The sequence below is a fragment of the Streptosporangium vulgare genome (genome assembly GCF_042428775.1).
Classification (GTDB): Bacteria; Actinomycetota; Actinomycetes; order Streptosporangiales; family Streptosporangiaceae; genus Streptosporangium; species Streptosporangium vulgare.
In genome coordinates, this window is the sequence record NZ_JBHMBS010000011.1 from 224,482 (window position 1) to 282,152 (window position 57,671).

The following is a 57,671-nucleotide window of genomic DNA, read 5'->3' on the forward strand; positions in this document are numbered from 1 at the left end:
TGCGGGAACCGGACTCGTGGGTGAACCCGGCGGGGAGCGGGTCACGCATGCCGTTCCACCAGCGCCCGCCCTCCCGCAGGAACGCCCCGTAGGCGAAGCCGACCAGCAGCCCGTCCTGCCGGGCGACCGCGAGCCGGAACCCCCGCCGTTTGAGAAGGTCGGCGTAGGAGGCACGCTGGTGCTCGAACTCGGCGGGCCCCTCGCTGTTGGGCGGGGCACCGAACGAGTCCCGGTACGCCGTGCCGACCTCCTCGGTGATCGCCCCGGCCTCCTCGGGGCCCAGGACCTTCACGATCACCCGACCGCTCGCCGTCTCGCCCACGGCACCCGCCTTCCTCACCGGCTCCCGCTCCGAAAATATCCACGCGGCTCCGACCGAAACGGCCGGGAAGCCCGAAGTCGCCTGCCGTTGGCGTGATCGCGTCGTCGTGGTCGACCGAAACGGGCGAGAAGCCCGGAAAACCCGGAACCGACGGCCGCCGCCGTGATGGCCGCGATCGGGTCGCCGCGGTCATCCGGGCCGGCGTGAGCGCTCCAGGTCGCGGTCAACCGGCCTGGCGGCAGCGCTCCAGATAGAGGACCAGGTCGCGCATGTGGCCGGCGGGCCAGGGGAGGCTCCGGCCGATCTCCTCGCTGTTCTCCCGCCACATCCGCCGCGCGGCGGCCTTGGTCCCCTCCCCGTCGTCGCCGTCGTCGTGGAAGCGGTTCGCCAGCGCGTCCCAGCGGTGGACCAGGGCCCGCACGCGCGGGTCGTCCACGGGGGTGTGGTCCCGCACGTGCCGCAGGAGCTCCTCGACGAGCCCCGCCCATTCGGTCCTGGCCGTCTCGACGGCCTCCGGGCCGAGGTCGGCCCTGCGCCGGGCCAGTTGCTCCCGCTGCTCCGTCGTGAACGAGCTCTCGAACATAGAGATCATCTCCAGGGTCGTCATGAACTGGTCCGGATCGGGCATCGACGCGCTGTCGATCTGTCCCAGCAGGCCGTGCAGCCGGTGGGTGAGCCGCTGGATCCGCGCGCCGTGCGCCTCCAGCTCGTGGAGCTGGGCTTTCAGCAGGGCGCGCATCGCCGCCAGGTCGTCGGTGGAGTTCGCGAGGACGTCCGCGATCTCCTCCAGGGACAGCCCGAGCGTTCGCAGGGCCCGCACCCGGTACAGCCGCCGCACGTCGTCCCCGGTGTAGCGGCGGTGCCCCGACGCGGTGCGTTCGCTCGCGCTCAGCAGGCCGATCGCGTCGTAGTGGCGCAGCGCGCGTACGGTCATCCCGCTCGTCCGCGCCACCTCGCCGATGCTCCACCGACGCCCGGCGTCGTCTCTCCCGATCACGTCCGCAACGTTAGGACCTGCCGTCGCGGCGGGTTCAAGTCCCTCGCGGGTCCGGCGACACGCGGAACGCGGGACCCCACGGGACGCGGTGCGGAGCGCCGAGAGGGTCAGATTCGGCGGAGGCGGACGCGCTGGATGGAGTGGTTGGCGCCCTTGTGGAGGACCAGGTCGGCCCGTCCCCTGGTGGGGGCGATGTTCTCGACGAGGTTGCGCTCGTTGATGTCGCGCCAGACGTTCTTGGCGAAGTCGGTCGCCTCCTCCTCCGACAGGTCGGCGAGATACCTGAAGTAGGACTTCGGGTCCTCGAAGGCCGTGCGCCGGAGCTTGTGGAAGCGGTCCACGTACCAGTCGCGGATGTGCTCGACCTTGGCGTCCACGTAGATGGAGAAGTCGAAGTAGTCGTTGATCGCGAGAGCGGTGGGCGGGGCGGGCTGGAGGACGTTGAGGCCCTCGACGATGAGGATGTCGGGGCGGCGTACGGTCTGGGTCGCGCCGGGCACGATGTCGTACTCCAGGTGGCTGTAGACCGGGGCCGTCACCTCCGGCAGGCCCGCCTTGACGTCGGCGACGAACCTGACCAGGGCCCGCCGGTCGTAGCTCTCGGGGAAGCCCTTCCTGTGCATGATGTCCCTGGCCGTGAGGGTCTCGTTCGGGAACAGGAAGCTGTCGGTGGTGATCAGGTCCACCCGGGGGTGCTCGGGCCAGCGGGCCAGCAGGGTGTGCAGCAGCCTGGCCGTGGTCGACTTGCCGACCGCGACGCTCCCGGCGATGCCCAGGACGTACGGGGCCTCCCTCCGGCCGCCGCCGAGGAAGGTGTTGAGCGCCGCGCTGCGCTGCCTGGCCCCGGTGAAGTGGAGGTTGAGCAGCCGGGTGAGCGGCAGGTAGATGTCGGTGACCTCGGCCAGGTCGATCGGGTCGTCGACGCCGCGCAGCTCCTCCAGCTCGTCCGCGGTGAGCGTGAGGGGGGTGTTCTTGCGCAGGTCGCTCCACTGAGCCCGGCTCAGCTGCACGTACGGTGTCGCGGTGTCCAAACCGTTGGCCATGCTCAGAGAGCCTACTGATCCGCCGGGGGCGGGCTCCTGCCGGGTGCTGGTCCGCCCGGAACGGGCTCCCCGCCCGATGTCGATCCGCCCGGATCGGGTTCCCGCCGTGTGCCGATCCGTCCGGAGTGGGTTCCCGCCGGGGACCGGTCCGCCGGGAGCGGGTCCCCGGCTCCCTCCACGTACCGGGCGGGATTCTTGGGCTGTCCGGGGGGTTCGCCATAGACGCGGTGGACGATCCCTCAGGGAGGGGGTATGACAATGTGCGGAATAGTGGGATATACGGGACAGCGCCCGGCGGTCGAGGTCGTGGTCGAGGGGCTGGGCCGGCTGGAGTACCGGGGGTACGACTCGGCGGGGATCGCCCTGGTCGGGGCGGACGGCCTCGCCGTGGAGAAGCGGGCGGGGAAGCTGGCCAACCTCCGCTCGGCGCTGGTCTCGCGGCCCGTGCCGCCGGTCGGCGCGACGACGGGGATCGGGCACACCCGGTGGGCCACCCACGGAGCCCCGACCGACCGCAACGCCCACCCGCACACCGACTGCGACGGGCGGATCGCGGTCATCCACAACGGGATCATCGAGAACTTCGCCGCGCTCAGGACCGAGCTGGAGGGCGCGGGGCACCGGATCGTCTCCGAGACCGACACGGAGGTGGTGGCGCACCTGCTGGAGGAGTTCGCCGCCGGAGGTCTCATGGAGGCGATGCGCCGGGTCTGCCTGCGGCTGGAGGGGGCGTTCACCCTGCTCGCGGTCTCGGCCGACGAGCCCGACGTGGTGGTGGGCGCGCGGCGCAACTCGCCGCTGGTGGTCGGCAGGGGGGACGGGGAGAACTTCCTCGGCTCGGACGTGGCGGCCTTCATCGCGTACACGCGCGAGGCGGTGGAGCTGGGCCAGGACCAGGTGGTCGAGCTGCGTCCCTCGAAGATCACGGTCGTCGACTTCCAGGGACTCCCGGCCGTGACACGTGACTACCACGTCGGCTGGGACGCCTCCGCCGCCGAGAAGGACGGCTACGACCACTTCATGCTCAAGGAGATCGCCGAGCAGCCCCGGGCCGTCGCCGACACGCTGCTCGGCAGGATCGGCCAGGACGGGCGGCTGGCGCTGGACGAGATGAGGCTGTCCGACCAGGAGCTGCGCGACATCAACAAGATCATTCTGGTCGCCTGCGGGACCTCGTACCACGCCGGGCTCATCGCGAAGTACGCCATCGAGCACTGGGCCCAGCTGCCCTGCGAGGTCGAGGTGGCGAGCGAGTTCCGCTACCGCGACCCGATCCTCACCCGCGACACACTGGTGATCGTGATCAGCCAGTCGGGCGAGACCATGGACACCCTCATGGCGGTACGGCACGCGCGCGGGCAGCGGTCCCGGGTGCTGGCGGTCTGCAACGTGAACGGTTCCACGATCTCCCGCGAGTCCGACGCCGTCCTCTACACGCACGCGGGCCCCGAGGTCGCGGTGGCCTCCACCAAGGCGTTCCTCACCCAGTTGGTGGCGTGCTACCTGGTGGCGCTCTATCTCGCCCAGGTCAGGGGGGTGAAGTTCGGCGACGAGATCACCCAGATCGTCGAGCGGCTCGCGCAGACGCCGTCCAAGGTGAGCGAGGTCCTCTCGACCGTCGAACCGGTCCGCGCGCTGGCCAGGTCGCTGGCCGACGAGCGGTGCGTGCTCTTCCTGGGGCGGCACGTGGGCTTTCCCGTCGCGCTCGAAGGGGCGCTGAAACTCAAGGAGCTGGCGTACATGCACGCCGAGGGCTTCGCGGCGGGGGAGCTGAAGCACGGCCCGATCGCGCTGATCGACAGGGGGCTCCCGGTGGTCGTCGTCGTCCCCTCGCCGTCCGGCCAGCGGGTGATCCATGACAAGATCGTGTCCAACATCCAGGAGATCCGGGCCAGGGGCGCGCGGACCCTCGTCATCGCCGAGGAGGGGGACGACGCGGTCGGGCGGTACGCCGACACGCTGATCCACATCCCGGCCGTGCCGACCCTGCTCCAGCCGCTGGTCGCCACCGTGCCGCTCCAGGTCTTCGCCTGCGAGCTGGCCACGGCCAAGGGGCACGACGTCGACCAGCCCCGCAACCTCGCCAAATCGGTCACGGTGGAGTAAGCCCCGCCCGGAGGTTCTCCACAGCCTGTGGATAAAGCCTATGGATTACTCATGGCCGGAAGTGGGTATGGGGGCGGCCCGCCTTTTTGTCAGATTAATTGTCGATATATGCCATATAGCGGTTTACTGAGGCAGATTAACGTGGCGTGAATCCACCGGACCCAAGGGAGCCGCAAGATGGATCGTCGTCGTTTCCTCGCCCGAGGTGGTGCGCTGGCCGCCCTGGGGGTGGCCGGGCCGTTCGCCGGCGTCGCACAGGCGGGACTGAACGGGGAGATCCTCCCGGGCGCCGGATACGGGCCGCTGAAGCCGATCAAGGACGAGCGGGACGGCGTGGTGCGCCTCCATCTGCCCGGCGGCTTCCACTACAGGTCCTTCAACGCCGCCGGTGACAAGTACAGCGACGGATCCACCGTCCCCTCCCGGCACGACGGCATGGCCGCGTTCCGCGGGCCCGCGGGCAGCGCGATCCTCGTCCGCAACCACGAGGTGAACGGCCCGGTCGGCGCGTTCGGCGACCCGGCCGAGGCCTACGACCCGGCGGCGGGCGGCGGCACCTCGACCCTGCGGGTCACCCGCTACGGCAAGGTGCTCAAGTCCGCCCCCAGCCTGACCGGCACCCAGATGAACTGCTCCGGCGGCCCGATGCCCTGGGGCGCCTGGGTGACCTGCGAGGAGACCGTCAACGGGCCGGACGTGGGCAACGACTTCACCGGCCAGGACAACGGCAAGCTCACGCAGAAGCACGGCTACATCTTCGAGGTCCCGCTCGACGGCAAGGCCGGGGGGCCGATCAGGAGCGCCGGGCGGTTCGCCCACGAGTCGGCCGCGTTCGACGGGTTCACCGGCGCGGTCTACCTCACCGAGGACAACTTCGGTTTCGCCTCCGGCTTCTACCGCTACCTGCCCCCGAAGAACCCGCTGGCGGCCCGCCGCATCCTCGACGGCGGCAGGCTCCAGATGCTGGCCGTGCGGGGCGCCCCGGGCAAGGACCTCTCGCTCGGCCAGCCCAAGGGGGCCTCGTACGAGACCACCTGGGTGGACATCGACGACCCCGATCCCGCGTTCATCGGCACCCCCGCCAACGACGTCGCCATCCAGGCCGTCGGCAACCAGGGCAGGGCCAAGGGGGCGGCGCTCTTCTCCCGGCTGGAGGGGGCGATCAACCACCACGGCACGATCTACTTCGTCTCCACCCAGGGCGGCGCGACCGCGGACGGCGACACCCCGCCCAGCGGCTTCGGCAAGGGACGCGGCCAGGTGTGGGCGTACGAGACGTGGAGCGGGCGGCTCAGGCTCGTCTACGAGTCGCCGGGCGCGGTCACCCTCGACCTGCCCGACAACGTCACCGCCAGCCCCCGGGGGACCCTGGTCCTCTGCGAGGACGGCTCGGGCGACAACTACCTGCGCGGCCTCACCCGCCGGGGCGAGATCTTCGACTTCTCCCGGCTCGTCCCCGTCGAGGGCGACTCCGGCGCCGAGTTCGCCGGATCGACGTTCGGCCCCGGCGGCCACACCCTCTACGTCAACGTCCAGTCGTCCAAGGGGATGAGCTTCGCCATCTGGGGCCCCTGGCAGCGCGGCGGCTTCTGACCTCCGGGCCCCGGAAGGCCCGGCCGAGCGAGGAGCCCGGCCGGCCAGGTAACCGGGCCACCAGGGGAAGGGGCGGTCACCAGGGAAGAGGGCCGTCCTCCGAGCTGAACGTGCCGGTCGGGCCGTCGCCGCCGAGGGTCGCCATCCGCACGGCCACCGCCGCGCCCTGGGCCGCGGTGCGGGTCCCGGTGTGGCCGGTCAGGTCGGTGGCGCAGTGCCCGGGATCGACGCCGTTGACCAGGATGCCTGACCCCTCCAGCTCGTTGGCGTAGAGCACCGTGATCGCGTTGAGCGCGCTCTTGGCGGAGTTGTAGGCCAGCATCGCCCAGTCGGGGTTGATGCCGTCCCTGGCCGAGGTGAGGGCGAGCGAGCCCAGCCGGGTCGTCATGTTGACGATCCTGGCCTCGCCGGAGGCCCGCAGCAGCGGGATCATCGCGTGGGTGACCGTGACGACCCCGAACACGCCGACCTCGTAGGTGGTCCGCATGTGCGCGGCCGTCACGTCCGCCGGGGCCACGCCGTAGTCGCCGCAGAGCGCGGCGTTGTTGACCAGCACGTCGAGCTTGCCGAACTCCTCGCCGACGGTCTTGGCGGCGTTCAGCGCCGCCGCCTCGTCGGTGACGTCGAGCCGCAGCGGACGGGTGCCCTCGGGAGCGTGGCTCTCGTCGCGAACCCCGGCGAACACCGTCATCCCGCGCCCGGCGAGCTGCCGGGCGATCTCCCGGCCGATGCCCCGCCCGGCTCCGGTGACCAGTGCGATCCTCATGGGCTGTCTCCTGTCTGTCGATTTCTCAGGTGAATCAGGTGAATCAGGTGAATCAGGTGAATCTGATGGATCAGGTGGAGTCGCACAGTCTGGGCAGGGCGTCTTGGAAGTGACCTGCGGGTCAGTTGTGAAACCGGGGACCGGCGGCCGGGATCGGGGGCGTCACGGCACCGGCCACCCTCCTCCGGCCCGGGAGCCCTAGCCTGGGAGGGTGATCGTTGGTATCGGCGTCGACGTCGTGGACACGGCCAGGTTCGAGGCGACGCTGGCGCGGACGCCCGCGCTGCGGGGGCGCCTGTTCACCGAGGGGGAGAGCACGCTGGGCACGGCCTCCCTGGCCGCCAGGTTCGCGGCGAAGGAGGCCGTCGCCAAGGCCCTGGGAGCGCCTCCCGGGCTGCGGCACCTGGACGCCGAGGTGGTCAGCGGGGAGCACGGGCGGCCCGAGCTGCGGGTGACCGGGCGGGCGGCGGAGGTCGCCGGGGCGCTGGGCGTGGCCCGGTGGCACGTCTCCCTGACCCATGACGGGGGCGTCGCCATCGCCTATGTGATCGCCGAGGGATAGATTCGGTGGAATGCTGACCGCGTACACATCCGACCAGATCAGGGCGGCCGAGGCGGCGCTGATGGCGACGCTGCCCGAGGGCGCCCTGATGGAGCGGGCGGCCACCGGGCTCGCGGTGGTCTGCGCCAGGATGCTCGGCGGGGTGTACGGCTCCCGCGTCGTGCTGCTCGTCGGCGGCGGCGACAACGGCGGCGACGCCCTGTACGCCGGGGCCCGCCTGGCGGCGAGGGGGGCGAGGGTCGAGGCGCTCCTCGCCGGGACACGCGTCCACGCGGCGGGCCTGGCGGCCCTGCGCCGCGCGGGCGGCCGGGTGACCGGCCTGCGCTCCGATCACGGCCCCGCCAAGAACCCGGCTCACGGCCCCACCGAGGATCCGGCTCACGGCCCCGCGGAGGACCCGGCGGGAGCGCGCGTCCGCGCCCTGCTCGACGCGGCGGACCTGATCGTGGACGGGATGCTCGGGATCGGCGGGGCCGGGGCGCTCAGGGAGCCGTACGCGACCCTCGCCGGGCTCGCGAACGACGCGCCGGCCGAGGTCCTCGCGGTGGACGTGCCGAGCGGGGTGGACGCGAGCAGCGGCCGGGTGGAGGGTCCGGCGGTCCACGCGGACGCCACCGTCACGTTCGGGGCGTGGAAGGTCGGGCTGCTCGTCGATCCCGGCTCCGGGCACGCGGGCCGGAGAGAGCTCGTCGACATCGGACTCGGCCCCCACCTGCCCGACCCCGACGCGGCCGTGCTCACCGGCCCCGACGTGGCCGGGCTGCTGCCCAGGCCCGGCGCGTCGTCCGACAAGTACCGCAGGGGTGTCATCGGGATCGCGGCCGGGAGCGAGCGCTACACCGGAGCCGCGGTGCTCGCCGTGGGCGGGGCGCTGCGGGCCGGGGTGGGCATGGTCCGCTACGCGGGGGTCGCGGAGCCGGTGGCCCAGGTACGGGCCCGCTGGCCCGAGGCCGTGATCACCACGCTCGCGCCGGGCGAGGGGGTCGAGGAGGTGGGCCGCGTGCAGGCGTGGGTGCTCGGCCCCGGCCTCGGCACCGGCGACGAGGCGCACGCCATCGCCCGCTCGGTGCTGTCGAGCGAGGTCCCCGTGCTCGTCGACGCCGACGCGCTGACCCTGGCGGCCCAGGACAGGTCCCTGCTCCGCCGGGGCGCGCCGGTGCTGATCACCCCGCACGCGGGCGAGCTCTCCCGCCTGATCGGCGTGCCGAGGGAGCGGATCGAGGCGCGGCGCCTGGAGAACGTGCGGCGGGCGGCGGACGAGCTGGGCGTGACGGTGCTGCTCAAGGGCTCGACCACGCTGGTCGCCGAGGACGGGCGGCCGGTCAGGATCAACCCCACCGGCAGCCCCTGGCTCGCGACCGGCGGCACCGGCGACGTGCTGGCCGGCCTGGCGGGCGCGCTGCTGGCCGCCGGGCTGAGCGGGTACGACGCGGCCTCCTGCGCCGCCTACCTGCACGGGATCGCCGGGCGGGAGGGCCCTCTCACCGCCTGGGACGTCGCCGAGGCCCTGCCGGAGGCGGTGCGCTCCCTGCTCGACGGACCGGCCGACGGCACCAGGCACCACAGCTCACCTGCCAAACTGGGGTCATGAGTTTCCCGATGACTCCCGCCGAGGCACGGGTGGATCTCTCGGCGATCCGCGAGAACCTGGCGCTGCTCGCGAGCCACGCCCCGGGCGCCGGGATGATGGTCGCGGTCAAGGCCGACGCCTACGGGCACGGGCTGGTCCCCGTCGCCCGCGCCTGCCTGGAGGCCGGGGCGGGGCGGCTGGGCACCGCCTACGTCCGCGAGGCCCTGGAGCTGCGCGCCGCCGGGATCACCGCGCCGATCCTGGCGTGGATCATCCCCCCGGGCGAGCCGCTGGACCAGGCCGTCGGGCACGACATCGAGCTGTCGGCGGGTTCCGTCACGACGGTCGACGCGATCGCCGACGCCGCCGCCGACGCCGGCGAGACGGCCAGGGTGCACCTGAAGGCCGACACCGGCATGTCGCGCGGCGGCGCGGCGGCGGCCGACTGGTCCGCCCTGGTCGAGCGGGCGCTGCGGCACCGGGCCGAGGGCACGATCGAGATCGTCGGGCTCTGGTCCCACCTCGCCTGCGCCGACATCCCGGGAGACCCGTCCGTCGCGGCCCAGCTGGCCGCCTTCGACGAGGCGCTGCTCGTCGCGGAGAAGGCCGGCGCGGGGGGCTCCCACGTCGTCAGGCACATCGCCAACTCGGCGGCCATCCTGACGCTGCCGCAGGCACGCTACGACCTGGTCCGCCCGGGCATCGCGGCCTTCGGGCTGAGCCCGGTTCCCCAGCTCGGGGACTTCGGGCTGCGCCCGGCGATGACGCTCGCCGCGCGGATCGCGCTGGCCAAGCGGGTGCCCGCCGGATCGGGCGTGTCCTACGGGCATCTGTACATCACGGATCGGGAAACGACGCTTGGCCTCGTCCCGCTCGGGTATGCGGACGGGGTCCTACGGCACGCCACCAACCTGGCGGAGGTGCTGGCCGGTGGCCGCAGGAGGCGGATCGCGGGCAGGGTCTGCATGGACCAGTTCATGATCGACGTAGGGGACGACCCGCTGGCGGAGGGTGACGAGGTGATCCTGTTCGGCGACGGCTCGCGAGGTGAGCCCACCGCTCAGGAGTGGGCGGATTCCCTTGGCACGATCACGCATGAGATCGTGACCAGGATCGGTTCGCGGGTCCCGCGCGTTTACCGATGAAAGGCAGCTCAGGGGGTCGCATGAGTAGTACCAGACGGCGCAGGGTCGGTATCGCGGGCGCGGTCGTCGGTGTCGCGTCGGCGGGATTGGCCGCCGGGGCCCTCGCCAAGCGGTACGCCATCGGGCGCATCAGGCTCCGCCCCGACCTGGAGGCGAGCGAGCCGCTCGGAGAGCTGCGCGGCAGCCCCACCACGGTCACCACCTCCGACGGCGTTCCCCTGTACGCCGAGGTCGACGGGGAGGAGGACGCCCCGCTGACCGTGGTGTTCTGCCACGGCTACACCCTCAACCTCGACTCCTGGCACTACCAGCGGCGCGACCTGGGCGGCACGCACCGCCTGGTCCTGTGGGACCAGCGCTCCCACGGCCGCTCGCCGCGCATCCCGATGAAGGACTGCTCGATCGACCGGCTCGGCGACGACCTGGCCGAGGTCATCGAGGCGCTGGTGCCCGGCCCGTGCGTGCTCGTCGGCCACTCCATGGGCGGCATGACGATCATGGCGCTGGCCGACCGGCATCCCGGGCTGTTCGGCGACAGGATCAAGGGCGTCGCGCTGATCTCCACCTCCACCGGCAAGCTCGGCGAGATCTCCCTGGGCCTGCCCGCGCTGCTGTCGAAGGCGGTGCACAAGGTCACGCCGGGCACGGTGTCGCTCCTGAGCCGTGGCGGTTCGCTGGTCGACAAGAGCCGCCAGGTCGGCAACGACGTGGCCTTCCTCGCCCTGCGCCACCTGGGTTTCGGCGACTCCAAGAACGTCAGCCCCACGGTCGTCGACTTCGCCGAGTCGATGATCCGCTCCACCCCTTTCGAGGTGATCGCCGAGTTCTACCCGGCGCTGATGTCGCACGACAAGCTGAGCGCGCTGCGTGTGCTGGACGGGGTGCCGACCTCCATCATGGTCGGCGACAAGGACTGGCTCACGCCCGTCGAGCACAGCAGGGCGATGGCGGCGGCGCTGCCGAGCGCCAGGTTCACCGAGGTTCCGGAAAGTTCGCACCTGGTCCAGCTGGAGCGGCCTACCGTGGTCAACGACGCCCTGCGCGACCTCCTCAAGCGGGTGGACGCCGGTGAGATCGACGCCGCCGACGCCGATGACGCCGACCGGTGAGCCGGGGGCACGCGCACGGCGTACGGTGAGCCCGAGATCCGACGGGACCGGGATCGAGGGGGCGCCGGGCGGCGTCACGGGCGCGCACGGCGTACGGTGAGCCCCGGGGTCCGACGGGACCCGGACCGGGGTTCGAGAGGGTGCCGGGCGGCGTCACGGGGTGGTCAGCGGACCCCGGGAGGCGCCGTGAGGCACCGAGAGGCATCGACAGGAGTGACGAAGCGGTGAGAATCGTGGCGACCGCCGAGGAGATGCGGGAGCTGGGCGAGGAGCTGGCGGCGCTGTTGCGCCCGGGAGACCTGGCGGTGCTGTCGGGCCCGCTCGGCGCGGGCAAGACGACCCTGGTGCAGGGGATCGCCGAGGGGCTCAAGGTGCGCGGCCCGATCACCTCGCCGACCTTCGTCATCGCCCGGGTGCATCCCTCGCTCTCGGGAGGCCCGCCGCTGGTCCACGTCGACGCCTACCGCCTCGGGGGCGACCTGGAGGTCGACGACCTGGACCTGGACGCCTCGCTGGAGGAGTCGGTGACGGTCGTGGAGTGGGGCGAGGGCCTGGTGGAGGGGCTCGCCGACGACCGGCTGGAGATCCTCATCGGCAGGGGCGCGTCCGGCGAGCCGGGCGAGGAGCGGACCGTGACCCTCCGGGGCGTCGGGCCGCGCTGGCACGGTGTCGTCTAGCGGTCTCGTCCGGCGGTGTCATCCGGCGGTGTCACCTGGGCGTTGGCGCGGCGTCATCGGAGTTGGTACGGCGTCATCCAAACGGTGTCGTCTGTTGTGCCTACGAAGAAGGAGAAATCCTGGCACGCTGGCACTACGCCCCATTGGTCTAGATCGTCAGGCGTGATGATCGACTCTGGCGGGTTTGCCCATGTTTAATGGGGAACAGGTGGGAAATCGTGCCGGGCGAGGGTCGTCGGCCGGAGGGCGAAGTGGAGTTCGACGGTGCCAAGCGTCAAGCGTGTCGCGGTTCTGGGAGCTATCGTCCTTTTCGGACTGGTCGGGTGCTCGGCGGGCGCCGAATCGGCGAGCCCATCGGGCACGCCCACCCCAACCCCGCCTGATTCCGGCATCAGCCGGCAGGACATCGAGGTCCAGCTCCAGCCGGCCCGCGCCAAAGCCGGGCAGAAGGTGTGGATCCTGGCCAACTGCCCGATCCCGCAGGGAGGTCCCGAGCATCGCGGCACCGCGTCCTCCCGGATCTTCCGCACCCCGGTGACCCTCGACCCGATCCTCGCGACGCCCACGCCCGACCCCGCCTCGACCGCGACCCCGACGCCGCGCCCGTGGGTCCGCGGCCAGGCCACCGTCGCCGAGGGCGCCGCCGCCGGGGTCCACGAGGTCAACGCCAGGTGCGAGGGGACCAACGACACCGGCAAGGCGAACCTGAGGATCGTGCCCGACACCGAGCCGAGCTCGACCCCCACCTCCGAGGAGCCCACCTCCAAGCCGACCAGGACGATCATCAGCACCGAGGCGCCCGGTACGGGCGGCGGCGGCACCGCGGCCGGAGGCCCCAACGAGTCGGGCGCCCCGATCGGCACGACCGGTGTCCTGCTCGCCCTCGCCCTGGCGGGCGGCATCGGCATCGCGGTCGTGCGTCGCCGCCGCTCGTAGTCCCCGATGGCCGATTCCACCCGCTGGTCCAGGATCGTCCTGGCCGGAGTGATCACCGGTGCCGTCATGGTCGCGTTCGGCAACAGGGGCGGGGACGTCAAGGAGAAGGAGAAGGCGCCCGCCCGCACCTCGATCGTGCCCAGCCGCATCGACATCCCGTCCCTGGGGATCAAGGCGCCCCTGATGAAGCTCGGCGTGACGGACGGCCGGGTCGATCTGCCGCCGTACGAGAAGCCGAACGTCGCGGGATGGGTGAAGGACAGCGCGGTCCCCGGAGACGAGGGGTCCGCGGTGATCCTCGGGCACGTGGACACCAAGACCGCGCCCGCGGTCTTCTACAAGCTCAAGGACATGCGGGAGGGGCAGGTCATCAAGGTCGTGCGCAGCGACGGCAAGGTGGCCCAGTACCGCGTGGACACGATCGAGCAGATCAGCAAGCACCGGTTCCCCGCGGACAAGGTCTACCTTGAGGACGGCCTGCGGCTGATCACCTGCGGCGGGGACTTCGACTGGGACAACCACGAGTACCGCGACAACCTCATCGTCTACGCCACCCTGGTCAAGACCTGAAGTCCCGCCCGCCGGAGGGGCTCAGGTCGGGGGGAGTGCCCCTGAGCCCTCGCGGGACGGGATAGGCTAACTGTTCGTGCTGGTCCTGGCCTTTGACACCGCCACCCCCGCCGTCACCGCAGCTCTGCACGACGGTGAGAGGGTCCTCGCCGAGTCGACGACGATCGACGCGCGCCGCCACGGCGAGTTGCTCGTGCCCACGATCGAGACGGTCCTTCGGGAGGCCGGAGCCTCGCTCGGCGACGTCACCGCCGTCGTCGCGGGCTCGGGCCCCGGCCCCTACACCGGTCTCCGGGTCGGCCTGGTGACCGCCCAGGCCCTCGCGACGACGATGGGCGTCCCGGCGTACGGCGTGTGCACCCTCGACGCGCTCGCGTACGGCAGCGGGCTGACCGAGCCGTTCCTGGTGGCCACCGACGCCCGGCGCAAGGAGGTGTTCTGGGGCCACTACCGGGACGCGCGCACCCGGTTGTCGGGTCCAGCGGTGGACCGGCCCCAGGACCTGCCCGCGGAGCTCCCCCTGGTCGGCGCGGGCGCGCGGATGTACGCCGAGATCGTCGGCGCCTCCCGGATCCTGGACGCCCCCGAGTACCCCCACGCGGGCGCGCTGGCGGCGCTCGCCGCCGGGCGGCTCGGCGAGCCGGGCGTCCTGGAGGCCGTGGAGAGCGGCACCCACCCCGTGCTCGGCCCGCCCCGCCCGATCTACCTGCGCCGCCCCGACGCCAAGGTGCCCTCGGCGCCCAAGAGGGTCTCCGCATGACGGCGGTGCTGCGCCCGATGACCGCCGACGACCTGCCCGCGGTGATGGAGGTCGAGCGGAAGACCTTTCCCGCCGACGCCTGGAGCGAGGGCATGCTCCGCGGCGAGCTCGACGACCAGCCGAGGACGAGACACTACGTGGTGGCCCTGGTCGACGACGTGATCGTCGGCTACGCGGGCCTCGCGGCGGCGGGGGACCAGGCCGACGTGCAGACCATCGCCGTCCTGACCGAGTGGCGCCGGGCCGGCGTCGGCGGCGCCATGCTGACCGAGCTGCTGGCCGAGGCCGCCCGCCGGGGCGCGGTGTCGGTCTTCCTGGAGGTGCGCGCCGACAACCCGGGCGCGCAGGCCGTCTACGACAGGTTCGGGTTCGAGCGGATCGGCCTGCGCCGCCGCTACTACGAGGACGGCACTGACGCGATCATGATGAGGAAGGATCTCCATGCGTGACGAACCGGTGGTCCTGGGCATCGAGACCTCCTGCGACGAGACGGGGATAGGCATCGTCAGGGGGCACACCATGCTGGCCAACGCCATCGCCTCCAGCGTCGAGCAGCACGCCCGCTTCGGCGGGGTGGTGCCCGAGGTCGCCTCCCGGGCGCACCTGGAGGCGATGACCCCGACCGTCGAGCTGGCACTGGGCCGGGCGGGGCTGCGCCTCGCCGACGTCGACGCGATCGCGGTCACCGCCGGGCCGGGCCTGTCCGGCGCGCTGCTGGTCGGCGTCGCCGCCGCCAAGGCGTACTCGCTGGGCCTGGGCGTGCCGCTGTACGGCGTCAACCACCTGGCCGCGCACGTCGCGGTGGACCAGCTGGAGCACGGGGCCCTGCCCAAGCCCTGCATCGCCCTGCTGGTCTCCGGCGGGCACTCGTCCCTGCTGCTGGTGCCCGACGTCGCCAGGGACGTCATCTCGCTGGGGTCCACGGTGGACGACGCCGCGGGCGAGGCGTTCGACAAGGTGGCCAGGGTGCTCGGCCTGCCGTTCCCCGGCGGGCCGCACATCGACAGGGCGGCCCGTGAGGGCTCCGGCGCGGCCATCGCGTTCCCGCGCGGCAAGTACGACGACGGGACGCTCGACTTCTCCTTCTCCGGCCTGAAGACGGCCGTCGCCCGGTGGGTGGAGGCCAGGGAGAAGGCGGGCGAGTCGATCCACGTGCCCGACGTGGCGGCGTCGTTCCAGGAGGCCGTCGTCGACGTGCTGACCCGCAAGGCGCTGCGCGCGTGCGCCAAGTACGACGTCCAGGACCTGCTGATCGGCGGTGGCGTGGCGGCCAACTCCCGGCTGCGGGCGATGGCCCAGGAGCGTTGCGACGCGGCCGGGGTCCGGTTGCGGGTCCCCAGCCCCGGGCTGTGCACGGACAACGGCGCCATGGTGGCGGCCCTGGGGGCCGACCTGGTGGCGGCCGGCATCACGCCGTCGGGGCTGGACATCCCCGCCGACTCCTCGATGCCCATCACCACCGTCCACGTCTGACGGGTCCGGCCGACGACCAGGTCCGGGGGCGGTCGTGCACGTACCGCCATCCCTGTCTGGCGGGACCGGCTTACGACCAGGTCCGGGGGCGGTCGCGTACGCACCGCCGCCCCCGTCTGACGGGGCCGGCTCTCGTCCGCGGGTGTCGCCCGGCCGGGGCGTTCCGTTCACAGGTGGCCGGTGCCCGCCGGCCGTCGCGCCCCCATCGGGCGGCGGCTGTGCGGGCTCTCCGCGGCTGGGTGTCCTGGGTGCCCTCGGGCGGAGCCGCCGGGTGTCCTGAGCCGGAGTGGCCGGGGGCCGGAGTGGGCGGGCTGTCCTAGGCGGAGTGCAGGGCAAGCACCGGGTAGTCGGTGTAGCCGCGGTGGTCGCCGCCGAAGGCCGAGCTGAAGTCCGCCTGGTTGAGCTCGGCGCCGAGACGCAGGCGGAGCGGCAGGTCGGGGTTGGCCATGAACGACGCGCCCAGCGAGACCAGGTGGGCGCCGCGCTCCAGCCAGTGCGCGGTCCGGGCCGCGGGGTCGCCGATCGAGGGGTCGTTGACGATCAGGGTGTTCGGCCAGGACTTGAGGATCTCCTGGTTGAGGTCGTCGGAGGGGCCGGCCACCAGGTGCAGGTAGGCGAGGTCGAGCTCGGCGAGCTCGGAGACCAGCGCCGGGTAGACCTCGTGCATGTCGTCCTCGACCAGGTCTCCCGCGCCGTTGCCCGGCGAGAGCCGGATGCCGACCTTGGAGGCGCCGATCCGGTCCGCGACCGCCCGCGCGGTCTCCACGCCGAAGCGGATCCTGTTCTCCACCGAACCGCCGAAGTGGTCCTCGCGCAGGTTCGCGTTCCGCGACAGGAACTGGTGGATGAGATAGCCGTTGGCGCCGTGCAGCTCGATCCCGTCGAAGCCCGCGTCCACGGCGCGCTCGGCGGCGTCGGCGAAGTCCTGGACGGCCGACTCCACCTGGGCGGTCGTCAGCTCGCGCGGCGTCCGGTAGTCCTGCAGGCCCGAGGGTGTGAAGATCTGGCCCGCCGGTCGTACGGCGGACGGCCCGATGGGCAGCGCGCCGGTGTTGTCGGGGTGGCCGATCCGGCCGGAGTGCATGATCTGGGCGAAGATCCTGCCGCCCGCCGCGTGGACGGAGTCGGTGACCTCACGCCACCCGGCCACCTGCTCGTCGGTGTGCAGTCCGGGGGTGTTCATGTAGCCCTTGCCGTCCTGGCTGGGCTGCACGCCCTCGGTGATGATCAACCCCGCGGAGGCCCGCTGCGCGTAGTAGAGGGCGGTCAGCGACGAGGGGATCCCGTCGACGTAGGACCGCGACCGGGTCATGGGCGCCATCACCAGGCGGTTGGGCAGCTGGAGACCGGCGAGCGAGAACGGTGTGAAAGGCATGACGACTCCCTTTATTGGCTAACCAACTTGGCTAGCCAATAAGTAGTTCTACAACTTGGTCGGCCAACATGCAAGCGGTAGTCTCGGGGGTGACGGAAGGACCTGAACATGGCGGAGCCGCTGATCGACGAAGAGCTCGACGTGACCGGCGAGTGCGCCGCGGCCGGGGGCGCCGGGGGCGGCGAGGTCGGCGAGGTCACGGCCGGGTCGTGCGGTGTGGCCACGGCCTGCGGTGACTACGACGGTGACCTCAACTGCCTGATGGCGAACGCGACCCGCGGCCACCGCGTACTGCTCGCCAGCCTTCTCGGGGAGATCGACCTCTACCCCGGCCAGGAGCGCGTGATGGGCGCCCTGTGGGACAACGGGCCGCAGTCGCAGAACGCCCTGGCGAAAATCGTCGGCATCGACGTGTCCACCATGACCAAGACCCTGCAGCGCCTGGAGCGCAGCGGGTTCGTCAGCCGCAGGCCCGACATGGCCAACCGGCGGATCAGCATCGTCGACGTCACGCCCAAGGGGCACGCGCTGCGCCCCGAGGTGGACCGGGTCCTCACCGAGATGCATCGCCGGATGACCCAGGGGCTGACGGCCGAGCAGACCGAGGAGCTGTTGACCCTGCTGTCCGTGGTCAGGGACAACCTGTGCCCCGAGATGCGGGTCGTCGAGGGCACGGAGAGCCACCCGATCGGTGTCGCGCACGCCGGTTGACGGCGTCCGTGCGGAGGCCTGGCGAGCCTCGGGAGTCGGCTTCCGAGAGCCGTCCGGTCGGTGTCGCCCGCGTCGGCCGGAGGTGCCCGTACGGGGCTCGGGCGAGCACGAGGGGGCGCCGAGCCGACCGGCGACGTCCGTACGGGGCCGGGCGGGCCGGTGGAGGCGCGGGGGGCTGGGGCGGGCCCGGTGGTCAGTCCTTGTCGCCCCTGGTGGGGCGGAGCAGCGCCTCGGCCAGGGCGAGCATGGTCTCCTCCAGGGCGCCGAGGCGGCGGGTGAGGTCGGTGTGCGCGGGCTCCACGGTCTCGCTCAGCGCCTCGGAGAGCTGGTCGCGGTCGGGCAGGGTGCGGAGCGTCTCGGCCAGCGGGGCGAGCGCGGCCTCGGCCCGGATGACACGCTCGTCCAGGGAGTCGAAGCGCTCGCGCTGCTCGTCGGTCTGGACGCCGATGAGCGCGCCGACGCCGAGGACGGCGGGCAGGACCTCCAGGCGCTCGTCCAGGCTCTCCAGGCGCTCGGCGGACTTCTCCGCGTGCCCGTCCAGCGTGGACAGCCGGGAGTCGATGACGTCCATCCGGCCGGTGAGGCGGCCCTCGATGTCGTCGAGGCGCTCCTCAAGGGTGTCGAAGCGGCCACCGGCCGCCATGCGGTGGCCGTCCAGCCGGTCGATGCGGTGGTCGATGCGGTTCTCGACGGCGGCGGTGCGCTCGTCGATCCTGGGCACGACCAGGTCGACTCTGGCGCCCACCTGCTCGACCCTGCCGCTCACCAGGTCCACCTTGCCGTTGACCTGCTCGACGGCCGCGAGCATCCGGTCGGCGGCGGTGCCGACGGCCTGCTGGACGCTCGCCGACAGGTCGAGCATCCCCGCCTCGACGCGCCCGGTGCGCTGGGCGAGGTCGGCGAGGGCCCTGTCCAGGCGGCTGAACCGGTGCGCCGCGATGCCCATGTCGGCCTGGAGCCTGCCGAGGTGCTCGGCGAGCTGACGCACCTGCTCGTCGAGGCCGAGGGTGCCGTCCGAGATCGCCCTCAGGCGGGTGAGCGCCTCCTCCACGCTCTCGCCCACGGTGCCGAGGTCGGTCCACAGGCTCGGCAGCTCGCCGAGGGGGGTGACCCGGTCGCGGACGGTCTCGACCCGGCGGCCGAGGGAGTCGACCCGCTCGCCGACGGCGTCGACGTGGTCGCGCACCGCCTCGACGTGCTGGGCCAGGCCCTCGGCCCAGGAGGGCGGTTTGGCGGCGATGTCGTCCAGGCGGCCGTGGACGGACTCCAGCGTGCCGTTCAGCCCGCCGATCTCGCGCTCCCTGACCTCGCGCAGCAGCCACTCCATGCCCTCCAGGCGCTGCCGGATCTCGTCGAGCACCGCGCCCTGGGTCCGCTGCTCGTAGACGTGGTCCTGCGCCGCGCGGGCGAGGAGCTCGCGCATCCGGTCGGAGATCGCGGTCTGGCTGCCCGCCTGGAGCAGGGTGTGGTCGGAGTGATCCACCGAGAGCTCCTTCACTCGCCGACGCTCAGCCGCGCGGTTGGATTTGATGGGATTTGCTGATGAACGAGATGAAACCGCAGTCGAGAGAGAACTCCCGCCCGGCAACCTTAGCCTCTGGATCAAGGTTTTCCGGCAGCGAGAATAAAAGACAGGAATTGCCGGTTCGCTGGAAGAATTGACTATTTTGGCTGGTCAACCAGGGCCGATACGGCCGGTTAGGCGGAACCGGTCCGGCCGGTCAGCCGGGGCCGCACACGAAGGCGAACGGCCGGTCGCCGATTCGGGTGAGAATGACCACCGCGGATTCGTCACCGGAAAGCCGGAGGTCTTTCCTGAGGCGGTCGACGTCCACCGCGGAGCCGCGCTTCTTGATCGTCACATTGCCCGCGCCGCGCTCGCGGAGCGCCGCGCGCAGCCGCTTGAGCGAGAACGGCATCGTCTCGTGGACCTCGTACCGCGACGCCCACGGCGTCGGTGTCGCGGCGTCGCCGGTGATGTAGGCGATCTGCGGGTCGAGCAGGCGCCCGCCGACCGACGCGGCGATCTCCGCGACCAGGTGGGCGCGGATCGCCGCGCCGTCCGGCTCGTAGATGTAGCGGCCGACCGGGCCGGTGGCGGGCTCGCCGAGGGCGGGGTCGGGCGTCATCGTGGCGCCCGACGGCAGCATCGTGGCCCTGCGCGCCGTCTCGCCCGCCAGCGCGCCGCACCAGATCACGGCCTCCTTGACGTCGCCCCTGTAGGAGACCCACTCGGCCTCCGCGCCCTCGGGGACGAACTCGTACGGGATCCCGGGGGCGACCTTCAGGCAGGCGGCCCCGGCCCCGGCCACCATCTCCAGCACGGCGGGCCAGGGCGGCGAGTAGCCCATCGGGTCGAAGGTCCTGCCCCGCGCCGTCCGGCGCGCGGGGTCGGCGAACAGGACGTCGAAGGCGGCCGGGTCCAGGGTGGAGGCGTCCGCGGCGCGGACCGAGACCCGGTCGCCGAGGCCCAGCGCGTCCGCGTTGGCCTGGGCGATCGCCGCGGTGAGCGGGTCGGTGTCGACGGCCTCGACGGAGCACCCGGCCCTGGCCAGGGCGAGGAGGTCGCCGCCGATGCCGCAGCAGACGTCGGCGACCCGCGAGCCCGCGGGGACGCGTCGCGCCCGGTGGTCGGCGACCTCCCGGCGGGTGGCCTGCTCCAGGCCGGTCCGGGTGAAGTACATGAGATCGGCGTCGGCCCCGAACTTCTCCCGCGCGCGCAGCCTGAGCGTGGCCTGCGTGAGCGCCGCGGAGGTCAGATCCGCGTCGTAGGTCTTCCGCAACCTGGTCACCGCCGCCACCGGGTCGTCGCCGGCGGTCCCGGCCGCCGCGTCCAGGGCCTCCTGGCCGCGCGGGGTCAGCAGTTCCCGGAATGCGTCGAGATTCACACCAGCCGACGCTACCGCCTCAGCCGTAGGGCTTCGCGAGGGCCTTCCACCTGGCTTGACGTTCGCGTGAAGCGCAGAAGGGGTGCTTCGTGTTGACTGTCAAGGCCACCTTGCATACTGTTCCGTATTGGCACTCTCCCGGTGAGAGTGCCAAATACATGCGACGAGGCAGGTCTGACACCCGCGACGGCAGACCGCTGGTCGCCTCTTCTAGATCGTTCACATCTGAAGGGGAGGTCCGACGTGACGACCGCCACCAAGGTTCCCGTTAAGCCGCTCGGCGACCGCATTGTGGTCCAGCCGCTTGAGGCCGAGCAGACCACCGCTTCCGGTCTGGTCATCCCGGACACCGCCAAGGAGAAGCCGCAGGAGGGCAAAGTCCTCGCGGTGGGTCCCGGCAACTGGGATGAGGAAGGCGAGAAGCGCATTCCGCTCGACGTCAGCGAGGGCGACGTGGTCCTCTACAGCAAGTACGGCGGCACCGAGGTGAAGTACAACGGCGAGGAGTACCTCGTGCTCTCCGCCCGTGACGTGCTCGCCATCATCGAGAAGTAATTCTCAACTTCACAAAGATGACGTATCGAGCCCCGGGTCGCGAGAGCGCCCGGGGCTTTGATGCGCCGACGTACTTATAGAGAGGATTGTCATGCCGAAGACCCTGTCGTTCGAGGAGGACGCGCGCCGAGCTCTCGAGCGCGGCGTGAACGCTCTCGCGGACGCGGTCAAGGTGACGCTGGGCCCGCGTGGCCGCAATGTCGTCATCGACAAGAAGTTCGGTGCGCCGACCATCACCAACGACGGTGTCACCATCGCCCGCGAGGTCGAGCTGGAGGCGCCGTACGAGAACCTCGGCGCCCAGCTGGCCAAGGAAGTGGCGACCAAGACCAACGACGTCGCCGGTGACGGCACCACCACCGCGACCGTCCTGGCCCAGGCCATGGTCCGCGAGGGTCTGCGCAACGTGGCCGCCGGAGCGCAGCCGCTCTCCCTCAAGCGCGGCATCGACATCGCGGCCAAGGCCGTCAGCGACCGGCTCATCGAGTCGGCCCGCCCGGTCGAGGACAAGAAGGAGATCGCCAATGTGGCGACGATCTCCGCGCAGGACGCCAAGATCGGCGAGCTGATCGCCGAGGCGTTCGACAAGGTGGGCAAGGACGGTGTCATCACCGTCGAAGAGTCCAACAGCATGGGCCTGGAGCTCGAGTTCACCGAGGGTCTCCAGTTCGACAAGGGTTACCTGTCGCCCTACATGGTGACCGACCAGGAGCGCATGGAAGCGACCCTGGAGGACCCCTACATCCTGATCACCCAGGGCAAGATCGCCTCTGTCGCGGACTTCCTCCCGCTGCTGGAGAAGATCGCGCAGACGAAGAAGGCCCTGCTGGTCATCGCCGAGGACGTCGAGGGCGAGGCCCTCGCGGTCCTCGTCACGAACAAGATCCGTGGCACCTTCACCTCCGTCGCCGTCAAGGCGCCGGGCTTCGGCGACCGCCGCAAGGCCATGCTGCAGGACATCGCCATCCTCACCGGTGGCCAGGTCGTCAGCGAGGAGATCGGCCTCAAGCTGGAGCACGTCGGCCTGGAGGTGCTGGGCACCGCCCGGCGCGTCGTCATCACCAAGGACTCCACCACCGTCGTCGACGGTGCCGGTGAGGCCTCGGCGATCGCCGACCGCGTCAAGGAGATCAAGCTCGCCATCGAGCAGTCCGACTCCGACTGGGACCGCGAGAAGCTCCAGGAGCGCCTCGCCAAGCTCTCCGGCGGCGTCTGCGTGCTCAAGGTCGGCGCGGCCACCGAGGTGGAGCTGAAGGAGAAGAAGCACCGCCTGGAGGACGCCATCTCGGCGACGCGCGCGGCGATCGAGGAGGGCATCGTCTCCGGCGGTGGCTCCGCGCTCATCCACGTCTCCAAGGTCCTCGACGACCTGGGCCTCACCGGCGACGAGGCGACCGGCGTCTCCATCGTCCGCAAGGCGCTCGTCGAGCCGGCCCGCTGGATCGCGGAGAACGCCGGTCTCGAGGGCTACGTCGTGACGGCGAAGGTCACCGAGCTGCCCGTCGGCCAGGGCTTCAACGCCGCCACCGGCGAGTACGGCGACCTGATCGCCCAGGGCGTCATCGACCCGGTCAAGGTCACCCGCTCGGCCGTCCAGAACGCCGCCTCCATCGCCGGCATGCTGCTGACGACCGAGGCCCTCGTGGTGGACAAGCCCGAGGAGGAGGCCCCGGCCGCCGGCCAGGGTCACGGCCACGGTCACGGCCACTGATCGGTCACTGATCGATCATCGGTTCCGAACGGCTCGCGTCTCTCCGGAGGCGCGAGCCGTTCGCGTTTCGCGGTAAACCAAAAACGATCTCAGACGTCACGCTGGACAGAAGACCAAACGCGGTTCTCCCCGAATAGCCAACGTATTTGGCAATCGAATGAAATATTTGCACATTCTGTAGTCGTTGCCGTCGCCGTTCGATTACGCCCCGTTATCTCCGCCTCAATGTGACCAATCCGTAGCCGTTTGCGATGACGACAGTCACTATCAGGGCGGGCATCATGCCTAACGTGACCGAGGGATGCGTCGCCGACGCCAAAAATGGGGTGAGGCTTGCGACGAGGTCTGATGGGGTCGCCCACAGGGATGATCTCAAGGATCTGACGAGCCTCGCCGTTCAGGGGGATCGCACCGCGATCGAGTCTCTGATCGCGCAACTGCGGCCGATGGTCGTCCGATATTGCCGTGGTCGTCTGGGCCGGGTTTCCGGTCAGTATCACATCGCGGACGACGTGGCCCAGGAAGTATGCATAGCGGTGCTGTCCGCACTGCCCCGCTACCGTGACATGGGACGCCCGTTCGCGTCCTTCGTCTTCGGCATCGCGTCTCACAAGGTGGCCGACGCGCTGCGCAGCTCCGTACGATCCGCCGTGCCCACCCAGGATCTTCCTGACGGGCCCGACGAGGGTCCGGGGCCGGAGGAGACCGTGGTGCGTTACATCGAGGCCGAACACGCCCGCCGGCTGCTGTCGAGGCTGCCGGACAACCAGCGCGAGCTACTCATGCTTCGAGTGGTGTCGGGCCTTTCCGCCGAGGAGACGGGTAATGTACTTGGCATGTCACCAGGTGCGGTTCGTGTGGCCCAGCACAGGGCGCTGGCCCGGCTACGAGCGATGGCGGAGCTGGAGTCGATAGCTTGACCGCGGAGCCGTCGAGCAGGGGGCGCGAGCGGAGGCCCGAACCGCGGGACGGGGCTCGCGACGACCCGGAGCGAGAACGATCATGACAACGGTTCACCCGCGACGTCCGGCTCGGAGATACGGGCCGGACGAGGACCCGGCGGTAGCCGAGAGCGACGAGCTCGTGGAGGCGCTCTCCGGCAGGAGGCCCGTCTCCACCTCAGACGTCGCGGTCGCCCTGCTGGCGGCCCTGATCGACGACGTGGATCAGCGGTGTTCCTCGGTGTCGATCACGCCGTCCACGTAACCACGGGCGTATTCCCAGCTCACGTAGTCGGTGGGGTTGGGCTGGTAGGCGGGCTCGTGCACCTGGGGCTGGCCGTTCTCGATCATCTGGCGCAGGTTGCCGCGCAGCAGCTCCCAGTCGAAGTAGTGCTGTTCCCCGCATTCGGGGCAGTCGAGCACCAGGCCGAGCACACCCTGGGGCTCCAGCAGTGAGCGGAAGACCTCCACGTCGGCGAGGTCGGTCATGGCCTCGTCGCGCTCGTCCGTCGTCAGCGGCTCGGGATCGTCGGGATCGCCCAGCGCCGCCGCCGGGTCGTCGGGGTCATCCGCGAACGGGTCGCGAGGGACATCGTCGAGCACGATCCCACCTTATGGCCTGGATGTGACAGACAGGTTCCGAACTGCACGAGTAGGACGCTCCGGGGCGGCACGGGCAGGTCAGAGGCCCGGAGGCACCCGCATACGAAGGCTTCCGAGGGCGGGGAGGGCCGAGATTCCCGGTGCCACGGGCCACGGACCCGGTGCGCGGGGGTGCCCGGAAGTGGTATTGACCCGGTGTGCCCGACGGGTGGCAAGGACCCCGGTGTGCCCGGCCTCCCGACGGTGCGAAGCGAGAGACCCTAGGTGAGCCAGCCGCGCCGGGAGGCCTCCACGCCCGCCTGGAACCGGGACTGCGCCCCCAGCTCGGCCATGGCGTCGGCGAACCTGGCGCGCACCGTGCGGACCGAGACGCCCAGCTGCCGGGCGATCATCTCGTCGGGGACGCCCTGGCCGGCCAGCCGCAGCACCCTGACCACCCCGTCGTCGCGGTGGGTCCCGGGCAGGCGGGCCCCGCGGGCCCACAGCTCCTCGAAGAGCGAGCGCAGCGCGGCCACCACGACCGGAGCCCTGACCAGGTGGAAGTTGTAGGCGTTCTCGGCGAGCGCGCCGCCCCACCGGGCGGGCATGCCCGCGGCGTCGTCCCCCGCGACGAGGAACCAGCTGGGCACCGTGTCGAGGGTGCGCACCTCGGCCCCCGCCTCCTCGAACTGGTCCAGCTTGTCGCGCAGGCCGGGGATCTCCAGGGTGTGGACCGGGATGACGACCCGGCAGGAGAGCAGGCCGGTGCGCTGGCCGCCGATCCACTGGTCGGCGTAGCGGTGCGCGAAGTCGCTCATCGTCCGCCGGTCGGGGATGCTCGACAGCAGTTTCAGCGGTGGGGCCTGGACCGCCATGCCGATCACGCTCTCGTAGAGCTCGTCGGCGCCCCCGACCAGGTCCACGGAGAACTGGCCGGTCTGGTAGTCGCGTCCGGCGTCGTACTGGTGGATGAAGCCGCGGATCGAGCCGAGCACGGTGTCGATCCTGCGGCTCTCGGCGGCGAGCCGGTCCAGCCTCTCCGCGACCAGGTGGCCGAGGGCCGCGGCCGGGTGGCGGGCCAGGTACTCACCCCCCTGCTCGTCGACCACGCCCAGCCGTACCAGGGTGGCCAGCTCTCGGGCGAGCGGCTCGGGCGAGCGGTTGGTGGCCTGGGCGAGCTCGGCACAGGTGGCGCGGTGCAGGCGCAGGACCGCGTTGTAAAGGGCCGTCTGGGCCGGGGTGAGCCCCAGGCTCTCCAGCGGGTCGGGCAGTGTGGGTGTGTCGGTGCTCATCGGCGAGGGACTCCTGCAAGTGACACGAGGGTCTGGCGAGGATAACTCGGCGAATCGTCCCTGTCCGGGCGTTGCTCCTACTCGCAGGCCGTGGTGTGCAGCTTCGTGCAATTGCACGTTTCGACATTGCGAGACGAACGCATCGTGACGCACTCTTGACTCAGCGTCGGCACAAGGCGCGGATCACGCACCAGCCGGATGCGGAGGGGGGTTCGGTTGGCGTCAGGGCATCTCCGCGCCGATGCCGGTGATCCGGGGGGCCGAGCGGGTCACCGACCGCTCGGCTCCCCGCTTTTCCCCGGGTCCTCGGGGGCCCGTCCTTCCTCCGGGCCCCCCGGGGCCCCCGGCACTCCAGGTCGTCCGGCCCTCGGCGCCCCGGGTCTCCGGCACCCCAGGCCCTCCGGGCCCCCGGGGCCCCCGGGGACCGCCTTTTCCCCCGGGTCCACCAGGTTTGGCGCCAGACTCTAAACTGTGACCCGGGGGTCGGCGCCTTTCCCCGTCATGAGAGCGCCGCGGCAGGAGGGTTGCAGATGGCCAAGTTCACCGAGCCGGGGCTCACGTTCGACGACGTGTTGCTGGTTCCCGCGTATTCGGACCTGCAGCCGGGGCAGGCCGACACCACCACGCGGCTGTCACGGGGCATCACCCTGCGGATCCCGCTGGTCTCCGCGGCGATGGACACGGTCACCGAGGCCCGCATGGCGGTGGCGATGGCGCGCCAGGGCGGCATCGGCGTCCTGCACCGCAACCTGTCGATCGAGGACCAGGCCCAGCAGGCCGACCTCGTCAAGCGCTCCGAGGCCGGGATGGTCACCAACCCGGTCACCTGCTCCCCGGACGAGACGCTGGCCGACGTCGAGCGCCTCTGCGCGACGTACCGGATCTCCGGCGTCCCGGTGACCGACGAGACCGGCGTGCTCGTCGGCATCGTCACCAACCGCGACATGCGCTTCGAGACCGACGAGAACCGTCCGGTGCGCGAGGTCATGACCCCGATGCCGCTGGTCACCGCGCCGGTCGGGGTCTCCACCGACGACGCGTTCGCCCTGCTCAAGCAGAACAAGATCGAGAAGCTCCCGCTGGTCGACGCCGGGGGGCGGCTGCGCGGGCTCATCACCGTCAAGGACTTCACCAAGAGCGAGCAGTATCCCCTCGCCACCAAGGACGCCGACGGCCGGCTCGTCGTGGGGGCGGCCGTCGGCGTCGGCGGCGACGCGGAGAAGCGGGCGATCGCGCTCATCGAGGCCGGGGTCGACGTGATCGTGGTGGACGTCGCGCACGGCCACTCCAAGGGCCTCGCCGACATGATCGCCAAGATCAAGTCCAACAGCCGGGTCGAGGTGATCGGCGGCAACATCGCCACCCGTGCGGGCGCCCAGATGCTGGTCGACGCCGGGGTCGACGCGGTCAAGGTCGGGGTCGGGCCCGGCTCCATCTGCACCACCCGCGTGGTCGCCGGTGTCGGCGCCCCGCAGGTGACGGCGATCCACGAGGCCTCGCTGGCCGCCGGTCCCGCCGGGGTCCCGGTGATCGGCGACGGCGGCCTGCAGTACTCGGGCGACATCGTCAAGGCCATCGCGGCCGGGGCCGACACGGTCATGCTCGGCTCCCTCCTGGCGGGCTGCGAGGAGTCCCCGGGTGAGCTGATCTTCATCAACGGCAAGCAGTTCAAGTCGTACCGGGGCATGGGCTCGCTCGGCGCGGTCCGCAACCGTGAGCGCGGCGGCGCCTCCTTCAGCAAGGACCGCTACGCCCAGGGCGACGTCGGCAACGAGGACAAGTTCATCCCCGAGGGCATCGAGGGACAGGTCCCCTACCGCGGCCCGGTCGCCGCGGTGGCCCACCAGCTCATCGGCGGCCTGCGCCAGGGCATGTGGTACGCCGGGTGCCGTACGGTCTCCGACATGCACGTGCGGTGCGAGCTGATGCCGATCACGGCGGCCGGTCTCAAGGAGAGCCACCCGCACGACATCCAGATGACGGTCGAGGCTCCCAACTACCACGGTCGCTAGGGGCGGCCCGCGCCGGGCACGCGGGCGAACGTGGCGTGCGCCGCACGCACGGGACACCGCGCGCACGGCCGTACCGCATGGAACGTGGCGTGCAAGGCGCACGCATGGAACGCGGCGTGCGCTGTGCACGCACGGAACGGGAAAGACAGACATATGACTCAGGTGGAGATCGGCCGCGGCAAGAACGGCCGTCGTGCCTACGCGCTCGACGAGATCGGCATCGTTCCGTCCCGTCGCACCCGCGACCCGGAGGAGGTCTCGATCGCCTGGCAGATCGACGCCTACCGCTTCGAGCTGCCCGTCGTGGTGAGCCCGATGGACAGCGTGGTCTCGCCGAAGACCGCCATCGAGGTCGGCAGGCTCGGCGGTCTCGCCGTGCTCGACCTCGAAGGGCTGTGGACCCGGTACGACGACCCGATGCCGCTGCTGGAGGAGGTGGCCGAGCTCAAGGGCGAGCCCGCCACGAGGCGGCTGCAGGAGATCTACGACGCGCCGATCAAGGAGGAGCTGATCGGCCGCCGCATCGAGGAGATCCGCGCCGCCGGGGTGGCGACGGCCGTCCGGCTGTCCCCGCAGCGCACGGTCCAGTACCACAAGGCCGTCATCGACGCGGGCGTGGACATCTTCGTGATCCGCGGCACCACGGTCTCCGCCGAGCACGTCTCCGGCAGGGCCGAGCCGCTCAACCTCAAGCAGTTCATCTACGAGCTCGACGTCCCCGTGGTCGTCGGCGGGTGCGCCACCTACACCGCGGCCCTGCACCTGATGCGGACCGGCGCGGCCGGGGTGCTCGTCGGCTTCGGCGGCGGCGCCTCGCACACCACCCGCACGGTGCTGGGCGTGGTGGTGCCGATGGCCACCGCGATCTCCGACGTGGCCGCCGCCCGCCGCGACTACATGGACGAGTCCGGCGGCCGTTACGTCCACGTCATCGCCGACGGCGGAATGGGCACCTCCGGCGACATCGCGAAGGCGATCGCGGTGGGCGCGGACGCGGTCATGGTCGGCTCGCCGCTGGCGAGGGCCGTCGAGGCTCCCGGCCAGGGCTTCCACTGGGGTTCCGAGGCGCAGCACCCCGATCTGCCCAGGGGCAAGCGGGTCGAGTTCGGCACGGTCGGCACGCTGGAGCAGATCCTGCACGGCCCCTCCTCGGTGGCCGACGGCTCGATGAACCTGATGGGCGCGCTCAGGCGCACGATGGCCACCGCCGGATACTCCGACCTCAAGGAGTTCCAGCGGGTCGAGGTCGTCGTCGCCCCGCAGGTCGGCTGACATCTCGTCCGGCCTGTCGAGGCTCCGTGCGCGAACCCCCGGCCCGCCGGGCCGGGGGTTCGCCGTCTCCCGTACCGTCGGTAACCGAAATGACGCGCTTGAAGAAATCTGTGAGCATTCATACGTGCCAAATGACCGGGAGCTCCGGGGCGCCCTCAAGGAGGGGCCCTTCCACGTCGCGCTGCGCGCCGCGGTGGAGACCCGTGGGCTGACCCTGAGCGGGATCCGCCAGCAGCTCGGGGAACGCGGTCTGCGCGTCGGGATGACGAGCCTGAGCTACTGGCAACAGGGTCTGCGCCGTCCTGAGCGCCCCGAGTCGCTGCGCGCCGTGCGCGCCCTGGAGGAGATCCTCGTCCTGCCGCCGCGCTCCCTCATGGCCCTTCTCGGCCCGCCCCGGCCGCGCGGGCGGGACGCGGGGAAGCTGCCGGTGGGCGCCCTCCCCTACTCCGCGATCATGGATTCCTCCCAGACGCTGTCGGCGATGATCCACGATCTGAACGGGGTGGCCGACGACTGGCGCCTGCACATCGCCGGGATGTACGAGACGTTGCAGATCGGCCCTGACCGCAGCACCGTGCGGCGCGAGACGCTCCAGGTGGTGCAGGCGCACGAGGAGGCCACCGACCGCTACATCATGGTCTACCGGGGCGATCTGGGATGCGACGTGGAGCGCGTGCGCGTCCGGGCCCTGGAGGACTGCCGGGTCGGCCGGGTCCGCCGCGACGGGCCGACCGCCCTGGTCGTGGCGGAACTGCTGTTCGACCAGATGCTGCGCCCCGGCGAGACGCAGATCATCCGCTACGAGCTGGCCGACCCGAGCGGCGTGGAGACCGTCGAGTACGAGCGGGGCTTCCGGCACCCGGCCGGGCAGTACGTGCTCCGGGTGAACTTCACGCCGGAAGCCCTCCCGGTGCGCGTCCGGCGGTTCGCCCGCCAGGGCTCCGGCACCGGCGAACAGGACCTCGGCGAGCTCTCCCTCAACGCCCACAACGCCGTGCACCTGGTGGCCGGGTCGCTGGAACCCGGCCTGGTCGGCATCCGCTGGGACTGGTCCTGAGCCTGCCGCGCCCGGCTCGCGCGGCAGGCCCGGTCATCCGGTCATCCGGCCGGGCGGCGGGGCACCGGCCCGGACGGCCGGGGCTGGAGACCGGCCCGGGGGCACGGCGTCAAGGGCGCCGGCCCGGGGGCGGTGATCCGGGGGAGCGGGCTCAGCGGGCTCAGCGGGGTTCGGTGATCCAGGTGCCGCCGCGCATGACGCCGGAGACCTCCAGGTCGTCGGTGAGCACCACCAGGTCGGCCCGCTTGCCGACCGAGACGGAGCCCAGGCGGTCGGCGAGACCGAGAACCCGGGCCGGGGTGAGGGAGGCGATCTCGGACGCCTCGGACAGTGACAGGCCCACCTCGCGTACGGCGCGCCGGAACGCGACGTCCATGGTCAGGGTGCTGCCCGCGATGGTGCCGCCCTCGGCCAGCCTGGCTACCCCGTCCGCGACGTTCACCGTCATCGCGCCGAGCCCGTAGACGCCGTCGCCCATGCCCGCCGCCGCCATGGCGTCGGTGATCAGCGCGGTCCTGCCGGGACCGGCGACCTCGAAGGCGAGGCGCGTCATGGCCGGGTGCAGGTGCACGCCGTCGTTGATCAGCTCGACCGTGACGCGCTCGTCCTGGAGCAGCGCGGCGATCGGCCCGGGGGCGCGGTGGTGCAGCGGCGGCATCGCGTTGTAGAGGTGGGTCGCGACGCTGCCGCCCGCCTCGATACCGGAGATCGTCTGCTCGTAGGTGGCGTCGCTGTGGCCGAGGGCGGCGATCACGCCGTTGGCCACCGCCTCCCGTACGGTGTCCAGCGCGCCGGGCAGCTCGGCGGCGATGGTGATCATCCGCACGTGGCCGCGTCCGGCCTTGAGGAGCGCGGCGAACTCCCCTGGCGAGGGCTCGCGCAGCAGTGCCGGGTTGTGCGCCCCGCACCGGGCGGCGGAGATGTAGGGGCCCTCGAAGTGGATCCCGGCCAGCAGCCCGTCCTCGCACAGGTCGGCGAGGGAGGCGGCGCTCTGGGCCAGGTCGTCCAGGGACGCGGTGACCAGGCTGGCCATGAGCGTGGTGGTGCCGTGGCGGGCGTGCAGGTCGACGGCCCGGCTCGCCTGGTCCGGGTCGCCGGTGGGGAAGGAACCGCCCGCCCCGCCGTGGTTGTGGATGTCGACGAAGCCCGGCACGACGTACCGGCCGCCGAGGCCGAGCCCGGCGCCGGGGGCCGAGCCCTGGCCCACGTGGGTGATGCGGCCGTCTTCGATGGTGAGCCAGCCTTCGTGGACACCTTCGGGGGTCACGACGCGGGCGTCGGCGAGTGTGATGCTCATGCTCCCCATCCTCGCGGGTCCCCGGGAGAACCTGTTCCCGGCACTCCCGGAGCTCGGATCTCCCGCCGGAATCGTGCCGAGGTCGCGCCGGGAACGGTGTCGCGGAACGTGAGGAGCCGTTCCCTGTGTCCCGGCCCTTCCGGCCCCCTCCCGGGAGAGGGGATCCCGTACGTTGCTCTCCCTTGGGCATCTCATGGTGTTCCCGCTGTTCGCGGGGGTATGGCGTGAATCACCGTCGCCGTTTCCTACCGGTCGGTAATGGTGCCTAGGGTAGATGGGTAGATACCTCACGTAAGGCGACAAGCCGCACCCCAGGGGGTTGCACATGACGGCGCGAATGGGCACCGGACGGCTCGGTCCTGCCGAACGGTCCGCCGCACTGGCGCAGATGAGCGCCGAGGAACTCGACGTGGTGGTGATCGGAGGCGGGGTCGTCGGAGCGGGAGTCGCACTGGACGCGGTGACCCGCGGCTTGTCGGTCGGGCTGCTCGAGGCGCGCGACTTCGCCTCGGGCACTTCCTCCAGGTCGTCCAAGCTGATCCACGGCGGCCTGCGCTATCTGGAACAGCTCAACTTCGATCTGGTCAGGGAGGCGCTCCAGGAGCGGGCCCTGCTGCTGCAGCGGATCGCCCCGCACCTGGTGCGGCCGGTGCCGTTCCTGTTCCCGCTGACGCATTACGGCTGGGAGCGGCCCTACGTCGGCGCGGGACTGGCGCTGTACGACGCGATGGGCTTCTCCACCGGCCTCGCCCGGGGGGTGCCGGGCCACAGGCACCTGTCGCGTACGAGGGCGTTGCGGCTCGCGCCCGCGTTGCGCAAGACGGCGTTCTCCGGCGCGGTGCAGTACTGGGACGCCCAGGTCGACGACGCCCGCCACGTGATGACCACGCTGCGGACGGCGGCCATGTACGGGGCCAACGTCGCCTCGCGGGCCCAGGTGGTGGGTTTCCTGCGCGAGGGGGAGCGGGTCACCGGGGTCCGGGTGCGCGACCTGGAGGGCGGCAGGGAGTTCGAGGTGCGGGCCCGTCAGGTGGTCAACGCCACCGGGGTGTGGACGGACGACGTCCAGGAGATGGTCGGCGGGCGCGGGCAGATCCACGTGCGTGCCTCCAAGGGGATCCACCTGGTGGTGCCGCGCGACCGGATCCACTCGCTCACCGGGATCATCCTGCGCACCGAGAAGTCGGTGCTGTTCGTCATCCCCTGGGGACGTCACTGGATCATCGGCACCACCGACACCGCCTGGAAGCTGGACCGGGCCCACCCGGCGGCGTCGCGGTCGGACATCGACTACGTCCTCGACCACGTGAACGAGGTGCTCTCGGTCCCGCTCACCCGCGAGGACGTCGAGGGCGTCTACGCCGGGCTGCGCCCGCTGCTGTCGGGGGAGTCGGAGGAGACGTCCAAACTCTCCCGCGAGCACGTGGTGGCCCATCCGGTTCCGGGGCTGGTCATGGTGGCCGGGGGCAAGTACACGACATATCGCGTTATGGCGAAGGACGCGGTCGACGCCGTGGCCCACGGCCTGGACCAGCGGGTCCCGCCCTCCTGCACCGACCGGGTCCCGCTGGTCGGTGCCGAGGGCTACCAGGCGATGTGGAACTCCCGGCAGCGGCTGGCCCAGTCCTCCGGGCTGCACGTGGCCAGGATCGAACACCTGCTCCAGCGGTACGGGTCGATGATCGACGAGGTCTTGGCGCTGATCGAGCGGGACCCGTCGCTGGCCAAGCCGCTGACGGGGGCCGACGACTACCTCCGCGCGGAGGTGGTCTACGCGGCGACCCACGAGGGCGCCCGGCACGTGAACGACGTGCTGACCCGGCGTACGCACATCTCGATCGAGACCTTCCACCGGGGGCTGGGCGTGGTCGAGGAGACGGCCCAGCTGCTCGCCGAGCCGCTGGGCTGGGACGCCGAGCAGGTCAAGCGCGAGGTGGAGTACTACACCAAGCGCGTGGAGTCCGAGCGCCTCTCCCAGGAGCAGGACACCGACCAGGAGGCCGACGCCATCCGTCTCGGCGCCCCGGAGATCGTGCCGGTGGCCAGTCCCGAGACGAACCCGGTGTAAGCCCCTCGAGAGCCGGGCTCCGGTGCGGCCCTCGAAACGGGAAAGCCTCGCAACCCGGCCCGGCTCTCGAAACGGGAAAGCCCCGCAACCCGGCCCTCGGGAGCCGGGACATCCCGCAACCCGCTGTGGCCCCCGAAACGGAAAGGCCCCCGGGTCCCGAGAGACTCGGGGCCCGGGGACTCCTCCGGAGGGACTGACGGGACTCCGGAGGGGCTGGTGGGTGCCCGGGGGCCCGCCGGCCCCGGGGAGGGGCCGGCGGGAGGTTCCGGAGGGACTAGCGGGTGAAGGCCTGGAACTCGGCCGCGCGCAGGTGGTCCCTGACGGGGCTGGCCGTGGCGCAGTCGGTGGCGGAGTTGGGGTCGGCGTCCTGCTCACCGGCGTAGACCGGGTTGCCGGTGCACTGGGTGGAGACGGCCCGCAGGGTCAGGTGGGTCGCGGTGGTCGTGGGGATCTTGAAGGACTCGATCACCAGGTCGGCGCCACGGGGACGCGGCCTGCGCGTCTCGAAGGCGTTGGACGGGCTGGTGTAGACGACCGAGAAGGACGCCGGTGAGGAGCAGTCCTTCTTGGTGGCGTCGCAGGCCAGGACCTCGAAGGCGCGCAGGGCGCTGAAGCGGTTCTGGGTGCCCGGGTCGGCCGGGTCGGTGGCGGCGGGGGGCCTGAGCATGGCGCTGACCTGCACGCGGCGGATCTTCTCCGGCTTGGTCCCGGCCAGGTCCACGGTGACGGACTTGCCGGAGACCGGACCGGTGAGCGAGGCCCAGTTCGTCGCCTCCGTCTCGTCGATCAGCTTGGCCTGGTTGACGCCGTCGCCGGTCGCGGTGGCGCCCAGCGCCGCCGAGGCGAGGTTCTTCGGAATCGCGAGCGGGAGCGGCAGCTTCAGGCCGGGCAGCACCGCGAACTTCACCCGGGTGTGCCCGAACCCGTTGCCCGCGACCACGAAGTCGTAGATCCCCGGGGTCATCTCGACGGTGTCGCCGAGCGGGGTCGCCGGGTCGGTGTCGGCCACCGGCACGACGCGGCCCTCGTAGTCGCCGACGTACAGCCGCAGCGCGGCGTCCTCGGCGTCGAGCAGCGGCTTGAGCTGGATCTTCCCGTTCTTGCCGGCCGGGTCGACGAAGCTCGGCGTCGGGTCGGGGTCGTTGGCCCCGACGCTCGCCGCGCCCTGGCCGAGGCCGTGCTCGGCGAACGCGCGCCACATGATGGCCTGGTTCGCGCCGCCGAAGCGGATGGCGTCGGCCGCGAGCAGCGCGTCGCGGTGGTCGACGTAGCTGACCGCGCCGGAGGCCATCAGCAGCAGCGCGTCGAAGGAGACCTGCGCCCAGCGGCGGTTGCCGGGGCACTCCCCGAGCGGGGTCTTGCCGTCGGCGCACGCCTTCTGCTTCGCCGGGGTGCCCTGGCCGTACTTCTGCACGAAGGCCTTGCGCACGTCGTACTGGGTCGCCGACCAGATCTCACCGTCGGCGTGCACCTGCTGGCCGACGATGTCGTACGCGATGTCGCTGTAGTTCAGCGGGGAGTCGGACATGTCGTAGTTGCGGATGCCCGCCTTCTTGTCGCCGGTGACGTAGCCGCCGGTGACGTACGGGGTGTCGCCCGCGGGGCGGAAGCCGTACTCGGAGAGGTACTCCATCGCGAACAGGTCGGAGGTGCTCTCGTTCATCGCCCCGGCCTGGGCGCCGCTCCACCCGGCGTTCGGGCCGCCGATCATGCGGCCGGAGATCGCGTGGGTGTACTCGTGCCCGATCACCGACATGTCGTAGTCGCCGTCCACGCAGGGCGAGTAGAACGAGCCCGCGATCGGCTGCCACATGTACATGTTGGTGATGGGCGCGACCCCGTCGGGGCCGGTGATCTGGTTGGCGTTGTCGCGCACGCTGAGCACCCGGGCGCCCGCCTGGGCGTTGCCCTGCTCGGGGTCGCCGCCGAGGCCGCCGCGCTCGCCGTTGTCGTTCTGCATGTTCCAGGCGGTCTCGGTGAAGCCGAGCCGGTAGGACCAGTCGTGCATGCGGTTGTGCATGACGTGCAGGTTGGAGATGGCGGCTTCGAGGTCGGCCTCGCCGGGCTGGTCCAGGGCGGCCGGGTCGCACTTGGCCGTGTACCACTTGTTGGTCCACGGGTAGACGTACTCACGGTTCGGCGTGGTCACGTTGGTGCGGGTGCCGACGGAGAACGCGTCGCCGCTGGCGCGGTTCTCCACGGTCTTGGTGGCGTTGCTGACGCTCGTGTTCGCCGGGGTGTCCGTGGCGTGGTCGACGTCCCACGCCTTGCCGGTGGCCGGGTCGGCCCCGACCACGTCGCAGCCGGGACCGGCCTTGGCGCACCACGTCGCGCGGGTGTCGGTGCCGGAGTAGTCGGCCGGGGGATTGGCGGGGAACGCCTTCCAGCGGGGGTCGTCCGGCGCGCTGTGGTGGTCCACCAGGTTCTCGCGGGTCAGGATCTCGCCGCTGACCGCGTCCACGTGCGTCGTGTACGCGGCGGGCTCGCCCTCGCCGCCGCCGATCAGGGTGATCTGGAACGCGTTGTGCGTCCCGTCGGGTGCGGGCACCGCCGTGGCGGTGGCCTTCTTGACGGTGGCCGTGGCCAGGTCGATCCCGCCGTCCCTGGCCGCGATCTCCAGCGCCTGCCGTTCGGTGAGCCTGGCGGCGGGAGGCGCCTCGGAGGAGCGCGAGAGGGTCGAGGTGACGTGGAGGACCTTGCCGCCCTTCACGCCGACCACCACCTGGCCGTCCACGCCCGCGGGCAGGCCGCCGAATTTCTGCCGCAGGAGTACGGCGTACCCGTCCCCGATGGGGTTGGCGGCGACCTTCTCCAGCGCGTCCACGGCCTCGCCGGAGAGGCCGAAGAGGTTCTCGTTCGCCTTGAGGTAGGCCCGCGCGGCCCGCTCGGGGTCGGCGTCCAGGCCCTCGGCGAGGGGGGCGGAGCCGGTGATGACGGCCGGGGTGCCGAGAGCGTTCCACCGGATCGTCGCGGCACTCGCCGACGCCGACCTGGAGAGCGAGGTGGGGGGAGCGACGCTGCCGCGCCGGTTGTCCAAATCGGGCTTGGCGCCGTGTTCGGCCTGGAAGTCGTGGACCTTGGGGGGCCCGCCGCCGGGTTCGCCCTGGGCGACCCCCGGCAGGGGAATGACGAGCGCCGCGGTGGCGGCGGCGATGACGGTAACGCGTGACCAGGGTTTGGTCGGCACCGATCCTCCTGCGAAAGATGGCCGTCGCCGGCCACGCCACACGCGGATCACGTGTGTTGCGCAAGAGGTAACACCGATTCAAGTGTCATGACAAGATCTTGTAAAGGTGTACATGTCGGTGTTATGGGACGCCTCGGGGGAGCGCGTAGGTGAGTGCGCCCCCGGCGGTCGGCCGGGGGCGCGGGTCGTGGAGTCAGGGAAAGGTCAGGAGAAGGGGATCCAGGCCTGGTCGCTCAGGTCCCTCATGTCGCTGACCTTGAGGCCGAGGTCGGAGACCGTCCACAGGCTGTCGCCGACGACGACCGAGCGGCGGATGCCCGGGTCGTAGGCCATGCGGCCGTTCTCCACCGGCTCGGGCCTGGGATGGCTGACCGTGCCGGTCCGGTCGATCGCGGAGTCGTCGATCCTGAGGACCAGGGCGGTCCCGTTGGTCTGCTCGGTCCCGGTCCACGAGTTCACCGGGAGGACCGCCATCCCCGTCTTCGCCCAGTACAGGAAGGCGTGCGGGTCCCACTCGGCCTCGGAGCCCGAGTCCTTCTGGAACATCTGCGACAGGCGGCGCGGGTTGGCCGGGTCGCTGACGTCGAACAGGGAGACCTGGGTGCCGAGCGTGCGGCCCTGCTCGCTGGCCTCCTGGCCCACGCCGATCAGCCGCCCGTCGCCCGCCGGGTGCAGGTACGCCGAGTAGCCGGTGATCTTCAGCTCGCCCGTCCTCCTCGGTGCCGCCGGGTCGCGCAGGTCGAGCGTGTAGAGCGGGTCCACCTGCTTGAACGTCACCACGTAGCCGACGGGGCCGATGAAGCGGACCGAGTAGATCCGCTCTCCCCGCCCGAGGCCGCCGACCTCGCCGGTCTTGGCCAGGGTGTCGGCGTCGAGCACGTAGACGGCGCTGGAGGTGTCCGGCGCGGCCGGGGAGCCGGTCGGGGTGTCCGGGGAGCCGGTCGAGGTGTCCCGCGCGTCGGTCGAGGTGGTGGCGACCCGCAGGTGCCCCTCGTACTCCGACAGGGAGTACTGGTTGAGCAGCCTGCCGGAGACCTTGCCCGAGGCGACGTAGCGGGGTGCCCCGGCCGCGGTGATGTCGAACCGATGGATCTCGGTCTCCTCCGGCGGCGGCTCGGGGGCCGCCGTCGGAGGAACGGTGTCACCGGGCGGGAGAGTCGGAGACGGTGAGATCGTGATGGGCGTGGACGGGGTGCCGGAGAAGGTCACCGAGGGGACCGGGGCCGGCGAGACGGCCGAGGGCGTCGCGGGCTCGGGGAGCAGGCTCGGGGCCGGGTCGGCGTTCGAGACGGACGCCGGGGTGACGGTGGGGGCGGGCGACGAGTTCGGCGTCAAGGTCGGCGCGGTGGTCGACGACGCCTCGGGGACGGGGGTGACGGTCGCGGAGTCGGACGGCGAGGAGGTCGCCGGGGCGTCCTCGACGATCGCCGGGTCGATCGCCCGGGGCCACCACCAGCGCGGGTTGCTGGCCACGTAAAGGCTGGTGCCCGTCCCGTAGACGGTGTCGCCGTCGGCCGCGACGCCGATCGGGGCCGTCTCGGTGAGGGCCTTCGACAGGTCGAGGCTGTGCACGGTCAGCATCGACGTCCCGGTGTACTCCGCGGGGTGGCTGACCTGCCCGCAGTCGACCGTGCGGTCCGAGGTCACCCCGTCCGCGGACGTCAGCTCGTACTTCGGCAGCCACGCCTCGATCGGCGCCTTGGCGACGATCTCCGTGTTCCGCCGGGTGCGCTCGTTGTCCGACAGGCCGGGGTCGACGTCGGGGAACTCGATGCGCGGCTGGCTGCGCACCACGATCCGCACGGTCGAGCCGACCATCCTGGCGTCCACGTGGGCGCCGTCGGGGGTGAGCGAGCCGATCACCTTCGGTTTCCCCTCGCCCGACAGGTCGACGAGGACGTAGCGCGGTCCCGGGCTCGGCGCGCGCTTCGCCGACGCGCCGTACGGGATGATCCCGCCGCCGGAGAACAGCACCAGCGCCCGGTCACCGCTGAGCAGCAGGTCGGCCGGGACCCACGACTGCTCGGCGTCCACGAGCCTGAGCGTGCCGGTGACCTTCCTGGTCGCGGTGTCCACCACCCGCAGCACGCCGCGGTTCACGGTGACGACCCGGTCGCCGTCGGTCTTCACCAGGTCGGGCTCGTCGACCCCGGCCTCGTGCGTGTTCGTGGTGGAGTGCTCGGGAGCCCCGGTCGCCCGCTTGGCGGAGGCGTCCTGCGACTCCGCGTACATGACCACGGGGCCGCCGATGCCCCAGGGGCCGACGTTCCTCGCCGTCGCCGCGCGCAGGCCGGCCAGCATGTCGTCGCAGTCGCTGTAGGAGACGAGCTTGACGTTCCCCAGATCGACCGGCGCCGTCGCACGGCCCGCGGCGGTCTTCGTCTCCGTCGACGTGCACGCCGTGGCGAGCAGCGCGGCGGCGAGGGTGACAGCGCCGGCCGTACGAATCGATGTCCTCATGCCCCTACGACGGATCGGGAGGACATGTGGTTCAACACCTTGCTACCCGCCGGTAGTCAGGGTGCGCCTCCCACGATTACGCTGCGAACATGGCCGTTCCCCCTGAAATGACGCGGGCCGAGATGACACGGGTCCTCGCTCCCCGCATGATCGAACGCGTCGTGCGGCACGTGACCTCCGATGGTAAGACGCGGGAGATCACGGCGCCGTTCACCGGCGAGGTCCTCGCCGAGATGCCCGTCTCCACCGCCGACGACGTCCGCTCCGCCCACGCCGTGGCGCGGGAGGCACAGCGGGCGTGGGCGGCCCGGCCCGCGCGGGAGCGGGCCGAGCCCTTCCTGCGCCTGCACGACGCCATCCTCGACCGCCGCGAGGAGATCCTCGACGTGGTCCAGTGGGAGACCGGCAAGGCCCGCAGGCACGCCTTCGAGGAGGTCCTCGACGTCGCGGGCTGCACCCTCTACCACGCGCGGCGGGCCCCCGGCCTGCTGGAGCCGAGGCGACGGGCCGGGATCATGCCCGTCGCCACCAGGACCGTCGAGACGCGCCAGCCCCGGGGGACGGTGGCCCTGATCTCGCCGTGGAACTATCCGCTCTCGCTCGGCGTCACCGACGCCGTTCCCGCGCTGCTCGCGGGGAACGCCGTGGTCCACAAGCCCGACACCCAGACCGCGCTGTCCACGCTGTGGACGATCGACCTGCTCGTCTCCCTCGGCATGCCCAGGGAGATCTGGCAGGTCGTCCTCGGCGACCCCGCGGAGATCGGCGAACCGCTGCTCGACGGCGCCGACTACGTGGCGTTCACCGGCTCCACCCGGGCCGGCCGGAAGATCGCCGAGGAGGCGGCCAGGCGGCTGATCGGCTGCTCGCTGGAGCTCGGCGGCAAGAACCCGATGCTCGTGCTCGACGACGCCGACCTGGACGCGGCGACCCAGGGCGCGCTGCGCGCCTGCTTCACCAACGCCGGGCAGCTGTGCCTGTCCGTCGAGCGGCTCTACGTCCACGACTCCGTGCACGACGAGTTCGTGGCGCGGCTCGTGCGGCAGGTCGGGAACATGAGGCTCGGCGCCGGGCTCGACTGGAACGTGCAGATGGGCTCGCTCTCCTCCCGGCGGCAGCTGGAGGCGGTCGGCGCCCACGTGGACGACGCCGTCGCGAAGGGCGCCCGCGTCCTCGCCGGGGGGAGGGCCCGCCCCGACCTCGGCCCGCTGTTCTACGAGCCCACCGTCCTGGCCGACGTCGACGAGAGCATGGACCTGTGCCGGGCCGAGACCTTCGGCCCCGTCGTCGCGGTCTACCGCTTCGGCGACGACGACGAGGCGGTCGAGAGGGCCAACGACACCGCGTACGGCCTCAACGCCTCCGTCTGGACCCGCGACGTGCCGCGCGGGCGGGCGCTCGCCTCCCGGATCAGGGCGGGCTCGGTCAACATCAACGAGGGCTACGGCTCCGCCTACGCCTCCTACGACGCGCCCATGGGCGGCATGAAGTCCTCGGGCCTCGGCCGCCGCCACGGGTCCGAGGGGCTGCTGAAGTACACCGAGGGGCAGACCATCTCCAGCCAGGCGTCCTGGCTGGGCTTCGAGCCGGTCCTCGGCATGGCGTACGAGAAGTACGCCGACACCCTCGCGACCGCCTTCAAGGCCATGAAGACGCTCCGCCTGAAGTGAGGGCTCCGGTACCGCCGGGGTCGTCGGGGCCACCGGCGCCGTTGGGCCGCCGGGGCCGCCGGGGTCGGCGAAGGTCGTCCGGAAGGTCGTCCGGAAGGTCGTTCGAAGGGAGTAAGGGAGCGCGGTGTTCGACCACGACGTGCTGGTGATCGGATCGGGGTTCGGCGGGAGCGTCTCGGCGCTGCGGCTGGCGGAGAAGGGCTACCGGGTCGCCGTGCTGGAGGCGGGGCGCCGCTTCGACGAGACCACGCTCCCCAGGACCTCCTGGCGGGTCCGCGACTTCCTGTGGGCCCCGGCGCTGGGCCTGAAGGGGATCCAGCGCATCCACGTGCTCCGGGGCGAGAAGGGCGCCGGCGTGATGGTCCTGGCGGGCGCCGGGGTCGGCGGGGGCTCCCTGGTCTACGCCAACACCCTCTACGAGCCGCCGGACGCGTTCTTCCGGGACGCCCAGTGGGCGTCCATCACCGACTGGAAGGCCGAGCTGGCCCCGTACTACGACCAGGCCTCGCGCATGCTGGGCGTGACGCCCAACCCGACGGTCACCCCGGCCGACAGGGTGGTGCGCGCGGTCGCCGAGCGGATGGGCGTGGGCGACACCTTCCACCTGGCGCCGGTCGGCGTCTTCTTCGGCGCCCCGGGCGTGGAGGTGGACGACCCCTACTTCGGCGGCGCGGGGCCGCGCCGCAGCGGCTGCACCGAGTGCGGCGAGTGCATGACGGGCTGCCGCCACGGTGCCAAGAACACACTGGTCAAGAACTACCTCCACCTGGCGGAGCGGGCCGGGGCCGAGGTTCTCCCCGAGACCACGGTCACCTCGGTCGTCCCGGTGGACGGCGGCTACCGGGTCGAGACGCGCGCGACGGGCGCGCCCTGGCGCCGTCGCGCGCTCACCGCCGAGCACGTGGTCTTCGCGGCGGGGACGTACGGCACCCAGCGCCTGCTGCACCGGCTCAAGGCTTCGGGTGCGCTGCCCCTGCTCTCCGACCGCCTGGGTACCCTCACCAGGACCAACTCCGAGGCGCTGCTCGGGTTCGAGCGCCTCTCGGTCGAGGGGGAGAAGCTCAACCGGGGAGTGGCGATCACCTCCTCGATCCATCCCGACGCCCACACGCACATCGAGCCGGTCCGCTACGGGGACGGTTCCAACGCCATGGGCATGCTCCGCACCCTGCTCGTCGACGGCGGCGGCGCCCCGCGCTGGCTGAGGTTCCTCGGTGAGGCCCTGCGCGCGCCCCACCGGGTGGCGAGGCTGTTCAACCACCGCCGGTGGTCCGAGCGCGGCATCATCGCACTGGTCATGCAGGCGAAGGACAACTCGATCACCCTGTCCGCGCGAAGGGGGCCGTTCGGCCGGAGGCTGCGCGCGGAGCGCGGCCACGGCGAGCCCAACCCCACCTGGCTGCCCGCGGGCCACGAGTTCGTCCGGCACGCGGCCGAGGAGGTCGGCGGCATCCCCGCGGGCTCCTGGCTCGACTTGTTCGACATCCCGGCCACCGCCCACTTCCTGGGCGGTTGCGCCATCGGCGCCGGGCGCGACACCGGGGTGATCGACCCCTACCACCGCGTCCACGGCTACGAGGGCCTGCACGTCGTCGACGGCTCCGCGGTCTCCGCCAACCCGGGCGTCAACCCCTCCCTCACCATCACCGCCCAGGCCGAGCGCGCCATGGCGCTGTGGCCCAACCGGGGAGAGGCGGACACCCGCCCGGCCCAGGGGTCCCCGTACGCCCGCCTGTCGCCTGTCGCCCCCAAGCGCCCCGCCGTCCCGGCCGCCGCCCCCGGAGCCCTGCGCCTGCCCATCGTCGGCATCACCTGACGGGAGACGCCGTTCGTGCCGTTCGTGCCGTTCGTGGCCACGGCCCGCAGCTGAAGTCCCGATGCGCGGTTTGGAACAACTCCCCAGCCGTCGTCCTGAGGCCGGGAGCCGGGCGGTGAACGGTCACGGCGATCGCGTCCCGGTTGGCCGGATGTCGTGAATCCGACCGGCGGCTTCCCGTCGTCGGCATCACTTGGAAATACTTCGCCTGACACGGTACGCGAAGGCGGGTGGCGAGCCGGCGATCAAGGGCCGATGTCAGGCCATCGCATGGTGGAGGCGCTCGCGATCCTTCTCCGGAAGCCGCTGCTGGAGGCGCCGGGCGCGGATGAGTGAATCCGCGATCTCGCACACCTCGGCGAGCTCCACTTCCACGGGCGAGACCTCGGCGAGGCGGTTCTCGTGGGGCCAGGTCGCCACTTCCGCCCACGACCACAGGCTCACGCGGGGACGCCGCACCTTCGGTTCGGGAAAGCCTCCCGGCCCGCGGCGTCCGACGGCCCAGTGATCGGCTGTGGCGAAGGTCCGGCCGGTACGGTCGGCGATCAAGGAGTCTTCCTTTCAATCGAGAAGGGTGCGGTCAGCCGGCGGGCCGCTGGACGGGCTGGGTCTCGGTCCGGTAGATGAGGGTCGTCTCGACGTGCACGATCTCGGGCCGGATCAGGAACTTCTCCAGGAGCAGGCGGTGCAGGCGGTCGGCGTCGGCGACCGCCACGTGGACCAGGAAGTCCTGGGGGCCGGCCACGTGGAACAGGGCGATGGTCTCGGGCAGGCCCAGGACGAAGGCCCGCAGCGGGTCGACGAGCTGGCTGGTGTGCGGCCGGACCCGCAGGGCGAGCAGCGCCTGCAGGGGACGGCCCAGCGTCGCCGGGTCGACCTCGGCGCGGAAGGCGCCGATCACCCCGCGCCTCCGCAGGGAGCGCACGCGCTCCAGCGCCGTGGAGGGGGCGACGCCCACCCGTTCGGCGAGGTCCTTGTTGGGGAGCCGCGCATCCTTCTGCAGCTCGGTCAGAATCCGCCGGTCCACCGAATCCAGTTCGACGTTCACCGGGTTCACCTCCGTGGAATTCGGCTCACGTGGCGAGTCATCGTGAATTCCACCAGTATCCCCGTGTGACGTGGAATGTTGAGGAATTCGTGAACGCGGCGGCCGTGACCGTCGACGAACTGGCCGCCTACGTCGACGAGAGCCAGCGGGGCGTGCCGCGCGTCGTCGGCCGCCGGCCCCCCGGTGAGCTGGCCGAACGGCTCGGGCTCGCCCGGTGGATCCGCGAGGGCGGGATGACCGTCGACGACCACGCGGGGTTCCTGCGCACCTACCTCGCCGAGGGCACCCGGCTGCACCATCCCGCCTACCTCGGGCACCAGGTCGCCGCTCCCGACTTCCCGGCCGCCCTCGCCGACCTCGTCCACGGCGTGAGCAACAACCCGATGGCGATCTACGAGATGGGCGCCTCCGCGGCGACGGTCGAGTTCGAGGTGCTGCGCTGGATGCTGGGCAAGGTCGGTTTCGGCGAGTCGGGCGGCGGGGTGCTGACCCACGGGGGATCGCTGGCCAACCTCACCGCGCTGCTCGCCGCGCGGGCGTCGGTGGCCCCGGAGGCGTGGACCGAGGGCGTCCCCGGCGACCTCGCGCTGCTCGCCCCGGCGTCGTCGCACTACTCGCTCACCCGCGCCGCCGCGATCCTCGGGCTGGGGGAGCGCGCGGTCATGCCGCTGGACGTGGACGGGCTCGGCAGGATCGACGTCGCCCGCCTGCCCGAGGCCCTGGAACGGGTGCGCCGGGCGGGGCGCCGGCCGATGGCCCTGGTGGCGAACGCCTGCGCGACCGGGACCGGCCTCCACGACGACCTGCGCGGGATCGGGGGGTTCTGCGCCGCCAACGGCGTCTGGTTCCACGTGGACGGCGCCCACGGGGCCTCCGCGCTGCTCTCCGAGAAGCACCGCCACCTGCTCGACGGGATCGACCTCGCCGACTCGCTGATCTGGGACGCGCACAAGATGCTGCGTACCTCCAGTCTGGCCGCGGCGGTGCTGACCCGGCGCGAGGGCGACCTGGACGCGGCCTTCCGGCAGCGGGCCAGTTACCTGTTCTACGGGGAGCAGGGCTTCGACCTCATCGGCAGGACCGTGGAGTGCAGCAAGGCCGAGCTGGGCCTGAAGGTCTTCCTCAACCTGGCCTGGCGGGGCGAACGGGGCCTGGGCGAGTACGTCGCGCGCCGGTACGCCACTGCGCACCGCTTCTGGGAACTGGCCCGCGAGCGGCCGGGCTTCGAGTGCCCGTACGAGCCGGAGAGCAACATCGTCTGCTTCCGGTACGGCACCGGCGACCAGGCGGACATCCGCGAGCGCCTGATGGAGGACGGCGCCTTCCACCTGACCTCGGCGGAGGTCGGCGGGGTCCGCCATCTGCGGATCACCGTGATGGCCCCCGCCACGGACGACAAGACGCTGGAGGCGTTGCTCGACCGGATCGCCGGGGCGGAGGAGGCCACGGCCGGTTCCCGGTGAGACCCCGGCGGGCCTCAGTGGATTCCGGAACCGGGGTGGGCGGCGTCCCAGCGGCGGCGCGACTCGGCGATGCCGTCGCGGTGCTCGGCCGACCAGTCGGCGAGGGCCCGCACCAGGTGGGTGAGGCTGTGGCCGGTCGGGGTCAGCTCGTAGTCGACCTGCGGCGGGACGACGGCGTGGACGGTCCTGGAGATCAGGCCGTCGCGCTCCAGGCGCCGCACGGTCAGGGTGAGCATCCGCTGCGAGATGCCGGGCACGGCCCGCTGGAGCTCGCGGAACCGGCGCACCCCCTGGGCCAGCTCCACGACCACCAGCACCGACCACTTGTCGCCGATCCGGTCGAGGACCTCGCGGATGCCGCAGTCCTCGCCCCCGCAGGAGACGACCGGCTCCGTGGTTACCTCCGTGTGCCCGACTGACATCGAAGTGCCTCCTTATGCCACGTGTCCTGGTTCTCGATGATGGACCCGGTTACCGAAGAGAACCAACTACGCGGGGGAGATCCCATGATTCTCATGACGGGGGCGACGGGCGCACTGGGGCGGCTCGTCGCCGCGCGGCTGGCCGGGCGGGACGACGTGGCGATCGGCAGCCGCGCCCCGGATACGGTCCCCGCGGGGAGACCGGCCAGGCTGATCGACTTCGAGCATCCCGCCTCGCTGGCGGAGGGGTTCGCCGGGGTGGACACGCTGCTGATGATCTCCGCGGGCTACGGCGAGGACGACGTGGTGATCGCCAGGCACGGCGCGGCGATCGAGGCGGCGGAGAAGGCCGGGGTCGCGCACATCGTCTACACCAGCCTCAGCGGCGCCGGGGACCACCTGGCCTACGCGCTCGCCCACCGCTGGACCGAGCGCAGGCTCCGCGAGGGGACCGCGGGCTGGACGATCCTGCGCAACGGCCTCTACGCCGAGCTGCTGGCGACGCTCGCGCCCGTCGTGGACGGCAGGATCACCGCGCCGCTGGGCTCCGGGCGGCTGGCCGCGGTGGCCCGCGAGGACCTGGCCGACGTGGCCGCCCTGGTCGCGACCGGTGCCTCCGCGCACACGGGCCGGACCTACGAGCTGGTCGGGGAGGAGGCGGTCGGCGGCGCGGAGCTGGCCGCGGCCCTCACCGAGGCCACGGGGGACGCCGTCTCGTACGAGCCGGGCACCCTGGCCGGGGCCCGCGAGGCGTTCACCGCCCTCGGCCTGGCGCCCTTCCAGGTCCCGATGCTGACGAGCACCTACTCCTCGATCGCGAACGGGTTCATGGACACGACGGGCGGCGACCTGCGGAGCCTGCTCGGCCGGGCGCCCAGGCCGGCCCTGGAGGTCATCGTCGCGGGACTTCGCGAACAGGGCCGGGACGCGGGCCGGCCGAAGGGCCCCCTGCCCGGCCGCGGAGAGGGCAGGGGGCCCGTGTGATCAGTTGTCGGTGCAGAACATGTGGATCCGGCAGTTCGTGAGACGGCCCGCCTCGCTGGAGGCCGGCTCGCGCTCCTGAAGACCCTGAAGGTCCTGAACGTCGAACGACATCGATTTCACCTCCTCGCCGATCTCGTGGCCGCGCCGGGCGCGGGCCGCTTCTCCTTCCGCCGCCCCGGAGCGGGCGGCGAGCCTGGGACGGGGGGACGCCAGGCGTCCCCCACGACGTCGTCGAGCATCCACGGCCGCGCGTGCCGGTGGCGCAGCCGGACCAGGAAGGCGACGATCCCGGCGGTGCCGCCGAGGAACGTCGGGACGACCTGCGAGAACGGGTCGGGCACGAGCAGCCTGCCGGAGCGGGTCACGGCCCTGGCCTCCAGGCATCCGGCCAGGTCCCCGGCCCAGCGCAGATACCGGTCGTCGGCCGTGAACCCGGCCATGTCGAGGAGGAACTCGCCGTCGCCGGGCAGGCCGTGGCACGGCACCGCTCCCGACTGCCAGCGGGTCCTGTGCACCGCGGCCGCCGCCTGACCGGCGAGCCGCAGGGCGTCCGGGTCACCGGTGGCGCGCCAGTACCGGACGAGGAAGGAGCCGATCCCCGACGAGCCGCTGCACCAGTGCGGCCGGCGCGGCAGGACCGTCCGCGGGTCCCGCGCGAGGGTCGGCCACCAGGCGGTGTCGCCGTCGACCTCGGCCCGCTCGCACAGGGCGCGGGCGACCTCGCGCACGGTCGCCATCCACTCCGGGCGGCCGAGGGTGACGGCGGCGTAGAGCAGCGCCGTGCCGACCCCGGCGATTCCGTGCGCGAAGCCGAGGTGGTCGGCGCCCGCGAGGCCGGAGTCGAACGACTCCGGCGTCGGCCATCGCGGGTGCCCCATCCGGTAGGACCGCGCGCCGTGCAGGTTCTCGAACGTCTTCACGGCCCGTCTCCGGAGTACGGGGTCGCCCGAGCGCAGGGCGAGGCGCAGCACCGTCATACCGGCCCCGGCCAGCCCGTGCGTCACGTCGGAGCTCGGGTGGTCCACCGGAAGCCGGGCCGCCGCCCGCAGCGCGAACTCTCTCGTCTCGTCGTCGCCCGAGGTCTCCGCCGCGTCGTACAGGGCCCAGACGGCTCCCGAGCGCCCGAAGTACAGGCCGGGGGGCCAGGCGTCCTCGTCGGAGAGGCGGCGGCGGAGCCACCTGGCCGCGGCGTCCGCCGCGCCTTTCGCGTCCGTCATGTCTTTCGCGTCGGCCGTGTCTTTCGCGCCCGACGTGTCGCCTGTGATGGCGTTGCCTGTGACGGCGCTGTCCACAGCGGCGTTGTCTGTGACGGTGTTGTTCGTGACGGCGTTGTCTGTGACGGTGGTGCGGGAGGCGAGTGCCAGGACGGCCAGGATGCCCGGTACGCCCCCGTTCACCGAGCACGGGTCCGCCTCGGCCCCACCGGCCCCGCCGACCGCGTTGGGCCACGGCGACGGGCTGTCCTCCCGGGTGTCCATGGTCTCCACCAGCCGTGCCAGCCCGTCCGCCACCAGGAGGTCCGCCCGTCGTACGCCGTCCGCCCGTCGTACGCCGTCCGTCCTCACCCCCGCGAGGACGGGACTGTCGAGGGTGCGGGCACTTCCCGTCTCCCGTGTCGCCGCGAGGCCGGTGGTGGGGGTCGCCGGGGCGAGCGTGTCCAGATACCTCGCGCAGCCGTCCAGGGACCAGCGCTCCTCCGGTTCGGTGACCAGTCCATCCACCAGGGGGCGGAGGAGGGCGAGGGTGGGGTTGGCCGCTGACACCGCGGCGACGTGGCCGAGGAGGCGCCGGCCGCGGGCCGGGCCCGTCGTGCCGTCCTCGGGCAGCTCCAGCCCGGCACCGGTCGCGAGGAAGTACGCCAGCCCGCCGAGGCCGAACAGGTCGGCGGTCTCCCCCGGGGCCGGGCGGAGTTCGCCGGTGTGCGGCACCAGCTCGGGGGCCAGGTAGCCGGGGGTTCCACCGATCATGACGATGTCACCCGGCACCGTCGCGTGCTCCAGGTCGACGAGCCGGAGGTCGCCGCCGGGCAGGAGCATCACGTTGTCCGGCGAGAGGTCGCGGAAGACGTGGCCGAGGTCGTGGACGGCCCGCAGCGCGTCGACGAGGCGCCGCAGGATCGGCAGGACCTCGGCGGCCCCGTTCCCGAAGCCGTCGTGCCCGAGAGGCCCGGCGTTCCCTTCGGACCAGCGCCGCAGCGTCGTCCCGGGCACGCGTTCCTCGACGAGGAACGCGTGCCCGCCCTGCTCGAAGAAGTCGACCACGGCCGGGACGACCCCGCTGGACGCCAGGGCCTCCAGCCGGGACCTTTCCGTCGCCAGCCGGTCACGCGCGTCCCGGCCGCCGAGATCGGCCGAGGCGTGCGGCCGGCCTTCCTTGATCACTACTTCGGCGCCGCTCTCGGTGTCCTCAGCGATGTACACGCCGCCCCTGTTGGCGTGTCGCACCGCCTCACGGACCACGAAACGGCCGTTCAGCATCACGGCGGGCCGCTCCGGTGTCCCGGAGGCACGGTCCGCCGCGCCGGAGCCGGCGGGCGTGGTGAAGGGTGAGGTGGCGAAGGAGGGCGGGGAGAACCGTGGCAGCCGCTCGTCATGGATCGTCTTTCCCTCCGGCGTGCGGAGCCGGACCTCGTAGAAACCGTCGTTGCCGAGCACCCGGTGCCCGCCGAAGGCCCCGTAGCGGTAGTGGACGATCCCGCCGGGCCGGTAGGGGCGGTCCGACAGGATCACCGGGCCGGGAAGCCCCCAGGTGGCCTCGTCGAGCAGCGGCGCCAGCCGGGCCGCCTCGGCGCTGCCCGCGGGGTAGGCGGTGACGAACTTCCCCGCCTGTCCGCGCGCGCAGTGGGGGGCGAGAAGTTCCCAGTAGTCACCCAGCCGCGCGGGGAACTTGAAGGCGCATCCCTCGGCGGCCAGCACTCGTACGACCCGGGAAAGCACGATCGGGGCGGAGAGCATCGTCGCGGAGACGTGAAGTTTCCAGCCCTGCGCGGGCATCGCGTATCCGCCGGGAACGACCAGGCACCAGAATTCCCCGTCGGTGACCGACCAGTCGCGGGCCGGTACCCGTCCGATCTCGGCGATCGCGATGTCGCGCAGGAGGGCGCTGTCGCCCGGGGGGATTTTCACGGGAGGTCATCCTTCGGCTGTCACGGTTCGATGTCACACGAGAAACACGTCGTACGAGAAACACGTCAAACGGGAAATCCGCGTCACACGGGAAAGACGGACGCGAGAAGCGAGCCGGGGACGCGCGAGGTGCTCGCGTCCGGGAGCCGCGCCGATGGCGTGGGTCCCGCCCGGGATCCCGCCCGTCGCCGCTCCCGTCACCGGGACCGCGTCGTGGTGATCGCGCATATGTGAGATCGGCGGAGCCGCCGCGTTCTTTTCCGCCTGCCGGCGCTGGGCAATACACAAACACGCTGGATACGGGATGCGCCATGTAAAAGTACGCACTTCTCGTTCGGTGAGAGTGGTCTGCCAGGCATTTAATGCGCCTATTTCATATTCCCATATATTAATTCCGGTCCGCCGTGAATCCGTTGTGAAGGGGCTTCGCGTGGACGTCCGGGGGGAATCGAGCGGCGGTTTCCCGGGTCCGCTCCCGGATGCGCGGGTGTCGTTCCCGGGTTCGGGAGACCTCTCCTGATATAGCGTCACGTCCATGACCGAACTCGACGGCCGCCTCCGCGCGGTGTGCGACCTCGCCGTCTCCGGCGTCCGGGAAATGGCCGGGCGGCACGAGTACGACGGCCTGATCCAGGACCTGTCGCCGGAGGGGGTGCGCGCCGGGCTGGCCGCGCTGGGCCGGGGACCGCTGCCCGCCGACCCGTACGACGCGGCGCACCTGCAGATCTTCGAGGAGTCCGCGCGGGTGCAGCTCGGTGAGCTGGAGCTGCACCGCCGCAACCCCCTGGAGCACCTGGGCAATCTCGACCTGGCCACCTACGACCGCGAGTACGCCCCCGAGGCCGAGCGGGACGCCGCCAGGCTCGCGCACCTGGCCCGCTGGCCCGAGGCGGTGGACAACGCGGTCGCCGCGCTCGACCTGCTCAGCGCCCCCGTCGCGACCGCCCTGCTCGGGCCGGTGCGCGGCCTGGCCGCCGGGGTGCCCCAGGACGTCGACGAGCGTGTGCGCGAGGCGGCGTTCAGGGCCCACGCCCGGCTGGTGGAGCACATCGAGAAGGCATCGCACACCGGAGACCCGGACGCCTCCCTCGGAGCCGAGGGGCTCGCCAGGCTCATGGGCGCCGGCGACGGCCTCCCGGTCGACCTGGGACGGCTCGCCGAGCGCGCCGACGCCGAGCGCGACCGCCTGATGGCCCGGCTGGCGGAGTCGTGCGCCGCGCTGGGATTCGCCGGACGACCGCCGCTGGAGGTCGCGCGCGAGCTGGTCAGGCAGCACCCCGATCCCGACGGCGTGATCGAGGCGGCCAGGATCGGCACCGAGAGGGCGATCGCCTTCACCAGGGAGAAGGACCTGGTGCCCTACCACGACGGGGAGTGCCTGGTCGGCATCGCGCCCGAGTCGCGCCGGTGGGGCATGGCCATGATGAGCTGGTCGGCGCCCGGCGAGCCCGACAGCCCCTCGTGGTACCACGTCACCCCGCCCGACCCCTCGTGGCCCGAGCGCGACATCGAGGAGTGGCTGGAGGTCTTCAGCGAGACCACGCTTCCCGCGATCAACGTGCACGAGGTCGCCCCCGGGCACTTCTCCCACGGCCGCGCCCTGCGCCACGCCCGCTCCGACGTGCGGCGGACGCTGATGTCGCTGGCCTTCGCGGAGGGCTGGGCGCACTACGCGGAGGAGCTCTGCGTCGAGGAGGACTTCGCCCCCGGCGACCCGCGCTTCGAGATCGGCGTGTGGCTGGAGGCGCTCATCAGGGTGACCCGGCTGGCCTGCGCGATCGGCGTGCACTCCGGCGCGATGACCGTCGAGGAGGGCGCCCGCCGCTTCGCCGCCGACACCCACCTCGCCGGTCCGGCCGCCCTCTCGGAGGCGGCACGGGCCACCTTCGACCCCACCTACGGCCGCTACACGTGGGGCAAGCTGGAGATCCTCGACCTTCGCGACCGCGCCAGGGCCGAATGGGGCCCCGGCTTCGGCCTCAACCGCTTCCACACCGCGATGCTCGCCCTCGGCTCCCCACCCCTCGGCCTGCTCGACCACGCCCTTCACGCGGATCCAGGCGCCCGTTAGACCGCGGGCGGGTGCGGCAGGGGCTCAGCGGTCGACGGCGGTGGTGCCGCCGTCGACGACCAGGTGGGTGCCGGTGATGAACGACGCCTCGTCGCTCAGCAGGAACCGTACGGCCGTCGCGACCTCGGCGGGGCGGCCCAGGCGGCCGAAGAGCGACCTGCGGGTGAAGGACTCCAGATAACCCGCGTCGCCGCCCGTGGCGGCGGTGAGCAGCGGGGTGTCGACGTAGCCGGGGCAGACGGCGTTGACCCGGATCGGCGCCAGCTCGTGGGCCATCGAGCGGGTCAGGCCGAGCATGCCCGCCTTGGACGAGCAGTAGGCCGGGATGAAGGCCTGCCCGACCAGGCCCTCGATCGAGGAGATGCCGACGACCGCGGCCCCCTCCTGGCCGCGCAGGTCCTCCAGCAGGGCCTTCACCAGCAGGGCGTGGGCGCGCAGGTTGACGTTGAGCACCTCGTTCCACGAGGTCTCGGTCAGGTCGCCGAGGGCCATGGGGGCGGCGATCCCGGCCGCGTGCACGAGGCCGCCGATCGAGGCGAGGGCGTCGCGGCTGGTGGAGATCGCGGCGGGGAAGGCCGAGGAGTCGGTGACGTCGACGGGGACGGCGATCGCGGCGACGCCGTGCGCGGCGGCGAGCGAGGCGGTCTCCTTGGCGCCCGTCTCGTTCAGGTCCCAGACCGCCACCGGACGCCCGGCCTCGGCGAGCGCCAGCGCGCAGGCCCGGCCGATCCCCGACGCCCCGCCGGTGACGACGACTCCGGTACCGGTCATCGGCGGCCTCCTCGATTGTTGGGGGGCTTCAGCATGTCACTTGCGAGGAACCCCGGGCCTTCAGGACCGGGAGGAATCGCATACGGCGCCGCACGTGTCGGCCCGGGCGGCTACGCTTCACAGCGTGAAATTCGTTGTGCAGGTCCGTCTGTTCCCCACGCCCGCCCAGGAGGCGGCGCTGGCGGACACGCTACGCCTGTGCAACGAAGCGGCCAACCTCGTCTCCGGTATCGCGTGGGAGACGAGGACGTTCCGTAACTACGACCTGCGCAGGCATACCTACGGCCAACTCAAGGACATGGGCCTGTCGGCTCAGCCCGCCCAGCACGTCATCAAGAAGGTCACCGACGCCTACACGACGGTGAAGGCGCAGGTGAAGGCGAAGCTGCGCCAGCCGCTCGCCAAGCCGCTCGCCTTCCGCGCCGACGCCGCCCAGCCGTTCGACGACCGGTGCCTGTCCTGGCAGACCGCCGAGCGGACCGTGAGCATCTGGACCACCGGCGGCCGGATGAAAGCAGTCCGGTTCGGCTGCTCCGATGAGCAGGCCCGCGCGCTGGCCGCCTACCGCAAGGGCGAATCCGACCTCATCCACCGCGACGGCCTGTGGCTGCTGATGGCCACCTGTGACGTCCCCGATGTCGACGTCACCGAACCCGACACCTTCCTCGGCGTCGACCTTGGTATCGCGAACATCGCCACCACCGACGACGGCACACGCTACTGCGGCAAGCACCTGAACGCCGTCCGGCACCGCAACCGAGAGCTGCGGCGGCGCCTGCAGGCCAGGCAGACCAAATCCGCCAAACGGCTGCTGAGGGCACGCCGCCGTAAGGAGGCCCGCTTCGCCCGCGACGTCAACCATGTCATCTCCAAGCAGATCGTGACCGAGGCTGCACGCACCGGACGCGGCATCGCCCTGGAAGACCTCCAGGGCATCCGTGAGCGGGTACGGCTCCGCAGGCCCCAGCGGGTCACGCTGCACTCGTGGGCGTTTCACCAGCTCGGTGCGTTCGTCGCCTACAAGGCGGCCCGTGCCGGGGTCGCCGTGGTCCACGTCGATCCCGCATACACCTCGCAGGGGTGTTCGGCGTGCGGCCACATCGACAAGAAGAACCGGCCCGATCAGGCCGCCTTTTCCTGCATGTCGTGCGGCTTCGCTGAGCACGCCGACGTCAACGCGGCCCGCAACATCGCCGCACGCGGCGTTGCGAGCTGGGCAGTGAGTCACGCTGCCGACGACGCGGCCTGAACCGTCGAATCCATCGACGGCGAGGAGCTGCAAGCTCGGTCGCTTACGGCCGAGAAGCTGACGTTAGCTTTGTGCCCAATCGGTCGCTAGGTACAGGCGGTTCGTCCCCGAGCGGCCGCCGGACACGGAGGGCCGTGCCCGGATGGTCACCAGGCACGCCGGTTCGTGCCCGGATGGTCACCAAGTACGCCCGTTCGTGCCCGGATGGTCGCCGGGCACGGCGCGGACCGGAGGCGGTGCGAGGTGTGAACCGCCGACCCGGGGTAACACGATGCGTGAGCCATGATGCGGGAGGAAGCGCTATGCGTGAACTGTCGGGCAAGGTCGCGGTCGTCACAGGGGCGGGCAGCGGGATCGGGAGGGCGCTCGCGCTGAGCCTCGCCGCGGAGGGGATGTCCCTCATGCTCGCCGACGTCGACCCGGGAGGTCTCGCGGAGACCGCCTCGCTGGTGGAGGGGAGCGCGGCGAGGGGGAGCGCGGCGGAGGGCAGGATCCTCGGGGGCAAGGTGCTCACCGAGATCACCGACGTCTCCGACCCGGCGGCCGTGGATCACCTCGCCGACCGTACGTTCGGCGAGCTGGGCGCGGTCCACGTGCTGTGCAACAACGCGGGGGTCTTCCAGGGCGGCCGGATGTGGACGCGGGAGCCGGAGGACTTCGCCTGGATGCTCGGCGTGAACCTGTGGGGGGTGCTCCACGGGATCCGGGCCTTCGTGCCCCGCATGATCGCCCAGGACACCGAGGGCCACATCCTCAACACCGTCTCCGCCGCGGGCCTGTTCGCCGTTCCCTACCTCGGCCCCTACACGGTCTCGAAGTACGCCGCGCTCGCCGCCTCGCAGTCCCTCGCCCAGGACCTCGCGACCGCCGGGTCCAAGCTCCGGGTGACCGCGCTGTGCCCCGGCGGCGTGCGGACCGGCCTCAACAACTCCAGCCGCCACCGGCCGGAGAACCTCGTGGCCGCCGAGCGCACCGAGGACGAGGTGGCCTCCTCCGCGATCATCGACAGCCTGGTGGAGGGCGGCGTCGACCCGGCCGAGGTGGCGCTCGCCGCGGTGGCCGCCATCCGCGAGGAGCGCTTCCTGGTCCTCACCCACCCCGGCCACGCCGAGGCCCTGCGCGAGCAGACCGAGACCCTGATCTCCGGGGCGCTGCCCTCGTTTCCCGGCCACACGGACCAAGCGGAGCACACGGACCAAGCGGACCACGCGGAGGACGTGGACCACGCGGACCATGTGGGCGGTCCCGCCGACGGGGGAGTCCTTCCCGGCCGTGAGTGAAAGGGATCCTTCCCGGCCATGAGAGACGGGGGCCTTCCCCGCCCGTGAGGGAGAGGGAGGAATGGCGGACGATCTTTCCGGTCGTGGGTGAGCCGGGCGGTGGGAGATCTTCCCGGCCACGACCAGGCGCGCTGACGGGCGCCGATAGACTGGGAAAACCGCTCTGTTCTTTTTGGGGGTCTTGGTGTCTGAGTTCGACACGGTCCTGGTCGTCGACTTCGGCGCGCAGTACGCGCAGCTGATCGCGCGAAGGGTGCGTGAATGCCACGTCTACTCCGAGATCGTCCCCTCGACGATGCCGGTCGAGGAGATGATGGCGAAGAAGCCCAAGGCGATCATCCTGTCCGGCGGCCCCTCGTCGGTGTACGCCGAAGGCGCCCCCGCCGCCCCCGCGGGCCTGTTCCAGACCGGCGTGCCGACCTTCGGCATCTGCTACGGCTTCCAGATCATGGCCCAGGAGCTCGGCGGGGAGGTGGCCAGGACCGGCACCGCCGAGTACGGCGGCACCCACCTCGACGTCGGGCGGCAGGGCGTGCTCTTCGCGGGGCTGCCCGCCGAGCAGTCGGTCTGGATGTCCCACGGTGACAGCGTCTCCGCCGCTCCCGAGGGCTTCACCGTCACCGCCGCGACCGCCCAGACGCCCGTCGCCGCCTTCGAGCACCCCGAGCTGGGCCTGTACGGTGTCCAGTTCCACCCCGAGGTCCTGCACTCGGAGCACGGCCAGGCCGTGCTGAAGCACTTCCTCGACGCCGCGGGCTGCCGTCCCTCCTGGACGATGCTCAACATCGTCGAGGACGCGGTCGAGGCGATCCGCGCCCAGATCGGCCCCGAGGGCCGCGCCATCTGCGGCCTCTCCGGCGGAGTCGACTCCGCGGTGGCCGCCGCCATGGTCCAGCGGGCCATCGGCGACCGGCTGACCTGCGTCTTCGTCGATCACGGGCTGCTGCGCAAGGGCGAGGCCGAGCAGGTCGAGCGCGACTTCGTGGCCGTCACCGGCGTGAAGCTCCGCGTGGTCGACGCCCAGGAGCGCTTCCTGAAGGCGCTCGACGGGGTCACCGACCCCGAGGAGAAGCGCAAGATCATCGGCCGCGAGTTCATCAGGGTCTTCGAGGACGAGCAGCGCGCCATCATCGCCGACGGCCCCGTCGACTTCCTCGTCCAGGGCACCCTCTACCCGGACGTGGTCGAGTCGGGCGGCGGCACCGGCACCGCCAACATCAAGTCCCACCACAACGTCGGCGGTCTCCCCGACGATCTCCAGTTCTCGCTGGTGGAGCCGCTCCGCGCCCTGTTCAAGGACGAGGTGCGCCGGGCCGGCGAGGAGCTGGGCCTGCCCGCCGCCATGGTCTGGCGCCAGCCGTTCCCCGGCCCCGGGCTGGGCATCCGCATCGTCGGCGCGGTGAGCCGCGAGCGCCTGGAGATCCTTCGCGAGGCCGACGCCATCGCCCGCGAGGAGCTCTCCCGCGCCGGTCTCGACCGGGAGATCTGGCAGTGCCCGGTCGTCCTGCTCGCCGACGTCCGTTCGGTGGGCGTCCAGGGCGACGGCCGCACCTACGGCCACCCGGTCGTGCTGCGCCCGGTCTCCAGCGAGGACGCCATGACCGCCGACTGGTCGCGTGTCCCGTACGACGTGCTCGCCCGCATCTCCACCCGCATCACCAACGAGGTCCGCGAGGTCAACCGGGTGGTCCTCGACGTGACCAGCAAGCCGCCGGGCACCATCGAGTGGGAGTAGGCGCTTCCGGGCCGCGACCTGGGAGCGAATCACGGCGGCGAGCCGCGGCGGCGAACTGCGGCGGCGAACTGCGGCGGCGAACTGCGGCGGCGAACTGCGGCGGCGAACCGCTCGGGTGGGAGTGAGCGTTCCCGCGGACGTGACCGGAGGATGGGCCACGGCGTGAGTCACGGCGTGAGCGGCGGGGATGAGCCGCTCGGGTCGTATGGCGCCGATGACGCCGATGGCGCGGTTTCGCGAGGTGCCGGGCGGTAAGTTGGGGCGGGTGTCCTCCACCACCCCCATCGGCGCAGACTCCCCCCCGACCTCCGGCGCCCGCCTGGCGTGGCTCGACGCGTTGCGTGGCATCGGCGCGGTCGCCGTGTTGCTGGAGCACCTGCTGCCCTGGTTCATGCCCGCCCTGAGACCGTACTGGTTCAACCTCGGGATGTACGGCGTCCTGGTGTTCTTCCTGGTCAGCGGTTACATCATCCCGGTCTCGCTGGAGAGGCGCGGCGACGTCAGGGCCTTCTGGATCAGCCGCGTGTTCCGGCTCTACCCGATCTACCTGCTCGTCGCGGCGGCCGTCCTGGTGATGGCGATCTGGATGCCCGTCCGCGAGCAGGTGCCCAGGGACCTGTCGTCGGTGTCCGCGCACGCCACGATGCTGCTGGACGTGGTGCACCTGGGCGGCCTGGCCGACACCATGTGGACGCTCTCCTACGAGATGGTCTTCTACCTGGTCGTCACCGCGCTGTTCGTCGGCGGGGCGCACCGCGCGAGCGGGACCTACGCGGTGGGCTTCGGCGCCGTCGCGGTCGTGGCGGGGCTGCTGCTGACGGGGCCGTTGCTGACGGGGCCCTGGCCCGCGTACGTGTCCGGGGTGGTGTTCTTCGCGGGCCTGGTGTGCCTGATCAGCGGCCGGTTCCGGAACGTTGCCGCGTACGTGCTCGGCGCGATGGCGCTGGTGCTGCTGATCTTCTCGGGCTTCGTGCCGTGGCTGGGGGCGGCGATCCTCGCG

46 protein-coding genes (2 of these 46 only partly in view) are annotated in these 57,671 nt (G+C 71.8%); 29 read left to right on the forward strand and 17 right to left on the reverse strand.

Going from position 1 to position 57,671, the window contains the following annotated elements; all coding sequences use genetic code 11:
• The 3 genes from ACFFRH_RS23950 to coaA all read right to left on the reverse strand — a co-directional run.
• Positions 1-322, reverse strand: the 5' portion of a protein-coding gene (locus ACFFRH_RS23950) for a GNAT family N-acetyltransferase (RefSeq protein ID WP_344746730.1). It extends 257 nt beyond the left edge of the window; 322 of the gene's 579 nt are visible here — the first part of the coding sequence; its start codon is at positions 320-322; the stop codon falls past the left edge of the window.
• Positions 323-545: 223 nt separating this feature from the next.
• Positions 546-1,319: a MerR family transcriptional regulator gene (locus ACFFRH_RS23955; protein WP_344746731.1), complete on the reverse strand. Its 774-nt coding sequence runs from the start codon at positions 1,317-1,319 to the stop codon at positions 546-548.
• A 107-nt stretch (positions 1,320-1,426) separates the two neighbouring features.
• Positions 1,427-2,362 (reverse strand): type I pantothenate kinase, encoded by a 936-nt coding sequence (gene coaA, locus ACFFRH_RS23960; protein WP_344746732.1) that lies wholly within the window; start codon positions 2,360-2,362, stop codon positions 1,427-1,429.
• Between the two features lie 252 nt (positions 2,363-2,614).
• On the opposite strand from coaA, the gene glmS reads away from it, so the two are divergent.
• Positions 2,615-4,468: a glutamine--fructose-6-phosphate transaminase (isomerizing) gene (gene glmS, locus ACFFRH_RS23965; protein WP_446697424.1), complete on the forward strand. Its 1,854-nt coding sequence runs from the start codon at positions 2,615-2,617 to the stop codon at positions 4,466-4,468.
• A gap of 177 nt (positions 4,469-4,645) precedes the next feature.
• Entirely contained in the window at positions 4,646-6,061 is a 1,416-nt protein-coding gene (locus ACFFRH_RS23970) for a PhoX family protein (protein ID WP_386159619.1), read from the forward strand.
• A gap of 76 nt (positions 6,062-6,137) precedes the next feature.
• Here ACFFRH_RS23970 and ACFFRH_RS23975 read toward each other — a convergent pair whose 3' ends face one another.
• On the reverse strand, positions 6,138-6,827 hold the full coding sequence (locus ACFFRH_RS23975) for an SDR family NAD(P)-dependent oxidoreductase (protein WP_386159621.1): 690 nt from the start codon (positions 6,825-6,827) through the stop codon (positions 6,138-6,140).
• Between the two features lie 211 nt (positions 6,828-7,038).
• Here ACFFRH_RS23975 and ACFFRH_RS23980 point away from each other — a divergent pair, with 211 nt between their 5' ends.
• From ACFFRH_RS23980 to tsaD, 10 genes are all read left to right on the forward strand, one after another.
• On the forward strand, positions 7,039-7,389 hold the full coding sequence (locus ACFFRH_RS23980; RefSeq protein ID WP_386159623.1) for a holo-ACP synthase: 351 nt from the start codon (positions 7,039-7,041) through the stop codon (positions 7,387-7,389).
• 10 nt (positions 7,390-7,399) lie between these two features.
• The gene (locus ACFFRH_RS23985) at positions 7,400-8,980 is read left to right on the forward strand and encodes an NAD(P)H-hydrate dehydratase (protein ID WP_386159626.1); all 1,581 of its coding nucleotides are present in this window, start codon (positions 7,400-7,402) and stop codon (positions 8,978-8,980) included.
• A complete protein-coding gene (alr, locus tag ACFFRH_RS23990; RefSeq protein ID WP_386159628.1) occupies positions 8,977-10,104 on the forward strand; it encodes an alanine racemase in 1,128 nt (375 codons plus the stop codon). The genes ACFFRH_RS23985 and alr overlap by 4 nt, the downstream gene beginning before the upstream one ends.
• Before the next feature lie 20 nt (positions 10,105-10,124).
• The gene (locus tag ACFFRH_RS23995) at positions 10,125-11,213 is read left to right on the forward strand and encodes an alpha/beta fold hydrolase (protein WP_344742968.1); all 1,089 of its coding nucleotides are present in this window, start codon (positions 10,125-10,127) and stop codon (positions 11,211-11,213) included.
• Positions 11,214-11,437: 224 nt separating this feature from the next.
• Positions 11,438-11,890, forward strand: coding sequence for a tRNA (adenosine(37)-N6)-threonylcarbamoyltransferase complex ATPase subunit type 1 TsaE (gene tsaE / locus ACFFRH_RS24000; protein ID WP_344742967.1), 453 nt, complete (start codon positions 11,438-11,440; stop codon positions 11,888-11,890).
• 264 nt (positions 11,891-12,154) lie between these two features.
• Entirely contained in the window at positions 12,155-12,826 is a 672-nt protein-coding gene (locus tag ACFFRH_RS24005; RefSeq protein WP_386159631.1) for a hypothetical protein, read from the forward strand.
• Between the two features lie 6 nt (positions 12,827-12,832).
• Positions 12,833-13,396, forward strand: coding sequence for a class F sortase (locus ACFFRH_RS24010; protein WP_344742965.1), 564 nt, complete (start codon positions 12,833-12,835; stop codon positions 13,394-13,396).
• A gap of 76 nt (positions 13,397-13,472) precedes the next feature.
• Positions 13,473-14,156, forward strand: a complete 684-nt coding sequence (tsaB, locus tag ACFFRH_RS24015) for a tRNA (adenosine(37)-N6)-threonylcarbamoyltransferase complex dimerization subunit type 1 TsaB (RefSeq protein ID WP_344742964.1) — start codon at positions 13,473-13,475, stop codon at positions 14,154-14,156.
• The gene (rimI, locus tag ACFFRH_RS24020; RefSeq protein WP_344742962.1) at positions 14,153-14,605 is read left to right on the forward strand and encodes a ribosomal protein S18-alanine N-acetyltransferase; all 453 of its coding nucleotides are present in this window, start codon (positions 14,153-14,155) and stop codon (positions 14,603-14,605) included. The genes tsaB and rimI overlap by 4 nt, the downstream gene beginning before the upstream one ends.
• The gene (gene tsaD / locus ACFFRH_RS24025) at positions 14,598-15,629 is read left to right on the forward strand and encodes a tRNA (adenosine(37)-N6)-threonylcarbamoyltransferase complex transferase subunit TsaD (protein ID WP_344742961.1); all 1,032 of its coding nucleotides are present in this window, start codon (positions 14,598-14,600) and stop codon (positions 15,627-15,629) included. Before rimI ends, tsaD begins: the two co-directional genes overlap by 8 nt.
• A gap of 316 nt (positions 15,630-15,945) precedes the next feature.
• On the opposite strand, the gene ACFFRH_RS24030 is transcribed toward tsaD, so the two are convergent.
• A complete protein-coding gene (locus ACFFRH_RS24030; protein WP_344742960.1) occupies positions 15,946-17,004 on the reverse strand; it encodes an alkene reductase in 1,059 nt (352 codons plus the stop codon).
• 108 nt (positions 17,005-17,112) lie between these two features.
• On the opposite strand from ACFFRH_RS24030, the gene ACFFRH_RS24035 reads away from it, so the two are divergent.
• Positions 17,113-17,715 carry a MarR family winged helix-turn-helix transcriptional regulator gene (locus ACFFRH_RS24035; protein ID WP_344742959.1) on the forward strand — a complete coding sequence of 201 codons (603 nt, stop codon included), beginning with the start codon at positions 17,113-17,115 and terminating at the stop codon, positions 17,713-17,715.
• A 193-nt stretch (positions 17,716-17,908) separates the two neighbouring features.
• On the opposite strand, the gene ACFFRH_RS24040 is transcribed toward ACFFRH_RS24035, so the two are convergent.
• Both ACFFRH_RS24040 and ACFFRH_RS24045 read right to left on the reverse strand, forming a co-directional pair.
• Complete coding sequence (locus ACFFRH_RS24040; RefSeq protein ID WP_344742957.1) at positions 17,909-19,198, reverse strand: hypothetical protein; 1,290 nt, start codon at positions 19,196-19,198, stop codon at positions 17,909-17,911.
• 238 nt (positions 19,199-19,436) lie between these two features.
• Positions 19,437-20,603, reverse strand: coding sequence for a class I SAM-dependent methyltransferase (locus ACFFRH_RS24045; protein WP_344742956.1), 1,167 nt, complete (start codon positions 20,601-20,603; stop codon positions 19,437-19,439).
• 243 nt (positions 20,604-20,846) lie between these two features.
• Between ACFFRH_RS24045 and groES the strand changes: the two genes are divergently transcribed.
• From groES to ACFFRH_RS24060, 3 genes are all read left to right on the forward strand, one after another.
• Positions 20,847-21,158: a co-chaperone GroES gene (groES, locus tag ACFFRH_RS24050; protein WP_329090052.1), complete on the forward strand. Its 312-nt coding sequence runs from the start codon at positions 20,847-20,849 to the stop codon at positions 21,156-21,158.
• A gap of 91 nt (positions 21,159-21,249) precedes the next feature.
• Positions 21,250-22,869 (forward strand): chaperonin GroEL, encoded by a 1,620-nt coding sequence (gene groL, locus ACFFRH_RS24055; RefSeq protein ID WP_344742954.1) that lies wholly within the window; start codon positions 21,250-21,252, stop codon positions 22,867-22,869.
• A 281-nt stretch (positions 22,870-23,150) separates the two neighbouring features.
• Positions 23,151-23,789, forward strand: coding sequence for a sigma-70 family RNA polymerase sigma factor (locus tag ACFFRH_RS24060; RefSeq protein WP_329090055.1), 639 nt, complete (start codon positions 23,151-23,153; stop codon positions 23,787-23,789).
• 246 nt (positions 23,790-24,035) lie between these two features.
• Here the strand turns inward: ACFFRH_RS24060 and ACFFRH_RS24065 are convergent, their stop codons facing one another.
• Together ACFFRH_RS24065 and ACFFRH_RS24070 are read right to left on the reverse strand one after the other, a co-directional pair.
• Positions 24,036-24,413, reverse strand: coding sequence for a DUF5319 family protein (locus ACFFRH_RS24065; protein WP_326635634.1), 378 nt, complete (start codon positions 24,411-24,413; stop codon positions 24,036-24,038).
• A gap of 260 nt (positions 24,414-24,673) precedes the next feature.
• A complete protein-coding gene (locus ACFFRH_RS24070) occupies positions 24,674-25,684 on the reverse strand; it encodes a helix-turn-helix transcriptional regulator (RefSeq protein WP_344742948.1) in 1,011 nt (336 codons plus the stop codon).
• Between the two features lie 530 nt (positions 25,685-26,214).
• On the opposite strand from ACFFRH_RS24070, the gene guaB reads away from it, so the two are divergent.
• The 3 genes from guaB to ACFFRH_RS24085 all read left to right on the forward strand — a co-directional run bounded on the left by guaB (position 26,215) and on the right by ACFFRH_RS24085 (position 30,025).
• Positions 26,215-27,696, forward strand: a complete 1,482-nt coding sequence (guaB, locus tag ACFFRH_RS24075) for an IMP dehydrogenase (RefSeq protein ID WP_344742947.1) — start codon at positions 26,215-26,217, stop codon at positions 27,694-27,696.
• Positions 27,697-27,849: 153 nt separating this feature from the next.
• On the forward strand, positions 27,850-28,968 hold the full coding sequence (locus ACFFRH_RS24080) for a GuaB3 family IMP dehydrogenase-related protein (protein ID WP_344742946.1): 1,119 nt from the start codon (positions 27,850-27,852) through the stop codon (positions 28,966-28,968).
• A 124-nt stretch (positions 28,969-29,092) separates the two neighbouring features.
• On the forward strand, positions 29,093-30,025 hold the full coding sequence (locus tag ACFFRH_RS24085) for a hypothetical protein (RefSeq protein WP_344742945.1): 933 nt from the start codon (positions 29,093-29,095) through the stop codon (positions 30,023-30,025).
• A gap of 160 nt (positions 30,026-30,185) precedes the next feature.
• Here the strand turns inward: ACFFRH_RS24085 and nagA are convergent, their stop codons facing one another.
• Positions 30,186-31,322: an N-acetylglucosamine-6-phosphate deacetylase gene (gene nagA / locus ACFFRH_RS24090; protein WP_344742944.1), complete on the reverse strand. Its 1,137-nt coding sequence runs from the start codon at positions 31,320-31,322 to the stop codon at positions 30,186-30,188.
• Between the two features lie 325 nt (positions 31,323-31,647).
• Here nagA and ACFFRH_RS24095 point away from each other — a divergent pair, with 325 nt between their 5' ends.
• Positions 31,648-33,390: a glycerol-3-phosphate dehydrogenase/oxidase gene (locus tag ACFFRH_RS24095; RefSeq protein ID WP_344742943.1), complete on the forward strand. Its 1,743-nt coding sequence runs from the start codon at positions 31,648-31,650 to the stop codon at positions 33,388-33,390.
• A 274-nt stretch (positions 33,391-33,664) separates the two neighbouring features.
• On the opposite strand, the gene ACFFRH_RS24100 is transcribed toward ACFFRH_RS24095, so the two are convergent.
• Complete coding sequence (locus ACFFRH_RS24100) at positions 33,665-36,577, reverse strand: M36 family metallopeptidase (protein ID WP_386159645.1); 2,913 nt, start codon at positions 36,575-36,577, stop codon at positions 33,665-33,667.
• Between the two features lie 204 nt (positions 36,578-36,781).
• Positions 36,782-39,037, reverse strand: coding sequence for a beta-propeller domain-containing protein (locus ACFFRH_RS24105; protein WP_344742939.1), 2,256 nt, complete (start codon positions 39,035-39,037; stop codon positions 36,782-36,784).
• A gap of 107 nt (positions 39,038-39,144) precedes the next feature.
• On the opposite strand from ACFFRH_RS24105, the gene ACFFRH_RS24110 reads away from it, so the two are divergent.
• On the forward strand, positions 39,145-40,707 hold the full coding sequence (locus ACFFRH_RS24110; RefSeq protein ID WP_386159739.1) for a succinic semialdehyde dehydrogenase: 1,563 nt from the start codon (positions 39,145-39,147) through the stop codon (positions 40,705-40,707).
• A gap of 124 nt (positions 40,708-40,831) precedes the next feature.
• Complete coding sequence (locus ACFFRH_RS24115; protein WP_344748288.1) at positions 40,832-42,523, forward strand: GMC family oxidoreductase N-terminal domain-containing protein; 1,692 nt, start codon at positions 40,832-40,834, stop codon at positions 42,521-42,523.
• Between the two features lie 258 nt (positions 42,524-42,781).
• On the opposite strand, the gene ACFFRH_RS24120 is transcribed toward ACFFRH_RS24115, so the two are convergent.
• Both ACFFRH_RS24120 and ACFFRH_RS24125 read right to left on the reverse strand, forming a co-directional pair.
• Positions 42,782-43,072, reverse strand: a complete 291-nt coding sequence (locus tag ACFFRH_RS24120) for a hypothetical protein (protein ID WP_386159650.1) — start codon at positions 43,070-43,072, stop codon at positions 42,782-42,784.
• Positions 43,073-43,103: 31 nt separating this feature from the next.
• The gene (locus tag ACFFRH_RS24125; protein ID WP_344748291.1) at positions 43,104-43,571 is read right to left on the reverse strand and encodes an Lrp/AsnC family transcriptional regulator; all 468 of its coding nucleotides are present in this window, start codon (positions 43,569-43,571) and stop codon (positions 43,104-43,106) included.
• A 65-nt stretch (positions 43,572-43,636) separates the two neighbouring features.
• Between ACFFRH_RS24125 and ACFFRH_RS24130 the strand changes: the two genes are divergently transcribed.
• Positions 43,637-45,034: a pyridoxal phosphate-dependent decarboxylase family protein gene (locus ACFFRH_RS24130; RefSeq protein ID WP_386159653.1), complete on the forward strand. Its 1,398-nt coding sequence runs from the start codon at positions 43,637-43,639 to the stop codon at positions 45,032-45,034.
• 14 nt (positions 45,035-45,048) lie between these two features.
• Here the strand turns inward: ACFFRH_RS24130 and ACFFRH_RS24135 are convergent, their stop codons facing one another.
• Positions 45,049-45,456 (reverse strand): winged helix-turn-helix transcriptional regulator, encoded by a 408-nt coding sequence (locus ACFFRH_RS24135; RefSeq protein ID WP_344748293.1) that lies wholly within the window; start codon positions 45,454-45,456, stop codon positions 45,049-45,051.
• A gap of 84 nt (positions 45,457-45,540) precedes the next feature.
• On the opposite strand from ACFFRH_RS24135, the gene ACFFRH_RS24140 reads away from it, so the two are divergent.
• Positions 45,541-46,440 (forward strand): NAD(P)H-binding protein, encoded by a 900-nt coding sequence (locus tag ACFFRH_RS24140; RefSeq protein ID WP_344748294.1) that lies wholly within the window; start codon positions 45,541-45,543, stop codon positions 46,438-46,440.
• A 116-nt stretch (positions 46,441-46,556) separates the two neighbouring features.
• On the opposite strand, the gene lanL is transcribed toward ACFFRH_RS24140, so the two are convergent.
• On the reverse strand, positions 46,557-49,565 hold the full coding sequence (gene lanL / locus ACFFRH_RS24145; protein WP_386159657.1) for a class IV lanthionine synthetase LanL: 3,009 nt from the start codon (positions 49,563-49,565) through the stop codon (positions 46,557-46,559).
• Between the two features lie 535 nt (positions 49,566-50,100).
• Between lanL and ACFFRH_RS24150 the strand changes: the two genes are divergently transcribed.
• Positions 50,101-51,636: a DUF885 family protein gene (locus ACFFRH_RS24150; protein ID WP_344748297.1), complete on the forward strand. Its 1,536-nt coding sequence runs from the start codon at positions 50,101-50,103 to the stop codon at positions 51,634-51,636.
• Between the two features lie 24 nt (positions 51,637-51,660).
• Here ACFFRH_RS24150 and ACFFRH_RS24155 read toward each other — a convergent pair whose 3' ends face one another.
• Positions 51,661-52,407 (reverse strand): SDR family NAD(P)-dependent oxidoreductase, encoded by a 747-nt coding sequence (locus tag ACFFRH_RS24155; RefSeq protein WP_344748298.1) that lies wholly within the window; start codon positions 52,405-52,407, stop codon positions 51,661-51,663.
• Between the two features lie 124 nt (positions 52,408-52,531).
• Between ACFFRH_RS24155 and ACFFRH_RS24160 the strand changes: the two genes are divergently transcribed.
• The 4 genes from ACFFRH_RS24160 to ACFFRH_RS24175 all read left to right on the forward strand — a co-directional run.
• Entirely contained in the window at positions 52,532-53,656 is a 1,125-nt protein-coding gene (locus ACFFRH_RS24160; protein ID WP_344748300.1) for an RNA-guided endonuclease InsQ/TnpB family protein, read from the forward strand.
• A gap of 302 nt (positions 53,657-53,958) precedes the next feature.
• The gene (locus ACFFRH_RS24165) at positions 53,959-54,936 is read left to right on the forward strand and encodes an SDR family NAD(P)-dependent oxidoreductase (RefSeq protein ID WP_344748301.1); all 978 of its coding nucleotides are present in this window, start codon (positions 53,959-53,961) and stop codon (positions 54,934-54,936) included.
• Between the two features lie 163 nt (positions 54,937-55,099).
• Entirely contained in the window at positions 55,100-56,671 is a 1,572-nt protein-coding gene (gene guaA / locus ACFFRH_RS24170; RefSeq protein ID WP_386159742.1) for a glutamine-hydrolyzing GMP synthase, read from the forward strand.
• A 265-nt stretch (positions 56,672-56,936) separates the two neighbouring features.
• Positions 56,937-57,671, forward strand: the 5' portion of a protein-coding gene (locus ACFFRH_RS24175) for an acyltransferase family protein (RefSeq protein ID WP_386159662.1). The gene runs 477 nt beyond the window's last position; the window shows 735 of its 1,212 coding nt (coding positions 1-735); its start codon is at positions 56,937-56,939; its stop codon lies off the right edge, out of view.

Excerpts from the sequence above, each read along its gene's own strand:
- coaA (WP_344746732.1), bottom strand. The coding sequence starts at position 2,362 with ATGGCCAACGGTTTGGACACCGCGACACCGTACGTGCAGCTGAGCCGG.
- glmS (WP_446697424.1), top strand. The coding sequence starts at position 2,615 with ATGACAATGTGCGGAATAGTGGGATATACGGGACAGCGCCCGGCGGTC.
- ACFFRH_RS23970 (WP_386159619.1), top strand. The coding sequence starts at position 4,646 with ATGGATCGTCGTCGTTTCCTCGCCCGAGGTGGTGCGCTGGCCGCCCTG.
- ACFFRH_RS23975 (WP_386159621.1), bottom strand. The coding sequence starts at position 6,827 with ATGAGGATCGCACTGGTCACCGGAGCCGGGCGGGGCATCGGCCGGGAG.
- ACFFRH_RS23985 (WP_386159626.1), top strand. The coding sequence starts at position 7,400 with ATGCTGACCGCGTACACATCCGACCAGATCAGGGCGGCCGAGGCGGCG.
- alr (WP_386159628.1), top strand. The coding sequence starts at position 8,977 with ATGAGTTTCCCGATGACTCCCGCCGAGGCACGGGTGGATCTCTCGGCG.
- ACFFRH_RS23995 (WP_344742968.1), top strand. The coding sequence starts at position 10,125 with ATGAGTAGTACCAGACGGCGCAGGGTCGGTATCGCGGGCGCGGTCGTC.
- ACFFRH_RS24010 (WP_344742965.1), top strand. The coding sequence starts at position 12,833 with ATGGCCGATTCCACCCGCTGGTCCAGGATCGTCCTGGCCGGAGTGATC.
- rimI (WP_344742962.1), top strand. The coding sequence starts at position 14,153 with ATGACGGCGGTGCTGCGCCCGATGACCGCCGACGACCTGCCCGCGGTG.
- tsaD (WP_344742961.1), top strand. The coding sequence starts at position 14,598 with ATGCGTGACGAACCGGTGGTCCTGGGCATCGAGACCTCCTGCGACGAG.
- ACFFRH_RS24030 (WP_344742960.1), bottom strand. The coding sequence starts at position 17,004 with ATGCCTTTCACACCGTTCTCGCTCGCCGGTCTCCAGCTGCCCAACCGC.
- ACFFRH_RS24035 (WP_344742959.1), top strand. The coding sequence starts at position 17,113 with ATGGCGGAGCCGCTGATCGACGAAGAGCTCGACGTGACCGGCGAGTGC.
- groL (WP_344742954.1), top strand. The coding sequence starts at position 21,250 with ATGCCGAAGACCCTGTCGTTCGAGGAGGACGCGCGCCGAGCTCTCGAG.
- ACFFRH_RS24060 (WP_329090055.1), top strand. The coding sequence starts at position 23,151 with ATGCCTAACGTGACCGAGGGATGCGTCGCCGACGCCAAAAATGGGGTG.
- ACFFRH_RS24070 (WP_344742948.1), bottom strand. The coding sequence starts at position 25,684 with ATGAGCACCGACACACCCACACTGCCCGACCCGCTGGAGAGCCTGGGG.
- guaB (WP_344742947.1), top strand. The coding sequence starts at position 26,215 with ATGGCCAAGTTCACCGAGCCGGGGCTCACGTTCGACGACGTGTTGCTG.
- ACFFRH_RS24080 (WP_344742946.1), top strand. The coding sequence starts at position 27,850 with ATGACTCAGGTGGAGATCGGCCGCGGCAAGAACGGCCGTCGTGCCTAC.
- nagA (WP_344742944.1), bottom strand. The coding sequence starts at position 31,322 with ATGAGCATCACACTCGCCGACGCCCGCGTCGTGACCCCCGAAGGTGTC.
- ACFFRH_RS24095 (WP_344742943.1), top strand. The coding sequence starts at position 31,648 with ATGACGGCGCGAATGGGCACCGGACGGCTCGGTCCTGCCGAACGGTCC.
- ACFFRH_RS24105 (WP_344742939.1), bottom strand. The coding sequence starts at position 39,037 with ATGAGGACATCGATTCGTACGGCCGGCGCTGTCACCCTCGCCGCCGCG.
- ACFFRH_RS24110 (WP_386159739.1), top strand. The coding sequence starts at position 39,145 with ATGACGCGGGCCGAGATGACACGGGTCCTCGCTCCCCGCATGATCGAA.
- ACFFRH_RS24135 (WP_344748293.1), bottom strand. The coding sequence starts at position 45,456 with ATGTCAGTCGGGCACACGGAGGTAACCACGGAGCCGGTCGTCTCCTGC.
- ACFFRH_RS24140 (WP_344748294.1), top strand. The coding sequence starts at position 45,541 with ATGATTCTCATGACGGGGGCGACGGGCGCACTGGGGCGGCTCGTCGCC.
- ACFFRH_RS24150 (WP_344748297.1), top strand. The coding sequence starts at position 50,101 with ATGACCGAACTCGACGGCCGCCTCCGCGCGGTGTGCGACCTCGCCGTC.
- ACFFRH_RS24155 (WP_344748298.1), bottom strand. The coding sequence starts at position 52,407 with ATGACCGGTACCGGAGTCGTCGTCACCGGCGGGGCGTCGGGGATCGGC.
- ACFFRH_RS24165 (WP_344748301.1), top strand. The coding sequence starts at position 53,959 with ATGCGTGAACTGTCGGGCAAGGTCGCGGTCGTCACAGGGGCGGGCAGC.